Source organism: Actinoplanes sichuanensis, from assembly GCF_033097365.1.
Lineage (GTDB): Bacteria > Actinomycetota > Actinomycetes > Mycobacteriales > Micromonosporaceae > Actinoplanes > Actinoplanes sichuanensis.
The window spans coordinates 8259973-8315299 of the sequence record NZ_AP028461.1 but is presented as its reverse complement, the minus strand read 5'-3'; the positions used below and the strand labels follow the sequence as shown (position 1 = coordinate 8315299).

Genomic DNA, 55327 nt, shown 5'->3' with positions numbered 1-55327 from the left:
GGTCACGAGCCGTCCGATTTCGCTGGTCGGCCTGATTTCGCTGGTCCGTCCGATTTTGCTGGTCCGTCCGATTTCGCGGGACCGCCCACCTTCCGCGGTCAGCCGGGCGGGAGTGGTCAGCCGGCCTTCCGTGGTCGGCCAGGTGGGAGTGGTCAGCCCGACTTTGGAGGTCAGCCCGACTTCGGGGGTCAGCCGGATTACCCGGACCAGGACTATCCGGGCCAGCCGGGCGGCCACGGCCAGGTCGGCAGTCACGGGCAACCGGGTGAGCGCGGTCCGGGCGTGCCGTCCGGCCCCGGGCCGCACCCCGCCCAGGGGGCGCAGAGCGGCCCCGACGGTCACACCGTGGACCTTTCCGTCCGCAGCTGACCGATCCTGGTCGCCGGAAGCGGCCCAGCGTGCGAAAGGTCGATTCGCGACCTCCGAAATTGTCGTACCCCCCTCGTACCGTGAGGGCTACGACAAACCGAAGGAGGAGATCGTGGCCGATCGTGTGCCGCTGGATTTCGAGCCGCCGGTTCGTCAGATCAGAGCGCTGCTGCTGGGCGTGGACGACCGTGACCTCGCCGCGCCGACCCCCTGTCCAGGTTGGCCGGTCGCGGCCCTGCTCGATCATCTGATGGGCCTGTCCGTGGCCTTCACGATGGCCGCCCGCAAGCGCGCCGGAGCGCCCGGCACCGACGGCCCACCACCACAGCCCTCGGCCGATCATCTGTCTCCGCAATGGCGCAGCCGTCTTCCGGTGCTGCTGGCCGATCTCAGCATCGCCTGGCGAGATCCCGGCGCCTGGACCGGCACGGCCCAGGCCGGCGGCGTCACCCTGCCGGCCACCGCGATGGGCGCCGTCGCGATGAATGAGTTGATCATGCATGGGTGGGATCTGGCTCGAGCCACCGAGCAGGATTATGCGGCCGATCCCCGAGCGCTGGAGGTGTTGATCGAGTTCCTCGGCCAGAGCCCGGCCGACGGCACGCCCGGCCTGTTCGGCCCCCGCATCCCGGTCGACACGGAGGAGGAACTCCTGCCCAGGGCACTCGGCCTGGCCGGCCGAGACCCTTCTTGGCGACCACCCCGCCGCCGCCCCATCCCCTCCCGCGCGGCAACCGCCGACTGACCCGGCCCGCCCGGAGGCCTCGCCCGGCCCGGCCCGCCCGGAGGCCTCGCCCGGCCCGGTCCGCTCACCCGGTCCGGCCCGGTCCGCTCACCCGGTCCGGCCCGGTCCGCTCACCCGGTCCGGTTCGGCTCACCCGGTCCGGTCCGCTCACCCGGCCTGGTCCGGTCCGGTTCGGCTCACCCGGCCTGGCCCGGTCCGCTCACCCGGTCCGACCCAGGGCCCTGTGCGGTCCGCTCCGGTCTGCCCATCCGGCCCGGCCGCGCCCCCGGCCGGACCCGGGGGCGCGAGGAGGCGGCCGGAATGCGGCGTGCCCGGGTGGACAGCGCACGAGTGGCCGGTCGGGTGGCTACCAGACGTACTTGTCGGAGGGGGGTTTGAAATCTTCTCTCGGTTTGCCATCGAGGGCGTCTCGCAACGTCTGCGCGACCGTGTACTTCGACATGGTCGAGCGGCCCGAGCCGACCAGGTGTTCCGGGTTGTCCGGGTCGGCGACGAAGGCGGAGGCCGCCAACTGAGGGGTGTATCCGCTGAACCAGGCGGTCTTGTTGCCGTCGGTGGTGCCGCTCTTCCCGGCGACCGGGCGCCCGAGTGTGCCGTAGACCATGGACGATGTGCCCCAGCCGCCGCACCCGCCGCGGGACGAGCCGTAACCGGTGACGCAGCGGGCCGCGTCGGTGGCGGCTCGGGCCACGTTCACCTTGATCTCCTGGTGGCAGCGGGGTTCGGCGATGAGCCGGTCCTGGTAGAGGGCGTGCGAACCGTCGGGGTTGCGGATGCTGAGCACCGGCAGCGGTTCGCAGTATCGTCCTTCGGCGGCGAGGGTGGCGAAGACGTTTGCCATCTCGACCGGGGTGGCGTCGCTGACCCCGAGGGTGAAGGCGCCCCAGCCGGAGGCGTGTTCCTTGGTGGCGAGCTTCCGGTCGATGTCGGTGCGCCAGCGGAGCCCGAGCCGTTCGGCCATGCGGACCGCCTTCTCCGCGCCGACCCGCTGTTCGAGCTGTACGAAGTAGGTGTTCACCGATTTGCCGAAGCCGGTCCACATGTTCTGGGTGCCGGTCATCGATTCGCTGGAGTTCTTCGGGCACCAGTAGATGCCACAGGTGGCCGGCCCGGGCGCGGTGATGTACCGGGTGACGAACCGCTGCGGCGAGTAGAAGGAGGTGGACAGCGGCAGGCCCGCCTCCAGGGCGGCCAGCATGGTGAAGATCTTGAAGGTGGATCCGGCCTGGTAGCCGGCCATGTCACCACCGCCGAGCAGCGGGTTCACGGTGTTCGGATAGTTGCCTTTGACGTCGTCGTCCTGCCGCCAGTCGCTGTGTCGGCCGTTCTTCTCCTGGTCGAGGGAGTAGGTGCGGTTGACCGCCATGCTGAGCACCCGTCCGGTGCCGGGCTGCACGACCACCTGTCCGTGGGCGATGGCGCTGCCCCGCCCCTCCTTCTCCAGGACGTGACTCATCGCGTACCGCTGGATCTTGGGGTCGATGGTGGTGACCACCCGGTAGCCGCCGCGGCGCAGATTCTCCTCGCGTTCCAGCGGGGTCCTGCCGAAGGCCGGTTGTTCGCGCCACCAGCTGGTGAAGTAGTCGCAGAAGAAGCCCCAGTCGTTGTGTTTGGCGGCGACCGAGATGCAGCCGTTCGGGGGTGTGCTCAGCTTCAGTTTGATCTTCGATTTCTTGGCCGAACCGGCCTGTTCGGCGGTGATCGCGTTGCCCTTGAGCATCTGGTCGATCACGTAGTTGCGGCGATCCAGGGCGGCCTTCTGGTTCTTGGTGGCCGGGTCGTAGGCGGATGGCGCCTTGACCAGCCCGGCGATCAGCGCCGCTTCGGTGAGGCTGAGGTCGCGCGGCGCCTTGGAGAAGAAGATCTGCGAGGCGGCGAAGATCCCGTAGGCGCGGTGGCCGTAGTACGCGGCGTTGAGGTACCGCTCGAGGATCTCCTCCTTGCTGAGCCGCTGTTCGACCTCGATGGCGAGCCGCATCTCGCGGAGTTTGCGGGCGGCGGTCTGTTCGGTGGCCTCGAGCGCCTCCTGCGGGGTGCGGGCGCTGTCGCGCAGGGCCATCCGGACGTACTGCATGGTGAGCGTGGACGCGCCCTGGGAGACGCCGCCGGCCTTCTGGTTGGCGACGAACGCGCGGGCCACCCCTTTGGCGTCGACGCCGTGGTGCTCGTAGAAGCGGGAGTCCTCGGAGGCGACGATCGCCTTGATCACGTAAGGGGACATGTCCTTGAGGGCGATGTGTTTGCGGTGCTCCTCGTAGAACATCGTGAGCAGCGTCTTCCCGTCGTTCGCGTAGACGTATGTGGTCTGGGCCGGTGGCAGTTCGGTGAGCTGCTCGGGCATGTTCTCCAGGGCTTCGGCACCGGCTTTGACACCCATCCCGGCCAGTGCGGCGAACGGGTAGGAGAGGCCGGTGATGACCAGGCCTGCGATCAGTCCGGCCCGGATCAGGAGGGCGACTCTTCCGGCTACGGTGGGGCGTCGGTTCGTCACTCTTCGAAGGTATGACAAAGGTGCTCATGTTCGGACGGAACGGCCGAAGTCTGGCGCGCCGTCCGGTCCGGCATGCTGGGGCCATGAGTTTCGACCTCGATCATCACGGCGACGCCGAGGTGGGTGCGGGACTGATCGATCTCGCGGTCAATGTGCGGCACCAGGCCATGCCCGGCTGGCTGGCGGATCCGATCGCCGCGTCGTTGGGCTCGCTGTCGGCGTACCCGGACGGGCGCGCGGCCACCGCGGCGGTCGCCGCCCGGCACCGCCGGGATCCGGCGGAGGTGCTGCTCACCGCCGGTGCGGCGCAGGCGTTCGTGCTGCTAGCGCAGGCCCTGCGCGGCGCCCGCCGACCGATCGTGGTGCATCCGCAGTTCACCGAGCCGGAGGCCGCGCTGCGCAACGCCGGCCATCGGGTGGAGCGGGTGATCCTGCGCGAGGCCGACGGTTTCCGGCTCGACCCGGACCTGGTCCCGGAGGACGCCGATCTGGTCTTCGTCGGCAACCCGACCAACCCGACCTCGGTTCTTCATCCGGCCGGTGACGTGGCGAAACTGGCCCGTCCGGGCCGGGTGCTGGTGGTCGACGAGGCGTTCGCCGACACCACCTTCCGGCCCGGAGTGCCGGGCGAGCCGGAGTCGCTGGCCGAGCGCCGGGACCTGCCCGGCCTGGTGGTGCTGCGCAGCCTGACCAAGACGTGGGGGCTGGCCGGCCTACGGATCGGCTACGCGCTCGGCCCGGCCGATCTGCTGCGGCGGCTGGCCGCCGCGCAGCCGCTCTGGGCGGTCTCCACGCCGGCGCTCGCCGCGGCGACCGCGTGCGCGTCGCCGGTCGCGGTCGCCGCGGAACGCGAGATCGCCGCGGCCCTCGCGGCCGAGCGCGCCCATCTGGTGGAACGGTTGCGGCGAGTGCCGAGCGTCACGGTTCCCGGTGAGCCGGCCTCCGCATTCGTTTCGGTACGGCTGCCCGGCGCCGATTCCATCCGGGCTGACCTGCGCGAACGCGGCTACGCGGTGCGCCGTGGCGACACCTTTCCGGGCCTGGGCGCGGATTGGCTCCGGATTGCGGTGCGCGACACTGCCACCACAGACCGATTCGTGCAGACTCTGAGCGAAGTGATCGAGGAGCGACCGTGACGCTGGAGACCACCCTGGCGGCCATCCGGCCCGCCGACGCCGAGGCGATGACCGCCGCCCGTGACCTGCAGGCCCGCCTCACCAAGCCGGCCGGTTCGCTCGGCGCTCTGGAGGAGTTGTCGGTGCGGCTGGCCGGCCTGGCCGGAGTCTGCCCACCGCCGCGGCCCGAGCCGGCCACCGTCGCGGTCTTCGCCGGTGACCACGGTGTGCACGCCCAGCGGGTCAGCCCGTGGCCGCAGGAGGTCACCGCGCAGATGGTGGCCAACTTCGTGGCGGGCGGCGCCGTGGTCAACGCGTTCGCCAGGCAGACCGGTGCCGACGTCATGGTGGTCGACGTCGGGGTGGCGATCCCGCTGCACGGCGGCCCGAACCTGCTGGACGCGAATGTGCGCCGCGGCACCCGGGACATGACGATCGGCCCGGCGCTGACCCGCGAGGAGGCTCTGGCCGCGGTCGAGGTCGGCATCCAGGTCGCCCGGACACTCGTCGAGCAGGGTGCGAAAGCGCTGCTCACCGGCGACATGGGCATCGCCAACACGACACCCGCGGCGGCGCTGATCGCGGTCTTCACCGGTACGTCGGCCGGTGTGGTGACCGGTCGCGGCACCGGCATCGACGACGACACCCTCGCTCACAAGGTCGCCGTGGTGACCGCCGCGCTGGACCGGCACTCCCCGGACCCGGCCGACCCGCTCGGTGTGCTGGCCGCGGTCGGGGGCCTGGAGCACGCCGCGCTGACCGGGTTCATCCTCGGCGCCGCCGCGTGCCGGGTGCCGGTGATCGTCGACGGCGTGATCGCCGCCTCGGCCGCCGTCGCCGCCGCGGCGTTCGCCCCGGACTCGGTGGCCGCGATGGTCGCCGGGCACCGTTCGGCCGAGCCGGGCGCCTCGGTGGCGCTCGCCCACCTCGGTCTGGAGCCGCTTCTCGACCTGGGCATGCGCCTCGGCGAGGGCAGCGGCGCGGTGCTGGCCCTGCCGGTCGTGCAGGCCGCGGTGCGCGTGCTGCACGAGGTGGCGACGTTCGACTCGGCGGGAGTGTCGGAGAAGTGAGCGCGGGCGTGCCGGGGGAGAAGCGCGGGGTGTCAGAGAAATGAGCGCGGGAGTGTCGGAGAAATGAGCATCTATCCGCTGGGGCTGCGCCTCGAGGGTCGTCGCGTGCTGGTCGTCGGCGGTGGCACGGTCGCCACCCGCCGGGTGCCGGCCCTGATCGCGTCGGGCGCCCGGGTCGAGATCGTCTCCCCGGAGCTCACCCCCACCCTTCAGGGGCACGTCGACGCGGGCCGGGCGTCCTGGACGCCTCGGCGCTTCGCGCCCGGCGACGTCGAGGGTGCCTGGCTGGTCCATGTCGCGGTCGACGACCCGGAGGCGGCGGCCCAGGTCAGCGTCGCTGCCGAGCAGAACCACATCTTCTGTGTACGGGCCGACGACCGCGACGCCGCGACTGCCTGGACCCCGGCCGTCACCAGGCACGGCCAGGTCACCGTGGCGGTCACCGACGGTGGTGACCGCCGCCGTGCGATGGCGGTCCGCGACATGGTGGCGAACGTGCTGGAGGCCTCCCCGCCGGCGTCGCCCGAGTTCAAGGGCGTGGCCCTGGTCGGGGCCGGCCCCGGCGACCCGGAGCTGATCACGGTGAAGGGCCGCCGGCTGCTCGCCGCTGCCGACGTGGTGGTCGCCGACCGGCTGGTCCCCGGCATGCTCCTCGGTGAGCTGCGTCCCGAGGTCGAGCTGATCGACGCCGCCAAGATCCCGTATGGGCCGCAGGCCGCCCAGGAGGAGATCAACCGGATCCTGGTCGACCGGGCGAGCCAGGGGAGGTTCGTGGTCCGGCTGAAGGGCGGCGACAACTTCGTCTTCGGCCGTGGTGGCGAGGAGGCGCTGGCCTGTGCCCAGGCCGGGGTGCCGGTGCTGGTGGTGCCCGGGGTGACGAGCTCGATCGCGGCGCCCGCGCTGGCCGGCATCCCGGTCACCCATCGTGGGGTGGCGCACGAGTTCACCGTGATCTCCGGGCACATCCCGCCGGACCACCCGGACACCCTGGTCGACTGGGCGGCGCTGGCCCGGATGCGCGGGACCGTCGTGGTGATGATGGGCCTGAAGAACCTGCCGAAGATCGCCGAGCGCCTGATCGCCGAGGGCCGCTCGGCGGACACTCCGGTCGGCGTGGTCCAGGAGGGTTCGACGGCCCATCAGAGGTCGCTGATCAGCACACTCGGCGCGGTGGCCGAGCAGACCGCGACGGCCGGCATCCGACCACCCGCGGTCGTCGTGATCGGCGAGGTCGTGGCGGTGGGGGAGCAGTTCACCCCCGCGGCGGGCTGACGGGGCCGGCCGGGCCGATCGGGGCGGCACGCGGGCGTCGGCGTGCGATCGGCGCGCCTTCACCCGTACCGCTGCAAGGGTTGACGCCGGGCCGAGATCGGCCCGGCGCCCTCTCGCCTGCCTCAGCCCTCTTCGACGCCGAGTTCGTCGAGGAACGAACGCGCCCACCGGGCGACGTCGTGGGTCCGCAGATGCCGCTGCATCACGCGCATCCGCCGTTTCAGCTCGGACGGTTCGGCGCCGACCGCGCGCAGCAGCGCGTCCTTCACCCCGTCCGGGTCGTGCGGGTTGCAGAGGAACGCCTGCCGCAACTCGGTGGCCGCACCGGCGAACTCGCTGAGCACCAGCGCGCCGCCGCTGTCACCGCGGCAGGCGATGTACTCCTTGGCGACCAGGTTCATGCCGTCGCGCAGCGGGGTCACCATCATCACGTCGGCCGCCGCATACATCGCGGCGAGCTCCTGCTTGTCGACCGACTGGTGCAGGTAGTGCACGGCCGGCGTGCCGACCCGGCCGAACTCGCCATTGATCCGGCCGACCTCGCGCTCCACCTTCACCCGCAGGGTCTGGTAGTGCTCGACCCGCTCCCGGCTGGGCGTGGCGACCTGCACCATCACCGCTTCACCGACGTTGAGCTTGCCGTCGGCGAGCAGCTCGCGGAACGCCTTGAGGCGCAGCTCGATGCCCTTGGTGTAGTCGAGCCGGTCGACCCCGAGGATCACCGTTTTCGGATCACCGAGCTCGGCCCGGATCTGCTTGGCCCGGGCCTGCACCGACGGGTCGGCGGCGAGCCGTTCCATCTCCGCGGTGTCGATGCTGATCGGGAAGGCCCCGGCCTTCACCCGGCGCCCGTCGACCTGGATCGACTGGCCCTCGTAACGCAGGCCGAGCAGGTGCCGGGCCAGACGAACGAAGTTCTGTGCGGCCAGCCGCTGCTGGAAGCCGACCAGGTCGGCGCCGAGCAGACCGCGCAGGATCTCGGCCCGGAACGGCATCTGCATGAACAGCTCGATCGGCGGGAACGGGATGTGCAGGAAGAACCCGATCCGCAGGTCGGGCCGCATCTCCCGGAGCATCGAGGGCACGAGCTGCAGCTGGTAGTCCTGCACCCAGACGGTGGCGCCCTCCGCGGCCACCTCCGCCGTGGCCTGCGCGAACCTGTGGTTGACCACGCGATAGGTCTCGCGCCAGCGCCGTTTGTAGACCGGGGTCTCGACGGCGTCGTGGTAGAGGGGCCAGATGGTCGCGTTGGACTGGCCCTCGTAATAACGTTCCAGCTCCTCGTCGCTGAGCGGAACCGGGTGGATGTGGATGCCCTCGAGGTCGAACGGCTCGGGTGCCTCACCCGAGCCACCGGCCCATCCGATCCATGTGCCCTGATGCTCGACCAGGACCGGATGTAGGGCTGTGACCAGGCCGCCCGGACTGGGCCGCCACTGCTTCTCACCGTCCGGCGTAGTGACCTCGTCCACGGGCAGACGGTTGGCGACGACGACGAAGGAACTTCGTTGGGCCACGCTGAGTACACCTCCGAGTGGTTTCTGTTCCCAACGTGAGCCTACTGTGTGTAAGCTCTCGCTTTCTCACCGGCTCCGGTCCGCCACCGCGATAGACGGTGATGGACCCGGTTGGGGCGGGGTGCGATCCTGTGCCGGTGACCCCGCCTGATGATCATTCCCAGCGACGGCAGCCATTGTTCTTCCCTGTGGTGATCGCCACGGCGCTGCTCGCGATCATCGGCCTGATCGGCGGTTATCTGCTCTCCGAGCGGCGCGGCTCCGGGACATCGGTCCCCAAGCCGTCACCGACGCTGTCACTTCTCCCCGCGTATCAGGCATGTCTGGACCGTACCCAGGAGATGGGCGCTCAATTCGGGGCGAACGGTGAGTTGCGGCAGGTCCTGCGAGTGCGGACGGAGAGCCGGGCGGTCATCTGGGTCTGCCAGGACGCGGACGGCGCCCTGTATTACCACGCCAACAAGGGCGGCGCCGAGGCCCCGTGGGTGGAGAACCGGACCGCGTTGTTCCTGGCCGGGGTGCGGTATGACGGTGTCGGCGCATTCACCGCCACGGCGAACGACGGAGCGACCTTCACGGTCAGCCTCGACCGGCTCGTCATCACGCACAAGGACGGCACCGTGGAGGAGCAGGCGGTCGTCCAGGATTGAAGTGCCCGGGGTTGCCGAACGGCTCGGCCGCGGCGGGTGGAAAGATTGCCCTTTGATCCCGGCACCGACAATCCACGATCTCGGAGGTAGGGCACACCGTGGCCCAGTACATCTACGTCCTGGAAAAGGCGCGCAAGGCGCACGGCGACAAGGTCGTGCTCGACAACGTGACGCTGAGCTTCCTGCCAGGCGCCAAGATCGGTGTCGTCGGCCCCAACGGCGCCGGTAAGTCCAGTCTGCTCAAGATCATGGCGGGGCTCGACAAGACCAGCAACGGCGAGGCCCGGCTGATGCCCGGCTACACCGTCGGCATGCTGGCGCAGGAGCCGCCGCTCAACGAGGAGAAGACGGTCCTCGGCAACATCCAGGAGGCCGTCGCCGAGACGAAGGCCAAGCTCGACCGCTTCAACGCGATCGCCGAGCTGATGGCCACCGACTACAGCGACGAGCTGATGGACGAGATGGGCAAGCTCCAGGAGGAGCTCGACCACCTCGACGCGTGGGACGTCGACTCCAAGCTCGACCTCGCGATGGACGCGCTGCGCTGCCCGCCGCCGGACGCCGACGTCACCCAGCTCTCCGGTGGTGAGCGTCGCCGGGTCGCGCTGTGCAAGCTGCTGCTCGAGGCGCCCGACCTGCTGCTGCTCGACGAGCCCACCAACCACCTGGACGCGGAGAGTGTCCACTGGCTGGAGCAGCACCTGTCGAAGTACGCGGGCACCGTCCTGGCGATCACCCACGACCGGTACTTCCTGGACAACGTGGCCGGCTGGATCCTCGAGCTGGACCGCGGCCGGGCGATCGGCTACGAGGGCAACTACTCCACGTACCTGGAGAAGAAGGCCGCGCGTCTCTCGGTCGAGGGCCGCAAGGACGCGAAGATGAAGAAGCGTCTGGCCGAGGAACTCGAGTGGGTGCGGTCCAATGCCAAGGCCCGGCAGACCAAGAGCCGGTCCCGGCTGGATCGCTACGAGGAGATGGCGGCCGAGGCGGAGAAGACCCGGAAGCTTGACTTCGAGGAGATCCAGATCCCGCCGGGCCCGCGTCTGGGCAACACCGTCATCGAGGTCAACGACCTGGTCAAGGGCTTCGACGGGCGTACGCTCATCGACCACCTGTCGTTCTCGCTCCCGCGTAACGGCATCGTCGGCATCATCGGTCCCAACGGCGTCGGTAAGACCACGCTGTTCAAGACCATCGTCGGGCTGGAGAAGCCGGACGAGGGGTCGGTGCGGATCGGTGAGACGGTCAAACTGTCGTACGTCGACCAGAGCCGCGCCGGCCTGGACCCGGCCAAGACGGTGTGGGAGGTCGTCTCCGACGGTCTCGACCACATGATGGTCGGCAAGGTCGAGATGCCCTCCCGGGCGTATGTCGCGGCCTTCGGCTTCAAGGGCCCGGACCAGCAGAAACCGACCAAGGTGCTGTCCGGTGGCGAGCGCAACCGGCTCAACCTCGCGATGACGCTGAAGATCGGCGGCAACGTGATCCTGCTCGACGAGCCGACCAACGACCTGGACGTGGAGACCCTCTCCAGCCTGGAGAACGCGCTGCTCGAGTTCCCCGGCTGCGCCGTGGTCATCTCCCACGACCGGATGTTCCTCGACCGGGTGGCCACCCACATGCTCGCGTGGGAGGGCACCGACGAGGACCCGGACAAGTGGTTCTGGTTCGAGGGCAACTTCGAGGCGTACGAGAAGAACAAGGTCGACCGTCTCGGCGCGGAGGCGGCCCGGCCGCATCGGGTCACTTACCGCAAGCTGACCCGTGATTGATCTGTGTGACTGACGCCGATCGGTTCATCTACGACGTGCCCGTGCGCTGGTCCGACATGGACGCGTACGGGCACGTCAACAACGCGCGTTTCCTCACCCTCTACGAGGAGGCGCGCGTGGCGATGTTCTTCGTCGGGGCCAAGGCGCACGGCCTGGGCTCCTTCGAGGAGGGCATCGTGATCGCCCGGCACGAGATCGACTACCTGCGGCCGGTCGACTTCGGTGACCCGGTCCGGATCGAGATGTGGATCTCCGAGCTGCGGGCCGCGGCCTTCACCGTCTCCTACGAGCTGTTCGACGACGGCGTGCTGGCCAGCCGGGCGAAGTCCGTCTGTGTGCCCTACAACCTGGTCAAGGGGCATCCGCGCCGGCTGTCGGACGCCGAGCGCGACTTTCTCCGGCCGTACACCGAGGTGTCCTGATGATTGTCAACCGGTCATGAGTGAGCACGGCCTGCTCGGGGTTCCCGACGCAGGCGCGTTCCTGGCGCGGCTCACCCGGCTCGACCCGGCCGCGCCGGTGCGGCTCCGTTCGGCCGGCGGCCGGACCGCTCTCTGGGCCTGCCTGCCGTGGGATGTGCTGGTCACTCGCGAGGTGGCCGGTCCCGGCCCGGGTGACGCGACGGTCTCGGCCGCCGAGATGCTCGCGGTGTTGGCCGCGGGTGGCGAGTCGCTGCCCGAGCGCCGTGACACCCAGTGGCGCTGGCCGCTGCCGCCGCCCGCCAGTCAGGCCGTCGAGTCGGTCTCCGGGTCCGAGTTGGCCCAGCTCGCCGAGGCGGCGGCGGGCACTCTGCGGGAGATCGCCTCCGGCGGGATGTCCGGGCGCGCGGTGGGCCGGCGGGCGGTGCGCGACGCTCTCCTCGATCATGTGGCGCTGGTCGTCACGCCGGACGATGGACGGTCCGTGCAGATCTCCCAGCGACTCGTTCAGGCGGTCGCCCGGATGGGATTCCTCGGTCCGCGGGACGCGGATCCGGTCGAGGCGCGGGTTCGCGTAGCCGGTGGCTGGGTGGGAATTTCTGCACCATATGGAGTAGCGTGGCGACAGAGCGTTCACAAATTGACCGTTATGCCGATGGTGGGTCACCCGAAAGGGTGACGGTGGATCGTTCTTCTGGTCCCGCCCTCCCGTTAGGGGGATGACCTTCAGGAGGCGTGCGGGTACCGTCGGCCCTCGGATCCACTGCAACGTCCGGCGTGGGTCTGTTGGGGAGCGAGGTGCACACGATGCCGTGGTGGTCATGGCGTCCGGGATCGGCTGCGAGCAATGAGCAGTCGGATACCGGTGGCGGCGAGGTTGCGGTGCAGAGCACCGTTCGCGTCGGTGTTCCGGCCCAGCGGGAGCCGAGCCGCTCCGGGGTCCCGTCTGAACTGTCCACGCCCGGCACGTCCGATCCGGTCACGCCGGTGCAGCTGACCCGGGTCGGCAAGGCACTCGACCTGCTCGACATCCGGTTCCTCGCCGACGGCGGGGGCAGCCTGCTGGCCATGTGGGAGCGGCACGCCGTGCTGTTCACCCTGGAGGGCCCGGAAGACGAGATCCTGGTCATGCGGGCCCGGCCGCACGCGACGGTCCCGCCGGACTGGGCGGACCGTGCCTACCGCGTGGTCAACGAGTGGAACCACACACGACGGTTCTGCAAGGCCTACGTGGGCGACCCGACCGAGCGCGGCCAGCTTCCGATCTACGCGGAGTTGCAGGTGCCCCTCGCCGCCGGTGTCCACGACTCGCTGCTCGTCGAGCTGCTCGACTGCGGCGCGGCCGTGGCCACCTCGTTCGTCGACTGGCTCCACGACGAGGGCGCGCTGCTCTAAGCCCCGGGCAGCGGGAACATGCCGACCCGGCCGTGATATTCGCGGCCCAGTTCGTCGGTGTCCGAACCGACGAGCAGGTAGTCCGGCGTGACCAGGAAGGCGCGCACCCCGACCCCGCGGGACCGGGTGGGATTCCATTCCAGGGCCTTGCCGGTGTTCGGGTTCACCGCGCCGATTCCCGGCCGCGACACCGCACCCGGGCCCGGCCCGTTCCCGTCGGTGCCGTACGGGTTGTCGAACCACCGCTGGTGCCCGCCCAGATAGACGGCCGGCCCGGTGATCGCCACCGCGTACAGCGAGTCCCCGCCGGTCCGCTGCACCCACGTCGGAGTCTGCTTCCCGCTGGTCCGGGTCTCGAAGCGGGACGCCGAGTCGCACAGCTTCTGCGCCGACGACGCCCGCCCGGTCGCCGCCACCACGATGTAGGAGCCGTCCGGCGAGAACTTCACCTGCCGCAGATAGGTGTCGAAGCCCTGCATGCAGGTCGGGATGAACGCGTCGGTGTACCAGCCGTTCAGGACGGCGCCCGACCCGCCCACGTCGAAGAGCGCGATCTGATTGCGGTCCGCGGTCCCCGACTTGAGGAAGGCGCCGACGGCGATCAGCTTCCGCCCGTCCAGGGAGACGTCGAAGTGCTCGACCCGGGTCCGCTTCAGCCCCGGCCCGGCCAGCCGCGCGTCGAAGCCCTGATCCACCACACCGGTCAGCGCGTTCACCCGCACCAGGCCGGTCCGCCGGATCCCGCTGACCGCCGAGAACGTGCCACCGGCGTACAGGCTGCCGCCCCGGGTCACCAGCGACCGAACGTCACCCCAGTTGACCCGGGCGCCGAACGAGGAGATCCGGGAGCCGTCGTCCAGCGACACCCGGGCCAGTCCACGCTGCGCCGTACCGTTCACGCTCTTGAACGCGCCACCCAGATAGACCGACTGCTCCGGGCCGGCGGCCAGCGAATAGATCGCGCCGTCCACCTCCGGGGCGAACGTCCGGATCTGCCCGTCGTGCAGCCCGAACGCGAAGATGTTCTTCCGCGCCAACGTCACCCGCCGGCTCGCGTCGGACACCTTCGTGAAGGACCCGCCGACCACCACCGTGTCGCCCACCAGCGCCAGCGACCACACCGTGCCGTCCAGGACGTGCGGCGTGAAGTCCACCGGATCGGCCGAGACCACCGTCGGGTGATAGGTGTCCGCAGTCGCCGCGGGAACGCCGGTTATCGACGGTACGGCGAAGGCCGCGACGACGGCGGCCGCGAGCACACGACGGCGCATGGAGGGGCTCCCCGGACTGTGAGTGACAATCCGATCAACGAGCCATCGGCCGTCACGACACTGATCAGGCCGGATCCATCGCGTTCACCATGAAATAGGCCGCTCGCTCCAGATACTCCCAGAGTGGGGTCCGCTGCTCGTCGGGCAGGCCGAGCGAGTCGACAGCCACCCGCATGTGGCTCAACCAGGCATCCCGGGCCGCCGCGTCGACCCGGAACGGCGCATGACGCATCCGCAACCGCGGATGACCGCGATTGTCGGAGTACGTCGTAGGGCCGCCCCAATACTGCATCAGGAAGAGCGTGAACCGGTCGGCGGCCGGACCCAGATCCTCCTCCGGATACATCGGCCGGAGCAGGGGGTCCTCCGCGACACCCTCGTAGAACTTGTCGACGAGACGCCGGAAGGTGGGCTCGCCGCCCACGGCGTCGAAGAAGGTCGGTTCGCTCACCGCTCCATCCTAGGTCGCGCCACCGGGCTTCTCCGGAGCCGAGGCGCCGCCACCCATCCACGCCGGCGGCACAGCGCTGCGCGGCAGCAGCCGGGACGCGGCGATCCGCTCGGACAGCCCGGACGTCTCCAGCGACTCGGTCAGCGCCCGGCGCAGGTCACGCTGGATGGAGACCTGGCTGTCGGCGGTCGTCTTGGCGATCGTCCGGATCACCGCGCCGTCCACGGTCAGCTGCTCGACCCCGACCACGTCCGGCGGCTCCAGGAAACCGGTCTCGTGCTCCGGATCATGGGCGACCGTCTCGGCCGCGCCCTTGAGCACGGTGATCGCCTCCTCCGAGTTGACGAAACCGATCGGGATGTCCACCACGACCATCGCCCAACCCTGGCTCTTGTTGCCGACCCGGACGATCTCGCCGTTACGGATGTACCAGAGCACACCCCGCGCGTCGCGGACCGTGGTGATCCGCAGGCCGACGCTCTCCACCACACCGGTGGCCTCGCCCAGGTCGACCGTGTCGCCGACGCCGTACTGGTCCTCCAGGAGCATGAAAAGACCGGCGATCAGGTCCTTGACCAGGCTCTGCGCCCCGAAGCCGAGGGCCACACCGACGATGCCGGCGCTGGCCAGCAGCGGTGCCAGGTTGAAACCGAGCTCTCCCATCACCAGCAGCGCGGCCATGGTGAATATCACAGCGCTGACGAAGCTGCGCAGCACCGACGCGATCGCCTCGGCCCGCTGACGCCGCCGCTCGGGGATGAACGTCCCCTCCTCGGCGGTGACGGTCACCTTCTCCTTCAGCGGCTTCAGCAGCGCCGGCATCGAGGCCCGCGAGGTGCTGGTGGCCAGCCGCGAGATGGCGCGGTGCATCAGCCAACGGATCAGCAGGGCGATGAGGATGATCGCGGCTATCCGCAGCGGCTTGATCACGACCACGTAGCTACTGGTGGCGAGCCACTGGTTCTGCGTGTAGTCGAGGATCTGGGCGCAGAGCGCGTCATCTTTGCAGACCGGCGTCACGAAGACGTCGGCCGACGAACTCGGGCCCGGAGTTGCGGCGGCTAAGAAGAACACGGGTAGTCAAGGTACCGGGTCGGGCTGGGCGAAGACCTCAGACGTTTACCGAACGGCTACGGATTCTGCTCGCAATTTGGTCATTCATCAGGGACTATTGGCGCAACGGGCTAGTTCGACGAGGCCCATCTCACACACGCATGGGCTATGGGAGCGGTTTACAGCAACTGACACCGGAAGGGTGATCGCGATGCCTGACATACGACCCACGGTTGGCTCTTCCGCGTTAGTTCTCAACGCCACCTACGAGCCGCTGTGCGTCGTATCGGTGCGTCGAGCGACCATCCTGCTCCTGACCGCCAAGGCCGAGTGTGTCTCCGACGGCGACGGCATCCTGCACAGCGCGCACCAGACCGTTCCGGTTCCGTCGGTCGTCCGCCTCACCCGGTATGTGAAGGTTCCGTACCGGACGCACGTCGGTCTCTCCCGCCGGGCCATCTTCGCCCGTGACGGCGGCCGCTGCGCCTACTGCCGCGGCTCGGCCGAGACCATCGATCACGTCTTCCCGCGCAGCCGCGGCGGGCTGCACGCCTGGGACAACGTGGTCGCCGCCTGTGCCAAGTGCAATCACAGCAAGGGTGACAAGACCCCGGCCGAGCTGGGTTGGCGCCTGCACGCCGCCCCGGCCGCCCCGCGCGGCGTCGCGTGGCGGGTCCTCGGTCACCGCACCCCCGACCCCCGCTGGATGGACTGGCTCGACCTGCCCAGCGCCCACCTGGAGGCTGAGGCGGCCTGACCCCGGCCGGGTCGTCAGGCGTCCCGCGAGTCGACCAGAGAGGCGAAGACGACGACGTTGTCCTCGTAGCCCTCCTCGCCGCCCAGCCACTTGCCGCCGCACGTCATCAGGCGCAGCGACGGCCGGGTGTAGTCACCGTAGACACGCTCGGCCGGCAGCGCGCCCTTGTCGAACGTCTCCACCGAGTTGACCTTGAAGATGGCGACCGTCCCGTCCTGCCGGTTCACCCGGATCTCCTGGCCCGCCCGCATCTGATCGAGGCGATGAAACACCGACGGCCCGGTACGGGTGTCCGCGTGCCCGACGATCAGCGCCGGCCCGAACTGCCCCGGCGTCGGCCCGCCCTCGAACCAGCCCGCCTCGTTGTGCCGGCGCAGCGGCGGCACGTCCACCGACCCGTCACCGGCCAGGCCCACCTCCAGAATCGGCGCGGACACCCCGATCGACGGGATCTCCAGCCGCTGCGGACGGCTCGGCTCCAGCACCGGGAACGCCCGGGGCGGTGGTTGGTCCGGCCCGCGGAACAGGCCGCCGAGGTCGAACCCGGTGGAGAAGCCGAGCCCCAGGCCGACCACGAACAACCCGAGGAACAGCAGCACCAGCGCGACGACCCCGATCATGCCGCCTTTGCGACCCCGGACCGGCCGCGGTTTCGGGATCCGGCCCGGCAGCGCCAGCCGGAACGGCGACCGGCCCTTGATCTCCGGCGTCGGCGGCAACGGCCCGGTGATCGCCCCGGGCGGCGGCGCCGTGATGATCTGGGCCGGGCGCTTGTGCGCGACCGCCTCCGGGACCCGAGCGCCCGCCGGTCGGCCGTCCCCGCTCGCCACGCCGGCCCCTCAGCCGACTCGCCGGCGGCGCACCGACACGGCGCCGAGCGCCAGCCCGGCCAGTGCCAGGGCGAGCCCGCCGCCGATCAGAAGCGGACCAGTGAGGTCGTCGGCGGTGCCGCCGCCACCCGTGGCCGGGCCGCGGGACGGCTCCACCTTGGCCACCACGTGCAGGACGGCGGTGGCTCCGCCGCCCTCCGGACAGGTGAGTGTGACCGGATAGTCACCCGGTTCGGTGTCGGCCGGTACCCGTACCGTCGCGGTCAGGAATCCGAACTCCGGCTCGACGGTGACCGAGCCGACCGGCCCGCCCCGCACCGTCGCCGATTTGAGGTTGTCGTCACACGACGCGCGTAGCGCGAACTCGTCGCCGGCCCGCACCGTGCTGGGGTTGAGCTCGACGAACACGGCCGCGGCAGCGGCCGGGGAGGCGCCGGTCAGGGCGCAGGCGAGACCCGCGACGACAGCGGGGACGAACATGCGCATGGGATCCCCCTTCTGCCGTTCGCGAGGGAAAGCACGCGGACGGCGCGTGAGGGTGATTTTCGCACCTCCTTGCACATTCCGCGTAGATCCCGACGGCGTGAGACCCCGGTTCGAGACCCGACGGTCCGGGACGACATGCGCTCCGCTACGGTGATTGATGTTCGGAATCAATAGGGAACGTTGGCGCCTGGGGGCGTTGAGTTGTCAGTAATCAGCACCGTTCTGGTCTTCGTGATCATTCCGGCCGCCGTCATCGGGACGATCGCGACTCTTGTGCTCGCCGGTTCCGACCGGTCGAAGCCGGATCGCCGCTACCGCCCGGGCCGTCCCTATGACTTCCCGGCGATGTGGTTCACCGCCACGCCGCAGCAGGTCGTGCCTGCCGGCGACGGCCACTCCGTCGGGCTGATCATCGAGGACAGCTCCGGCGCACCCGTTCGGCCCGGTCCAACAGGAGGCGCAAGTGACAGTTGGTGATGTCACCCCGCTCGAGCAGCCGGTCGACGGCCCGTTCTCGACCCGGCAGCTGCTCCGCCTCGACGAGGCTCTTCGTGTCGCCGATCAGGTGACCGGCCTCAACTTCAGCATCTACCTCGGCCCGCTCGAGGAGCCGCACCGCGCGGCGGCGGAGAAACTGCACGCGCAGACCCGCAACCCGCAGCGTGCGGTCCTGATCGCGGTGTCGCCCAACCAGCGCAAGCTGGAGATCATCACCGGCGCCGACGCCCGCAAGCGCATCTCCGACCGTGACGCGAAACTGGCCGGTCTGTCGATGGCCGCGTCGTTCGGCGGCGGCGACCTGGCCGGTGGCCTGATGATCGGTATCGACCAGTTGGCGTCCCACGCCGGCCGAGGCTGACGCCTCAGCGCCAGGCGGCCGGATTCACCCGTACCGGGTAGGGGTCGTCGAGTTTCGCCTGCTCACCGGCCTCCACGTCCTGGGCGGGCCGATAGGCCGTCCCGTCCAGGGTGAAAGCCCGCAGGACTGGTCCCTCCTCCACCCGCCAGTAGGCCGAGATGCCCGCCGCGGCGTAGACGTCCGGCTTGAGCAGCCGGTCGTAGCGCCGGGTCTCCATCGCCTCGACCTCCACCACGAGCGCGACGTCGGCCGGGTCCACCCAGATGGCGCCGGACGAGCGAGGCCGCAACACGGTGACGTCCGGCACCAGGTTGCTGGTCTCCATCTCGATGCCGAGCCGGGCGCAGACCCACCAGCCGGGCGGTGCCGCGGATCGCAGCGTGGTGACAATCGACTCGACGATCGAACCATGTCGGGCGTCCGCCGGTGGGGTGACGTGCAGGCTGCCGTCGAGGATCTCGTACCGATGACCGTCCTGGGGAAACAGCTGCAGATCCGGTTGGGTCCACCGGCCCTCCGGGGCGCTCCACCGCACCGGAGCACCATGGCTCAGCATCGTCACAGGCCACCTCCATCACCGCGGAGTGCCAGCCTACTCACACAGAGTTGTTTCCGGCGGGTTATGCGCTGGTAAGTAATGGCATGTGAAAGGCCCGCCCCCGGATCCGGGGACGGGCCGATAATCACAATCGGTCAGGAAGCGGACCTGTCCTTGGCTCGCGCCTTGAGCGCGCGCAGCACACCGTCCCGCCCCTCGGCCACCAGTCGCCGCAGCGACGCCGGGTGCCCGTCCCGTGCCAGCCAGGCGTCGGTGAGCGCCACCGTCTCCTCGCTGATCTGCAGAGTCGGGTACGCCATGGTCGCGAACTCCTGCGCCGGCTCGCTGTCCGAACGGGCCCACACGTCGGCCACGACGGTGAAGAACTTCTCCGCGTACGGCGCCGTCAGCGCCACCTGCCGGGTGCTCAGGAAGCCCTGCAGCAGCGACCGGTTCAGCCAGTTCGGCGGCGCCTGCGGCCCGGTCAGCTCGGCCCAGACCCGCGCCTTGTTCTCCGGAGTCGGCAGCAGCGCCCGGGCGATCGCCGCCTCCCGCTCGCCGCTGGCCGTCTTGTCCCCGGCCAACTCGTCGTCGATCTCCGGCTCGGTGGCGGCGCCCAGCGCGGCCAGCGCCTGCAGCAGCGACCAGCGCAGCTCGGTGTCGACCACCAGGCCGTCCGGTTTCGCCTCGCCGGACAGCCAGCCGCGCAACACGGCCGCCTGCTCCGGTGTCCGGGCCGCGGTGATGAAGGCCCGCGCCCAGGTCAGCTGCCAGCCGCTGCCCGGCTCGGCCGCGGCCAGCTGCCGCTGCGCCAGCCCGGCCACCAGCGCCCAGCCCTCCGGTGCCCACTCCGGGTCGGCGAAGCTGGTCAGCGCCATCCCGGCCTGCCGCAGGGTGGCGGTGGTCAGGTTGATGTCGCTCTCGGCGGGCAGACCGGCCACCACCAGGGCGACGTAGTCACGGGCGGCCAGTTCGGCGTCGCGCAGCATGTCCCACGCGGCGGCCCAGGACAGCGCCCGGGGCAGCGCCGAGTCGAAGCCCGCGATGTGCCGCACCAGGGTGCCCATCGAACGCTCGTCCAGCCGCAGTTTCGCGTACGTCAGGTCCTCGTCGTTGACCAGCAGCAGATCCGGCGCCTTGACCCCGGACAGCGCCTCGATCGGGGTGCGCTCGCCGGCCACGTCCGCCTCGATCAGCTCACGCCGGACCAGGCGGTCGCCGTCCAGGTCGTACAGGCCGATGCCGACCCGGTGGGTGCGCAGCGTCGGGTAGTCGGCCGGAGCCTCCTGCTGCACCACGACACTCGTGTAGTTGCCGTCCGCGTCCAGCTCGACGATCGGGCGCAGCGTGTTGACCTGAGCCGTCTCCAGCCACTGTGCGGCGAACTTGCGCAGCTCCCGGCCGGACGCCGTCTCCAGCTCGGTGAGCAGGTCGTCGAAGGTGGCGTTGCCCCACGCGTGCTTGGTGAAGTAGGCCCGCAGACCGGTCAGGAACGGGTCCAGCCCGACGTACGCGACCAGCTGCTTGATCACGCTGGCGCCCTTGGCGTACGTGATGCCGTCGAAGTTGACCTCGACCGCCTCCAGATCCGGCATCTCGCAGTACACCGGGTGGGTGGAGGAGAGCTGGTCCTGCCGGTAGCCCCAGGACTTCCGGATGGACAGGAACGTCGACCAGGCGTCGCCGAACCGGGTGGCCTCGGTGTTGCACCAGTGGCTGGCCCACTCGGCGAACGACTCGTTCAGCCACAGGTCGTTCCACCAGCGCATGGTGACGAGGTCGCCGAACCACATGTGGGCGAGCTCGTGCAGGATCGTGTTGGCGCGCTGCTCGTACTCGTAGTCGGTGACCTGCGAGCGGAAGATGTAGTGCGACTCGGCGTGGGTGACGCAGCCGAAGTTCTCCATCGCGCCGGCGTTGAAGTCGGGCACCCACAGCTGGTCGTACTTGGGCAGCGGGTACCGCACGCCGAACTTGTCGTGGAAGAAGTCGAAGCCCTGCTTGGTGATCAGGAACAGGTCGTCGGCGTCCAGGTAGCGGGCCATCGAGGCACGGCAGAAGACGCCCAGCTCGATGCCGTCGTGCGAGTCGCGGACCTCGTGGTACGGCCCGGCGCAGATCGCCGTGATGTAGGTGCTCATCCGCGGCGAGGTGGTGAAGTGCACCGTCTTGGCGCCGAACGCGGCCGCCTCCTCGGACGCCACCGGCATGTTCGAGACGACCTTCCAGTGCCCCGGCGCCGTCACGTGCCACGTGTAGACGCTCTTGAGGTCGGGCTGGTCGAAGCAGGCGTACGCCCGCTGCGCGTCCGCCGTCTCGAACTGGCTGTAGAGGTAGACCTCCTTGTCGACCGGGTCGAGGCTGCGCTGGAGCCCCTGCCCGCTCGCCGAATATCCGAAGTCCCCGTCGACGACGAGGGTGTTCTCCGCGGCGAGACCGGGCAGCACCAGGCCCTTCTCCGCGGTCCAGGCACTGAGATCCAGCGGCGCGCCGTTGAGCGTGGCGGCGTTGATCCGCGCCGCGGCCGCCTCGATGAACGTCGACGCACCCGGCTCGGCACACCTGAAGTTGATCACTGTGGTGGACCGGAACGTGTCGGAGCCGGGGTTGCCGTGCCCGTCGGTCAGGTCAAGGGTGATGTCGTACCCCGTCACCTCGAGCAATCGACCACGCTCCGCAGCCTCGACCTGGGTCAGGTTGTGAACACCGGCCACGTGCACTCTCCTTCGAGCTGACAGCTGATTGCTTTACCCGCAGCCTATGCGGACACGGCGACGTAACTCACCCCGACCGTGCCCGGATGAGGGTGGAAGATCGAGCCATGACTCAACGTGCCACCGTCGACATGTGGTTCGACCCGCTCTGCCCGTGGGCCTGGATCACCTCCCGCTGGCTGCTGGAGGTGGAGAAGGTCCGTCCACTGGACGTCCGGTTCAACGTGATGAGCCTGTCCGTCCTCAACGAGGGCCGCGACGAGCTCCCCGACAACTACAAGCAGCTGCTGGCCAAGGGCTGGGGCCCGGTCCGGGTCTGCATCGCCGCCGCCGAGGCGGCCGGTCCGGCCGTGCTGCGTGACCTCTACACCGCCCTCGGCACCCGGATCCACCTGCAGAAGTACGACACGCAGGACCCGAAGCTGTTCCAGGAGGCGCTGGCCGAGGTCGGCCTCGACCCGAGCCTGGCCGACGCCGCTCTCACCGACACCCGTGACGAGGCGCTGCGGGCCAGCCACAACGCCGGTATGAAGCCGGTCGGCACCGACGTGGGCACCCCGGTGATCCACGCGCCGGGTCCCAACCCGGGCGAGACGGTCGCCTTCTTCGGTCCGGTCATCACCCCGGCGCCGAAGGGTGAGGCGGCCGGCAAGCTGTGGGACGGTGTGGTCCTGGTGGCCGGTACGCCCGGCTTCTACGAGCTCAAGCGCAGCCGCGACCTCGGGCCGATCTTCGACTGAAGGTTGCTGTTCGGTGGTAGTCGCAAGGAAAAGCGACGCTTTGCCGAAGATCCGTCGTTGGATGGGGTGACCTACACCTCATCCAACACGGAGGCGGGTAATGCCGGAAAGCAACTCGGTCGGTTCGAGCATCAGTGTCCAGCGCGGCGTCTGGGCCGATTTGCCCCCTGAGGTGGCGATTATGCTCGCTCCGCCGGTGACCGTGACGGCACGACCCGCGGAACGGCCGGTGAATCTGCACCGCGCGTCACAGTTGAGCAGGTCACGGGGGACTATGCCGGTGGTTAGGTACCCAAGCTTCGCCGGGTAAGTTGCGTGCCATGACGGTCGTGCACCCGATCAAACTGGCCTGGATCACCAACGGAGGTACCGGGGCCCAGAATTACGACGAGTTCGCCGACGACGCCGAAATCACCGACATCATCAAGGGCAACCCGCACAGCGCGCTTGCCGTGGAGATGCCGCACCTCGCGCCCGAGTCCCTCGGGAAGTCCTTCCTCGAGTCCCTGCCGGACGCCGTCGTCCGTCTGCAGCGTGATCAGGCCGAGGAGAAGTACCGGCAGGCGGAGCACGTGGTGGTGCTCTACCGCATATCCGCGCCGGGCGAGGCGCCCGCGTACGGCCTGTGGAGCATGGTCGAGACCGGTCAGATCTCCACCAGCGCCGACGAGCCCGGCCTGGTCATCCGCAATGAGGACGTCTTCATCAGCAAGGTGCGCGAGCGCGTCGCTCTCGCCGAGTCGGTGGGCGCCCTGCTCTCCCCGGTGCTGCTGCTGCAGACCGGCCGCGGCGAGGAGCTGCACGCCGCGCTGGCCGAGGCCATCGACGCCGCGGGCGAGCCGGCCACGACCGACGTGGACGGCGCCGGGCGGACCCATGCCATCTGGCCGGTCGGCCCCGGCGAGCTGCAGGATCGCCTGCTCGCCCTGGCCGGCGGCGGCGAGCTGGTGGTCGCCGACGGCAACCACCGCAGCCTCGCCGCACAGACCGGCGGCCTGGAGCGCTTCCTGGCCGTCGTCACCACCCCCGCGTCGGTCTTCATCCAGCCCTACAACCGCCTGGTCAGCGAGCTGCCGGCGTCGCTCGACGAGCTTCTCGAGCGGCTGCGCGCGGCCGGTGCGACGGTCACCGAGCTGCCGCGCGTCGCGCAGCTTCCGATCAAGGGCACCATCGAGCTGTACGGCGGAGGCCGCACGTTCGCGGTCGAGCTACCGGCCGACCCGGCCGGCACCTCGGTGGAGAACCTGGATCACGCCCTGGTCGAGCGCATCCTGCTGCGGGACGCGCTCGGGCTGGACGCCGGTGACAAGCGGATCGCCTACATCGGCGGCGACTACCCGGTCGAGTGGCTGCGCGGCGAGGTCGAGTCCGGCCGGGCCGAGCTGGCCATCCTGATCGCCCCGGTGACCGTCGACGACTTCGTCGAGGTCAACCTGGAGCGGCTCAAGCTGCCACGCAAGAGCACCTGGTTCACCCCGAAGGCTCGGGGCGGCCTGGTCGTGGCCGACATCCGCTGATGCTGCACCCGCAGGTCGAGGCCGCCGCCCAGCTCCGGCGGCGGCCCAGCCCGGAGGAGCTCGCCGCCGACCCGTACCAGCGGCTGCTCGGCGTCCGGGCCGCGATGGAGGATTCGAACGAGGCGGAGACCGGGCCGGCGTTGCCGCTGCCGGTGGTCGCCGACTTCGACGCCGACGGGGTGCCCTGCCGCCTCTACGCCACCAGGATCGGCACTCCGGTGCTGGTCTACCTGCACGGCGGCGGCTGGTGCTACGGCAGCATCGAGACGGTCGACAGGTTCTGCCGCCGGGTCGCCGACCGGTCCGGCTGTGCCGTGGTGTCGGCCGGTTACCGGTTGGCGCCCGAGCACGTGTATCCGGCCGCGCTGGACGACGCCGAGACCGTTCTGCGCTACCTGCGCAAGTCCGGCGGCGACCTGGGCCTGGACGTGTCCCGGCTCGCGATCGGCGGCGACAGTGCGGGCGGCCAGCTCGCCACGGTCACCGCCCGTCGCCAGCGGGACGCCGCCACCCCGCTCGACTTCCAGGTGCTCATCTACCCGGCCCTCGACCCGCTCACCTCCGCCGAGTCGTATGACGAGGTGGGGGAGTACGGGCTGGACCGGGCCTCGATGAAACTGGCCTGGGAGACGTTCGTCCCCGATCCGGTGCGCCGGCTCACCCCGGACGTGTCGCCGCTCGCGGTGGCCGACCTGTCCGGCATGCCGCCCACCCTGGTGATCACCGCGGAGTACGACGCCCTGCGTGACGAGGGCGCCGACTACGCCGACGCGTTGATCGCCGCGGGCGTCCCGGTGGTGCACACCCGCTACATGGGTGTGAACCATGGCTTCGCCCGCAAACTGGCCACCATCGACGCCGCGCGGGCCGCGGCTGATCAGGTGGCGTCCGCCCTGCGTTCGGCCCTCACCTTCTGAAAGACTTCCGATATGCGTCTCTACCTGGGTTCCGACCACGCCGGCTTCGAGCTGAAGAACCACCTCGTGAACCACCTGGCCAAGCAGGGGCACGACGTGGTGGACGTCGGACCGCACGTCTACGACGCCGAGGACGACTACCCGGCGTTCTGCTTCCACACCGGTGTCAAGGTCGTCGCCGACCCGGGCTCGCTCGGCATCGTGATCGGCGGCTCCGGCAACGGCGAGCAGATCGCGGCCAACAAGGTCCCCGGCGTCCGCTCGGCCCTGGTCTGGAGGACCGAGATCGCCGAGCTGGCCCGCCAGCACAACGACAGCAACGTGATCGCCATCGGCGCCCGCCAGCACACCCTGGACGAGGCGGCCGCCTTCGTCGAGGCGTTCATCGCGACGCCGTTCTCCGGTGACGCCCGGCACGCCCGCCGGATCGACCAGCTCGCCGACTACGAGGTGGCCCGTGAGCTGCCCGAGCTGCCGTCCCCGGCCGCCGGCGCCTGATCCCCGCCCCTCGACGGCCGGCCACCCCTGCGGGGCGGCCGGCCGTTCCCGTCTCGCCGTCATCGTTCGCGAGGCGGCCCGTTCAGCGTCATTGTTCGCGAGGCGGCCTGTCTCACCGTCATCGTTCGCGAGGTGGGCGAGGAAGGCGGTCCCTCCCCGGACCGTCTGGTCGGCAGTGCTGTTTTCGACGCCGAACAGCACTGGCGACCAGATGGGTTCGACCTTGAGCTCAGCGGCGCGGGAGTTCCTCGCGGGGTAGCCAGTTGCGTCTGATGATCGGCAGGTCGCGTTCGGCGTCGGCCAGGTCGTCGTCGCCGGGTCGGGAGGCGTCTCGGGCCCGCAGCGCAGCGCCGACGCTGACCTGCGACGAACCCGAGCCGACCAGGCCGCGCAACCCACGCTCGGACTCCCGCTCGTCACCACCCGCCCCGCCGGGCCGCTTCGGCATGCCGCCCCGCGTGGGCCGCCCGGTCGATCGTTCCCCGGACGGCTGCGGCCCGTCCGTGGTCACCGCGGTCGGAGGCGGAGCATGGGGTGGCGCAGGAACGGGCGGCGATCCTGGTCCACCTGAGGGCGGGCCGGGCACCGGCGGCGATCCCGGACCACCTGAGGGCCGACCGGGTACCGGTGGTGAACCCGGACCGCCGGGAGGTGAACCGGGCACCGGAGGTGGCGCCGGGACGGGAGGTGGCGCCGGGACGGGAGGTGGCGCCGGGACGGGAGGTGGCGCCGGGACGGGAGGTGGCGCCGGGACCGGAGACGGAGCCGGGACCGGAGGTGGGGCCGGGATCGGGGGAGGGGTGACGACCTCCGGTGCAGTGCCGGCCGCGGGACCAGCCGCGGCCGCGGCGGCGGATGCGTCGGCGGTCGTCTCGTCGGTGGTCGTCTCGGTCGACGCCGAGGAGGGACGCACGCGGCGGCGTCGGCGTTCGGGCTGGCCCATGAACCCGACGGTACCGCCGTGCCGATCAACTCAGAACACCTCGGTCGGACTGGGCAGCCGGTGCCAGCCGAACGCGACGGCCGGATCGTTGCCGGTCAGCTGCCGGATCCGGCCGGCCGCGGCGAGCGCGCCGAACGAGGTGCCACCGAGGTAGACCGCCCCCAGATCGGTCACCGACAGGGCCACGTCGGCCGGGTCGGAGGTGGCGGCACAGGTGGCCCCACCAGGCCCGCCGGTGAGCCGCCAGCGCCCGCTGTTCGAGGTCAGGATCGGGTCGGTGACCTCGAGGACCACGTCGACGTCGGTGGCGTACCGCCGGGCGGCCAGCGCCGCGGGCACGTCGATCACCCGTAGCCACAGGGCGTCGGAGAAGCCGGGACCGAGTCGGCGGGGCTCGTCGACCATGTAGAGCAACGGTTCGTCGACGGCGGCCAGCCGCCAGCTGACACTGCGGGTGAGGTCGACTTCCAGCAGGAAACGCCAGAGCGCCCGGTACGTCTCCGTGTCGGCCGCGGCCACCTCACGGACCTGCACGTCGGCGGTCGAGCCGTGAATGTTCCAGTCGTTCTTGACCCGCCACAGCGCATAGCCGGTGGGCCCGCCGGAGCCCTCGAACACCACGGCGTACCGCTTGGTGGCACCGTCACGATGGTCTTTCGGATCGCTGAGGACCCACTTCCACCAGTTGTCGTCCCGGCTGGACCATCCGACCCGGCCGGGCCGCAGCTGCTCGTAGACCTTGCCGATCTCCGGGAGCAGCTCCTGCGGGTCACCCATCCGCAGTCGGCCGGACGGCTCCGGCGGCGGGGCGGGGAGACGTACCTCACGATTGGTGATGTTGAAAACCAGCCGGGAGGCGGCCGGACCGTAACCGAATCGGGGGTAAATGGCGGCCTCGCTGGCCCACAGAACCGCCACCGGCTCCCGGCCGGCGTCGGCGATCTCGTGCAGTTGCCGGTTCATCATCCGGGTGAGCAGACCGCGCCGCCGGTGTGTCGGAAGCACCCCGACCCCGGAGACGTGCGCGGCCGGGATCACCGCTCCGGGCACGGTCAGATCCCGCGTGAAGGCCTGGACATGGCCCGCCACCAGCCCGGCGTCGTCGGCGACGAGCGACCGGTCCAGCTCGTAGACGATCCCTTCGAGATCGCGGAGCTCCCCGTCGATCTCCTCGTGGAAGACCGTGCTGAGAAGCTGGAAGATCGGCGCGAAGTCGTCGGGGGTGCTGGGGCGGAGTTCTATCTCATCCTTCATAAGCTGTGTGTAACGGACTGCTGTGTGCTGCGGCGACCGATTTGTTGGCTCGCTACGCTCGAAGTCGTCGCCGGCCGGCGACCGCAGCCGGAGGGGGAATGATGCCGGAGCAACCGCAGTGGTCCGAGCGGACGCTCGACATGCCACCGCAGGACCCGTGGGCCGATCAGCCGACCAGGCAGACGACCCCGGAGAAGGGTGCCACCTCGCAGGTGCCGCCGACCCAGGCGCCCACCTCGCCGGGGCCCGCGCCGGAGCCGTCGCCGTTCAGTCAGGGCCGGGCCCGGGTCGGTCAGCCGACCCAGCGCACTGAGCAGTTCCGGGCCGGGCACGAGCCGACCGGCACGGGCTGGCCCGAGGAGCACTACCGGGAGCGGCCGCAGCGCAGCCTGAGCTGGCACATGCGGCAGTGGCGCCGGGGCGGCGAGTGGAGCAGCGCGGCGGTCCTGTTCGCGTTCGTCGGCTGGGGCATCTGGGCGATCTCCGAGGGCGGCGACCTCGGCGGCCCGCTGATCATCTTCCTGGTGTCGCTGGTCGTCGCGGTGGGTGTGTTCGCCCTGGCCCGGCTGGTCGGCCGACTCGTGCTGGAGCAGCGGATGGGCCGTCAGCGGCACACCGCCCGCGGCGCGCACATGGTCACCGGCCTGTTCCTGGCCGTCGTCGGCATCGCGTTCCTGCGCCAGACCGGCTGGGTGGTCGACTCGTTCAACTGGGTGGCGGATCTGTTCCGGTGACGGCCGCACCGGTGCGAGCGGTCAGCTGACCGGCTTGCCGCCGGTGACACCGAGCACCTCACCCGTGGTGTAGCTGGACTCCTGACTCGCGAAGTAGACGTAGGCCGCGGCCAGTTCGGCGGGCTGCCCCGCTCGCCCGAGCGGGGTGTCCCCGCCGAACGACTTCACCTTCTTCTCCGGCATGGTGGACGGGATCAGCGGTGTCCAGATCGGGCCCGGCGCGACCGCGTTCACCCGGATGCCCTTCTCGGCCAGGTCCTCGGCGAGCGCCTTGGTGAACGCCACGATGCCGCCCTTGGTGGTGGCGTAGTCGAGTAGCGCGCTCGACGACAGGTACGCCTGGATCGACGCCGTGTTGAGGATCGCCGACCCGGGCGGCATGTGCGGCACCGCGGCCCGGCACAGCCAGAACATCGCGTACAGGTTGGTCTTCATCACCCGGTCGAACTGCTCGTCGGTGATGTCGGTGATCCCGCCCGGCTGGGCCATCTGATAGGCGGCGTTGTTCACCAGGATGTCGACCCCGCCCAGTTCGGAGCGGGCGGTGTCGATGATCGACCGACAGTGTGCCTCGTCCTGGATGTCACCCGGCACCCGCACCGCCTTACGGCCGGCCTTCTCGATCCACTGTGCGGTGTCGGCCGCGTCCGACTCCTCCTCCGGCAGGTAGGAGATCAGCACGTCGGCGCCCTCCCGGGCGAACGCGATCGCCACGGCCCGGCCGATTCCGGAGTCGCCGCCGGTGATCACCGCCTTCCGTCCGGTCAGGCGTCCGCTGCCGCGGTAGCTCTCCTCGCCGTGGTCCGGTCGGTCCGGCATGTCCGTGGTGAGACCGGGCGGACGCAGGTCGCCACCGTTGAGTTCGGGCTTCGGGTACAGATCACGCGGGTTCATGTCCTCCGCATTCCCGGAAGACGTGCGGATATGCCGCCGAACGCGCGGAAAGCCCGGCCGGCCCCACAGCGGGGGTGGCCGGGCTCTCCGGATCGGGTCAGGCCGGTTCGGAGACGTGGGCGTGGACTATCCGCCAGCCCTGGGGCAGACGGACCCACGTCTGGGACTGGCGGCCCAGCACGTCACTTCCCGGGTAGCCGAACAACGTCGTCACCACGGCGGTGCTCCGGCCGTACCCCCGGATGGTCGTGTCCTTGAGGCGGCGGCCCGGCGGCAGGCCGCCCTGCGTCTCCCGCCACCTGCGCTGTTCCTCGATGCCGTCCTGCTGATCGGCGAGGCCGAACCGGATCGCCTCGGCCGCGAAGAAGCCGATGATCGTGTCGACGTCGTCGGCGACGAGGGCTCGCTCATAGGCTTCGAACGCCTCGGTGACCTCGGCGATCACCTCGGGAAGGTCGCGTTCCATCTCAGGCCACCGGGGCCGGTTCGTCGAGGGACGCCTCCTCCGGTTCGGGCACCCGCGGCAGCGGTTTGGTCAGCGCGAACAGCACGCAGACCGCGGTGAGGAAGAGGTAGCCGAGTGAGACCGGGCCGTCCGCGTTGAACTGCACCTTCTCGGCGTGGATCAGGCCGATGAAGGTGAGCACCGCGCCCGCGCCGGAGAAGACCGCGGCGTGCCAGAAACGCTTGTCGATGATGAATGCCACGATCGCGCCCAGCACCAGACCGGCCAGGATCGCACCCTGACCGAGCGTCTTCAGGCCGTCGTAGACCACGCCCGCCCCGGCCAGCGCCTCGGTCCCGACCTGGGCGGCGGTCGTCCCGGCCGCGGCCAGCGCGTTGTCCATCTGACCGGTCGCCCAGGACGCGATGTTCGGGATCAACGCGGCCACCACCGCGGCGGCGTGCGCCCGCGGTGTCGCCTGGAACGCCTGCGCACCGATCAGCAGACCGATGTAGAGCAGGATCGGCACGATCGCCGCGGTCGGGAAGATCGCGCCGAGCAGCCCGAACAACCCGAAGAAACAGAGCAGGGCGATCACCACCCCGGTGGCCATCGAATATCCGGTACGGCCACCCGCCGCCTTCCACCCCGGGTGCCCGACGTAGACCGCCGGCGGGAACGGCGACCCGAGACACGAGCCGATCACCGCGCCCGCGCCGTCGGCCAGCAGCACACTGCGCAGGTTGTACCGGTCCCCGGCGGTGGCGGCGCTCTCCACGTTGGTCATCGCCTCGGTGAAGTTGTAGACACCCAGCGGAATCGCCGTGGCCAGCAGCGGCGCCATGTCCCGGAGCCCGTCGATCAGCAGGCCGAACTCGAGGTGCGGGAAGGCGAACGCGATGTCCTTGGCGGCGCTCTGCACATCGGGCACCGACATGGCCCCGCCGATCCAGCCGATCGCCGTGCCGACCAGCAGCGCGGCCAGCCCGATCGGGAAGTTGAACGGCAGCTTCACGTCGGTGAGCAGGCCGATCAGCAGCAGGCCGAAGACCGGCAGGGCGATCCAGGCGTAGTTCCACATGTTGCCGGCCGGGTTCATCGAGATGAACGTGATCGAGATGCCGGCCAGGGTGCCGAGCAGCGCCGCCCGCGGCGTGTACTTCCTGATGTACGGGCCGACGAACGCGCCGATCAACACGATCACACCGATGATGAACGCCCACGCGATGCCGGCCGTCCACGCCGCCACCGGGTCCTTCGTGGTCAGGTAGATCGGCAGCATGATCACGAAGATCACGATGAACATGTGCGGGACGCTCGGGCCGTACGGCAGGGCCGTCACGTCGGTCCGGTTCTCCCGCACCGCCAGCCGCCGGGCCAGGAAGGTGTAGTAGACGTTGCCGGCGACCAGGGCGACGCCGAGCGCCGGGAGGATCACGCCGAAGACGTCACCGGCCGGCATCTGGATCACGCCGAGGCACAGGCCGGTCAGGGTGAGCACGTTGACCAGGACGTTGACACCGAAGCCGAAGAAGGCGTTGGTGTCACCCCGGACCCAGTAGGCGAGTTTCATCGGGCGATCTCCTTCAACAGCGCGGGGGACTCGGCGACCCAGCCGAAGATGCCGCCCTGCGCGGCGATCATCTCGAGGCCGATCTGCTGGAACTCGGGGAAGTAGGAACCGACGCAGTCGGCCAGGACGAGGCACTCGTAACCGCGGTCGTTCGCCTCACGGACCGTCGTGTGCACGCACACCTCGGTCGTGACCCCCGTGACGACCAGCTGTTTTGCGCCCAGTTTCGCCAACGTCTCCGACAGTTCGGTCGCGTAGAAGGCGCCTTTGCCCGGTTTGTCGATGACGATCTCGCCGTTCAGGGGCTGGAGTTCGTCGATGATGTCGTGGCCGTACTCACCTTGGATGAGGATGCGGCCGAATGCCCCGGCATCGCCGATCCGTTTCGAGGGTGCCCCGCGCTTGAGCTTCGCCGGCGGGCAGTCGGACAGATCGGGCTTATGGCCTTCGCGAGTGTGGATGATCGGCATGCTCGTCGTGCGCCAGGCTTTGAGAAGCGCCTGCAGCGGCGCGATCGTCCGCCGTAGTCGCGCGACGTCGTTGCCGAGCGACTCGCCGAACCCGCCGGGCAGAAGGAAGTCCCGCTGCATGTCGATGACCAGCAGCGCGGTGGTGTCGAGGTCGAATTCGAAGGGAGAAGGTCGAGCGTCGACAGTGGGCATCTCACGCCTCCGTTGCCGCTATCACGTCGTCCGAGGTGGCGACGCAGCCGAAGACGCCGCCCTGCATGGTGACCATGTGCAGCGCGGCGGTGTGGTTGGACGGATCGGTGGCCCCCGTGCAGTCACTGAGGATCAGGCACTCGTAACCACGGTCGTTGGCCTCCCGCATGGTCGTGTGCACGCAGACATCGGTGGTGATGCCGGTCAGGATCAGGTGCGTGATCCCATGGGTACGCAGCACGAGATCCAGATTGGTCGCGTAGAAGGCGCCCTTCCCGGGTTTGTCCACGACGACCTCACCCGGCGCCGGGGCGACCTCGGGCACGATCTCCCAGCCCGGCTCGCCCTTGATCAGGATCCGCCCGCACGGCCCCTGACCACCGATCTCGGCACCGATCCGGGCCGACCGCCACCGCTTGTTGGCGGGCAGGTCGGACAGGTCCGGGTCGTGTCCCTCCCGGGTGTGGATGACGAGCATGCCCAGTTCACGGACGTGTGACAGCAGTTTCGCGGTGGCCGGCAGCCCGGCCCGGGTGAGCCCGATGTCGTACCCCATCGAGTCGACGTATCCGCCGGGCCCGCAGAAGTCGGTCTGCCAGTCGATGCAGAGCAGCGCGGTCCGGTCCACCGGAACCGAGCCGTCGTAGGGCCAGGGATAAGGGTTCGCCGGTACCGGGCCGATGCGTGCGGTCATGAGTCTGATCCCTTCAGGCGGTGATTCCGCCAGCCGCCGCTGGCGGTGATGTCCCGGGCGCCGCTCGCCGCGTACGCCTCGCAGAGGAACCCGGTCACCTCGGCGCCGTCCTCCAGCACGAGCCGGCCCAGCGACAACGGCGCCGGGATGCCCGCGAGGAAGCCGCCCACCGTCGCGGCCGGCAGTTGCCACAGTTCGATCTCGACGGCGGCCCCGCCGGTGTCGACCCGGACCAGGCCGGGAGCGCCGGACGGCAGCTCGTACATCCGGTACAGCGCCGCGGTCCGGGCCGTGCCGAGCCGCGTGCCGCCGCGTTCCAGCAGCTCACCGTTGCGCGGCTCACCACTGAGGTGCAGCCCGACGACGGCGAGGGTCATCAGGTCCGCCGCCGTCCGCAGGGACCCGGCCAGCGCCATCAGCATGTCGTCGCTGAACGCCGGCCCGAACAGGGTCAGCGACGCCGGCCGGCCGTCCTCGGTGAACCCGTTCGGCACCGTCACGGCGGCCATGTCCAGCAGGTTCGCGAACTGGGTGTACCGCCCGAGGATCAGATTCCGGCCGATCGGGTCCGCGGCGATCTCCGTGTGCGTGAACGTGGTGCCGATCGTCGGTAGCACCAGCACGTCGATCAGGTCCCACATCCGCTCGGCGGCCGCCCGCAGCTCCCGCAGCCGGTGCTGGGCCCGGAACGCGTCGGCCGCGGTGAATCCGAGGCCGGTCTCCAGCACCCGGCGGGTCACCGGCAGCACCGAGCCGGGCCGGGTGGCCAGGAACTCACCGAGATCGGCCAGGCGCTCGGCCACCCACGGGCCGCGATAGAGCAGGTCACCGGCTTCCAGCAGCGGTCCGACGTCGACCGTGGTGGCACCGGCGAACCGGCCGTACGCCTTCTCCTGCCCGCTGTCTCCGAAGAAATCGAGACCTTCCGCGACGCCCACCCGGGGTTGCGCGATCGGCCGCGCCGCGGTCGGCGCCTTTCGGGACCACGGATCATCTGGTACGAAGCCCCGCGCGACCCGCATGACGCGATCCGCCAGTGGCAGTTCCCGGGTGAAGACCGAGACGCAGTCCAGAGACCGGCAGGCCGGCACCACTCCGAGTGTGCTGAGCAGCCCCCGGGTCGGCTTGATCCCGACGATCCCGTTGAGCGCCGCCGGAACCCGCCCGGACCCGGCGGTGTCGGTGCCGAGCGAGAAGTGCACCGATCCGTTGGCGACCGCGACCGCCGATCCGGAACTGGACCCGCCGGAGATCAGTCCGCCCCCGAAGACGCTCTCCGGCGCTCCGTAGGGCGACCGGGCGCCGGTCAGCCCGGTCGCGAACTGGTCCAGATTGGTCTTGCCGACCACGATCGCCCCGGCGTCGACGAGCCGCTGCACCACGGGCGCGTTCCGCTCGGGCCGGTAGGCGAAATCCGGACAGCCGGCGGTGGTGGGCAGTCCGGCCACGTCGATGTTGTCCTTGACCGCGAACGTCAGCCCGGCCAGCGGCTGTCCCGGATCTACCGCACGCGCACGTTCGTACAGCTCGGCCGGGCTGAACCGGCTGATCCAGACCCCGTCCGGCGCCGGCGCGGCGAGCACCTCATCGACGTTCTCGCGTGCATCCACATCGTCGATTGTCGACAATTCTGTTTCACCGAGAACCGCGTTGTGTAACGGCCCGATTTCCCGCGGCTAACCCTCGCGTCGGCTCATTTGAGATAGGTGCGGGCGCCGTGACCGCTCAGCGCCTCCAGCAGCGTGGCCGCGTCACCCCGCTCCGCGGCGACGAACAGTCGCTCGTGCCGCAGCACCCCGTCGAGAGCCTGCGCGGTCTCCGCCTCCCGGCGCATGTTGACCGCCATGTACAGCTGGATCCGCACCAGAATCGACTCGTACAGCCCGGTGAGCTGCCGGTTTCCGCTCAGCGCCACCACCTCGACGTGGAACCGTCGGTGTGCGTTGGCCAGCTCGAGCCGGTCGTCGGTCTCGGTCGCCTTACGGATCGACTCGAGGGCGGACCGCAGCCGGGTCAGATCGGCGCCCGGGGGAGTGGTGGTCACCGCATGGCGTTCCAGGACGTCGCGAACCTCATACAGCTCGCGCACGTCGTCGTCGGAGAGTGTCGCGACCCGGGCGCCGCGCCGCGGGATGTGCTCGACCAGACCCTGCTCGGCGAGCAGCCGCATGGCCTCGCGCAGGGGTGCCCGGCTGATCCCGAGCCGCCTGGTCAGCTGCTCCTCGACCAGTCGCTCACCCGGATCGGTCCGGCCGCTCAGGATGTCCCGCCGCAGCCGATCGACGGCGAGCTCGACGAGACTGTACGTCTCCAACTCCCCGTCGCTCACCCGGCAAGTCTGCCAGCCCGTGCCGGTGTGGCACGGGCCGGCCTCGACGCTCAGGCGTCGGTCATGACCTTGCCGGTCTCCAGCAGCGACTTGAGGTCGCTGAGGACCCAGGCCCATCCGCCGCCGCCCTCGGCGCCGGCCTCCGGGTTGCCCTTGATCATCGCGGCGGTGGCGGGCGCACCGGGCGTGTCGTGGGTGATGGTGACCCGGTGCACCCCGGCACCGGCCTCCTCGATCTCGTAGGTGAGCGTGGTGAACGGCTCAGCCCCGGTGGTCGGGTCCATCAGCATCCGCCACGTCTGCACCAGGCGCCGCGGCGGCTCGGCCTCCAGCACCTCGCCGTCCAGGATGACCTCCGGCATCTCGAATCCGTTGGCCGCCGCGTAGTCCAACATTCCCTGATTGGCCGTCGAGTGGAACCGGCCGCCCTTCTTCAGCTCGAAGAACTGGGGCGCCGCATATCCGTACCTCTGGTTCCACTCGGGGTCGGTGATCGCCTGCCAGATCTTTTCGGCCGGCGCCTTGATCCAGATGCGGAAGACCTGGGTGTCGCTCATGACTCTTCCTCCAGCGTTCGCTTGAGATCGATCAGTGCGGTGACGTGCTGCTCGGTGAACTTGTCGATCCACCTGTCGTGGATCTGCCGGATCGGCACCGGATTGAGGTAGTGCAACTTCTCCCGGCCGGACCGGCGCACGACGACGAGACCCGCCTCCTCGAGCACCCGCAGATGCTTGGCGACGCCGAACCGGGTCATCTCCAGCTCGCCCTCCAACTCCGACTGCGTGCGGCCGTCACGAGCGAAGAGCAGGTCGAGCAGGAACCGGCGGCTCGGGTCGGCCAACGCCTTGAAAACCCGATCGTCGTCCGTCATGACGCTAAGTTAGGTGACTATTTGGTCACCTGTCAAGGCGGGGCCGTTTTTGATCATCCGTCGGGCTACGCTCCGCTCGTGTGGCCTTTCGGGAAGACGCGGTCCGCCGCCGATGAGGAAGTTCCGGAGTTCTGTCACTTCCTGGGCGACCCGGATGCCGAACGGCTGAGGTTCGTGCTGCGTAAACGCGACTGGGACACGGCCCGGGAGATCCTCTCGGCGGCCGATCCGGAGCATCGTTCCTATCTCGTACGGGTCGCGGCCGGCACCGTCGGCATCGAGAAGTGGATCAGCGGCCCGATCCGGGAGGAGCCCGACTCCGTGCTCCCGCTGCTGGTCAAGGCCGTGCACATGGTCAGCTGGTCATGGGAGCTGCCCGGAGCCGCCACCGACGGTTCCGCGACCGACGAGGATCGCGCGGCCCTGGCCCGGCACCTGGAGAAGGCCGAGCAACTTCTGGACGAGGTGCTGGAGCGGACCCCGCGGGACGCCGACGCCTGGGTGTACAAGCTGGAGGCCGGTCGGGCCCGGCACCTGCCGCTGGTGGAGCGGTGGCGGCGCTTCGAGCGGCTGATCGAGATCGACCCCACCCACTGGTTCGGGCACGAGGAGATGCTCTGGTGCCTGCGCCCGGACTGGGGCGGCAACACTCCGGCGATGTTCGACTTCGCCCGGACCAGGGCGCTCGCGTGCCCCGGCACCCACGTACCCACCCTGGTGGTGCTGGCGCACCGCGCGCACACCTGGCACCTGGCCAAGGCGAGGAAGCCGGTCGACCGGGACCGCACCCTCGACCTGACCTACTACGAGTCGGTCAAGGTGATGGACGAGATCTGGGAGGCGTCCCAGCTGTCGGTCTGGCACGACGACTACCGGGAGACCCTGCTGACCCCGATCGCCTGGAACAACTTCGCCTTCGCCCTCACCTACGGCGACTTCCACCAGTCGGCGTGGAGTCTCTACGAGGCGATCGGCGAGGACTGGATCACCGAGCACCCCTGGGACGACATCGAGTTCTTCCAGAAGTCCCGGGCCTACACCCAGGACAACCTGGACTGAGTCAGCGTTCGCGGACCCGTTCGGCGACCGCCCGGCCGAGTTCGACGGTGGTGCCCGTCCCGTGCAGGTCGGGAGTGAGCGGAGCGCCACCCGGCCCGTACGCCAGCACGTCCTCGATCGCGCCGAGCAGGTGCGCGGCCGCCTCCGGGTGACCCAGGTGGTCGAGCATCATCGAGCCGCACCAGATCTGGCCGATCGGGTTGGCGATGCCCTGCCCGGCGATGTCCGGCGCCGAGCCGTGCACCGGCTCGAACAGGCTGGGGTGCAGACGGTCCGGGTTGATGTTGGCGCTCGGGGCGATGCCGAGTGTGCCGGTGCAGGCCGGGCCGAGGTCGGACAGGATGTCGCCGAACAGGTTGCTGGCCACCACCACGTCGAACCAGTCCGGATGCAGGACGAACTGCGCGGCCAGCGCGTCGATGTGGAACCTGTCCACCCGAACGTCGGGGAACCGCTCGCTCATCGCGGCGAACCGCTCGTCCCAGTACGGCATCGAGATGGCGATCCCGTTGCTCTTGGTGGCCGAGGTCAGGTGCCTCCCGGGACGGCGTTCGGCCTGCTCGAAGGCGTACTTCAGGACCCGGTCGACACCGATCCGGGTCATCACCGTCTCCTGCAGCACGGTCTCCCGCTCGGTGCCCTCGAAGATCCGCCCACCGACGCTCGAGTACTCACCCTCGGTGTTCTCCCGTACCACCAGGAAATCGATGTCGCCCGGCTCGCGGCCGGCGAGTGGACCACGGACGCCGGGCATCAGCCGGCAGGGGCGCAGGTTGACGTACTGATCGAAGGTGCGCCGGAACTGCAGCAGGCTGCCCCAGAGCGAGATGTGGTCGGGCACCACCTCCGGCCACCCGACCGCACCGAAGAAGATCGCGTCGAACCCGCGCAGCGTCGCCTCCCAGTCGGCCGGCAGCATCGTGCCGTGCCGCTGCCAGTAGCCGGCGCTGGCGAACCCGAAGTCGGTGAACTCCAGGCGCAGCCCGAACCGCCCGGCGGTCGCCTCGAGCGCCTCGATCCCGGCCGGGACCACCTCCCCACCGATGCCGTCGCCGGGGATGACCGCGATCCGGTACCCGTTCATCGGGCCTCCCGCAGCGCTGCGAGCCCGCCCTGCGAGTCGGCCAGGGCGAGCCGCTCGGCCGTGGCCGAGTCACCCGCGCGCAGTGCCCGGACCAGGGCCCGGTGGCTGGTGTAGCGCTCCAGGCCGAACGTCTCGTCCGCGTGCACCCGCTGCAGCAGCAGCTCGCGTCGGCGGGGCCGGGAGAACACCCGGCTCTGCTCCAACATCCGGGTCAGCACCGGATTGTGGGCGCAGGCGTCCACCGTGTCGTTGAACTCCTGCATGGTGTCGAGCAGGGCGGTGAGATGACGGTCGACCGGTCGGTCGTGGCGCCGATGCTCCTTGAGCAGGATCAGCAGGTCGTCGGCCCGGTCCAGGATCTCGTCGAGGGCGTCCAGCTGGGCCGGGGTGGCGTGCCGGGCGGCGAACCGGGCGACCAGACCGCGCAGGCCGACCTCGACCTCGGCCAGGTCGTCGATGGCGGCGTCGCGGATGGTGGCCACCAGCACGGTGCGCGGGCCGATCCGCTCGATGAGCCCGTCCAGCTCCAGCCGGCGCAGCGCCTCGCGGACCGGGGTCGGACTGATCGCCAGGCGCTCGGCCATGCCGCGCTCGGTCACCTTCTCCCCCGGGGCCAGCTCGCCCGAGGCGATGGCCGTGCGGACGTGTCGGTAGGCCTGATCAGCGAGCGTCTCGGCGACTGTCATGACGGCACTCTAGCGCATGCCATGGCGAACTGCGTTTGAAACTGTTGACGCTTTTGCTGTAGCAAATTAGCGTGACGCCGGACACGCGGAGGCGACATGGCCGAAACTCGAAAGATCACCTTCTTCATCGCCCTGACCCTGTTCGCCCAGGAGGCGACCTGGAACTTCTACGACAATCAGGTGCCCGCCCTGCTGCGCGACCACGTCGCCAGCGCGGCGCTCGTCGGCGTCCTGATGGGTATGGACAACCTGCTGGGGATCTTCGTCCAGCCGTGGATCGGTAACCGGTCCGACAACACCCGCACCCGGTGGGGGCGGCGCATCCCGTATCTCGCGGTGGGCATGCCGATCGCCGCGCTGCTCTTCCTGCTGCTGCCCTGGACCACGTCACTGGTGACCCTGGTGGTGGTGATGGTCGGCTACGCCCTGGTGATGAACACCATGCGGCCGCTCGCCGAGGCGCTCACCCCCGACTTCATCACGCCCGACCGGCGCGGCCGGACCAACGCCATCGTCAAGATCGCCACCTCGTTGACCATCATCGTGGCCTCGCTGATCAGCCTGTTCGTGGTCGACGACCATCCCCGGGCGGCGTTCGCGATCCCGGCCGCCATCCTGCTCACGGTCACCCTGGTGCTGATCGCCCGGGTGCGTGACAACGAGTCGCCGGCCTATCTGGCGGCGGTGGCCGAGGACACCCCGGGCGACGCCGGGTCACCGCTCCGGCGGGTCGTCGTCGAACTGGTCACCAGCCGGGACCGGCGCCGCGTCCTGCTGCTGATCACCGTCTTCCTCTTCGGCGGGGCCTGGTTCGCGTCGAGGTCACTGATGACCCCGTACGGCATGGAGGCCCTTGATCTGACCCGCGGCGAAGCCGGCGGCCTGACCCTGCCCAGTGGTGTCGCCTTCCTGCTCGCCGCCTATCCGGCCGCGCTGGCGGCCGAGCGTTTCGGGCGGTTCCGGGTGATCGCCGCCGGGATGGCCGTCTTCGCCGCCGCACTGGTCGCCGGCGCCGTCACGCAGTCCGCGACCGGCACCGTCGTGGCGCTCTGCGTCGGCGCCGCGGGCGCCTCCTGCTTCTCGATCAACGCGGCCGTCGCGCTCTGGAACCTGGCCCCCTCCAGCCGGATGCTCGGCGCCTACACCGGCCTCTACGCGGTCACCTGGTATCTCGGCGGGTTCGCCGGCCCGGCCCTGATCGGCGGCGCGGTCGACCTGTTCGGCTGGCGCTGGATGCTGCTCGACACCGCCGTGCTGGCCACCCTCGCCGTGCTGGTCGTGCTTCGTCTGTCCCGTCTGCAGAAGGTCCTCGCATGAAGATCCTCATCACCACCGACTACCTCACCCCGGGCGACGAGGTCGACCTCTACCTCACCGGCCGGGGCTTCACCACCAGGCATGACCCGATGCGCGGCACCCGGCGACCGGAAGACCTGATCAGGGCACTGGCCGGCGTCGAGGGTGCGCTGATCGCCAACGAGCCGATGACCGAGCAGGTGCTGGCCGCGTCACCCGGGCTGCGGGCCGTCGTGCGCACCGGAGTCGGCTACGACTCGATCGACGTGGCGGCCGCGACGCGGCTCGGCATCAGCGTCAGCAACCTGCCCGGCATCAACGCCAACGCGGTCGCCGAATACACCATCGGGTTACTGCTGGCCCAGGCCAGGCGTCTGGTCCAGGTGGCGGCCGGGGTCGAGGCCGGAGCATGGCCGAGAGAGCAGGGGTACGAGCTGAGCGGAAAAACCGTGGGTCTGATCGGCCGGGGCCCGGTGGCGCGACGGGTCACGAGGCTCGCCGCCGCGTTCGGGATGACCGTGCTCTGCACCGGCGACCTCCCCGGCGCGGTACACACCGGACTGGACGACCTGCTGGAACGCTCCGACTTCGTGTCGATCCATACCTCGCTCACCGACCGCACCCGGCGCCTGATCGACGCCGCCGCCCTGGCCCGAATGAAGCCGTCCGCCCACCTGATCAACACCGCCCGCGGCGGAATCGTCGACGAACCGGCCCTGGCCGAGGCGGTCCGCACCGGCCGGATCGCGGGCGCCGCCCTGGACGTGGTCGACGTGGAGCCACTGCCCGCCGACAGTGTGCTGCGCGGGGTCGACGGGATCACCGTCTACTCGCACATGGGCGGCCAGACCGCCGAGGCCCGCCGTGACTCGGGCATCGACGGCGCCCGCGAGCTGGTCGCGGCCCTGGCCGGAAAGCCCGCTCACCCGGTCGACGGGCCCCGTCCTTCCATCGCCTCCAGTTAGGAAAGACAATGACCACAACCGATGCGGTACGCATCCTGGTGCCGACCGGAATGCTCGGCGGGGGATTCCCGCCGGAAACCGTCACCCGCGGCTTGGAACTCGGCGCCGACGTGATCGCCGTCGACGGTGGCTCCACCGATTCGGGCCCCTATTACCTCGGCGCGGGAATCGCCAAGACCGCCCGCGCCGCCGTCGCCCGCGACCTGCGGCTGCTGCTGCGAGCCGCCGCCTCGGCCGGGATCCCGCTGATCATCGGATCGTGCGGGACCAGCGGCACCGACTCCGGGGTCGAGTGGGTCGCCGGGATCACCCGGGAGATCCTCGCCGAGGAGGACCTGTCGCTGCGGGTGGCCACCATCTACAGCTCACAGAAGGCCGCCGACCTGGCCGGTCTGCCGATCCGGCCACTGCCGCCGGCCGGGCCGCTCGACGCGGCCACCCTGGAGAGCTGCGAGAACATCGTCGGCATGATGGGCCACGAGCCGATCGTCGCCGCCCTGGCGGCAGGCGCCGACGTGGTGCTCGCCGGCCGCGCCACCGACACCGCGGTGGCCGCCGCCTACCCGCTGATGAAGGGCATGCCGGCCGGGCCGGCGTGGCACGCCGCGAAGATCGTCGAGTGCGGCGGCCAGTGCACCACCAACCCCAGAGCCGGGGGAGTGCTGGCCACGATCGACGCCGACGGGTTCACCATCGAGCCGCTCGACCCGGCGGCCGCCTGCACGCCCACGTCGGTGGCCGCCCACATGCTCTACGAGACGGTCAACCCGTTCACCATGCGCGAGCCGGCCGGGACCATCGAGGTGGGCGACGCCGTCTACACGGCCCTCGACCCCCGCCGGGTCCGGGTCACCGGCTCCCGTTTCGAAGTCGCCGACCAGCACACCATCAAGCTGGAGGGCGCCCGGATCACCGGCTATCAGACCATGTCGTTCACGGCCGTCCGCGACCCGCACATCCTGGGCCAGATCGAGACGTGGGCCGCCCTGCTCCGCAAGATGATCACCGAGTGGGTGTCGAACACGCTGGCCCTCGGCCCCGCCGACTACGACTTCGACATCCGCCTCTACGGATACGACGCGATCCTGGAGAAACTCGACCCGTCACCCGTACCGCCCCGGGAGGTGGGCGTGATGCTGCTGGTGCAGGCGCCGACGCAGGAGACCGCCACGGCCGTCGCCAAGGTCGCCAATCCGCTGATGCTGCACCTGCCCACCCCCGACATGGACTACCTGCCGAGCCTGGCGTTCGCCACCTCACCGGCCGAGACCGAACGCGGCGCCGCCTACGAGTTCGTGCTCAACCACGTGGTCGAGGTCGACTCCCCAACCAGCCTGTTCCGTATCGACCTGGAAGGCCTGCAGTGACCGCACGAGTGATCGCGGACCTGGCACACGAGGTCCGCTCGAAGAACGCCGGACCGTTCTGGGTGACCCTGGAGATCTTCGCCCGCGACGCCGACGGCTACGCGACGGTCGCCGACCCCGGCTTTCTCGACGAGTCGGTGATCGCGTCCCTCTACGGGGTGCCCGACCCGCGCACCATCCAGGTGTTCCGCATCCCGGAACTGAACGTCGTCAAGATCTCGTTCCCGCGCCCGGTGACCCAGGGCAGCCTGCTCGACCGGGATGTCCACGCCGGCCAGCACCACGTACCGCTGGCTCTCATGCCTCTGTCTTCTTCTCGGTCTTCGCCTCGCTGATCAGGGGCAGCGGGTCGAAGGAGTGCTCCCGCCACAGCTCGCGGGAGCGCTCCTCGGGGTATGGCACGACCGCCGACTCGCGATCGAAGACCTGCGTCAGGCGACGCGCCATGTCATAGGCCGGCCAACCCGGATCCCCCTCGGCCGCGAATCGCGTCCAGGCATCTCGCATCACCGCCGACAGCGCGACGGCGTCGGCGGGCGGTGGGTCACCGAGAAGCATGGCCGTCTGGCCGAGGGTCAAATTCCCGAAGACGAGGGGTACGTCCAAGCCGTGGCACGCCCCGAGCAGACCACCCAGTCCCGGGGCGGGCCAGGCGAGCTCGTAGAGGAAGGCCCGTCCACCGCCGTCGACCTGGGCCTCGGCGAGATGGAGAGACGGCATCCGGAACAGCCAGTCCGAGCGGACCAGCTCGTACCACTGCTCCGGTCCGACGTCTCCGTGAGGCCCCGCTCCGAAGATCGCCGATGTCTCCTCGGCCTGGGCGGCCGTCACCCGACCGAGCATCCCGGTCATGAAAGTGAAGAGGCGCTGCTCGTCACGGGTGTGCCCGACCAGCAGATCGACACCGGCACCAGCGCCCTCGGCGAGGGCCCGCCACGGCGTGCTCGGCAGCACGTCACCGTCGACCACCGGCGCGAACAGGATCGAGGCGTGCGCGGCCCGCCCCCACCGATCGCCCCGAGCGGTGATCCCCTCGGCCACCGCGTCACCGGCCGCCGTCAGCAATCCCGGATCCACCACGCCGAGATCCGTGACCGTGGCCCGAAGCCCCAGCTCACCGGCGATGGTGTCGCCGATGTCCCGGGCCAGGGCGGGCGAGAGGAACGGACCCGGCACACTCTGCGCGACGGCCCGCCGGAACAGCCCTTTCGCCCGCGGCATGGCCAGCAGGGCGGCCACCGAGCCACCACCGGCCGATTCACCGAAGACGGTGACCCGCCCCGGATCACCACCGAAGGCGGCGATGTTGTCCCGAACCCACTCCAGCGCCGCGACCTGGTCGAGAAGGCCCCGGTTGGCCGGCGCGCCGCCGATCGCGGCGAACCCCTCCACACCGAGCCGGAAGTCGAACGTCACGATGACGACCCGGCCGTCCCGGGCCAGCCGCCCACCGTCGTACTCGGGTCGGTCCGCCGACCCGAAGACGTACCCGCCGCCGTAGATCCACACCATCACCGGCAGCGCCGCGTCGAGGTCGGGCGACCAGACGTTGATCGTCAGCCAGTCCGCTCCGGCTCGGGTCGTCCGGTCGGACAACCCGCCCTGCGGCGCGGCCGGCCCGAAGGTCAGGGCGTCCCGGACGCCCGTCCACCCCGGCACCGGCCGCGGCGCCGCGAACCGCAGAGGCCCGACCGGCGGCTCGGCGTAGGGGATCCCGCGGAACACCGCGAGACCGCCCTCCCGGCCACCACGCAGGCGACCACCGGCGATCCGAACCTCAGGAGCGGTGTTCCCCGTCATGACCAGGCATCATCACGCCCGGTCGGGCACCGCGCCAACCATTTACCGTCCTACTCGGCGGATGCGCTGGGTGCCGGGCTGACCGCGTCGGCGTCCGGACCGACACATTCCTCGTACGCCTGCTTGTAGCCCTTGTCCGCGGCGACCTCCCCGGTGACCACCTTGTAGGCGGTGTCCTCCCGCGCGTATCCGGCCGGAGCGCCGGTGGCGGCGTCGACCGGCCACAGCTTCGTTCCGTCGGCGCAGTCGATCACACCGATGAACTGAAGCGTGCCGTCCTTGTTGGTGCACCCGGTCTCCGCGTTGAACCCGACAACCGGCTTGTCCGGCACGAACACGTCGCTGCAGGCGCGCGGGGCCCCCGGCGACACGGCGATCGCCTCCGGAGCCGCGGGCGCGGCGGTCTCGGCCGGCGCCGGGCTGGAGCACCCGGAGAGCGCGGCCAGAGCGACAGCACCCAAGACGTGACGAACCTTCATCCATCCACTCCCTTTACACGTGGGGCAAATGGGGCGAACGCTATTGCTCGTCAATCCGGGCGCGTCGGACATTCAGTCCGCAGCCGGTCCTTCCGGGTTAAACCGTTCCCCTGCGGGCCACCGGCCATCCGTCCACAAGGTCCACCCGAACGTCAGTCGTCGTCGGCCATCGCCCGCCCGACAGCCGGCCGACCGCTCTCGGGAAGCACGACGACGTACTCCCAGAAGTCATGCCGCACCCGCGCGATCTCCGCCCGCGCACTGCCGTCCAACGCGGCGGCGACCGCGTCGCGTCCGTCGACGAGCCGCGCGTACCACCCGGCCGCCTCGGCTCCCGGTCCGTTGATCCAGATTTTGACGTCGGCCCCGAGTAGCAGTGCCGCGAGCAGCTCGTCGCGCAGGTAGCCGGGAGCCGCCCCCGACACGAGCCCATGAAGTCGCTCCTGAGCAGACGGCCTGGTGGGCGCTTCGGCGGCGAGTCGCCGGCAGACCGCGCAGGCCCGGTCCCCGCTGGCTTGATCTCCGCCGGCCTGGTTCCTGCCGGCTTGATTTGCGCCGGCCGCGAAGTGGGTCCGGAAGATGTCGACCCGCTGCTCGTCGATGCCACAGAGCGTCCCGCCGCCGTGAAACGCATGCTCGGTGGCGGAACCCCGGATCTCCATCGCCAGCGCAAACCGGGCCGCCTGCCGGGCCGTCGCGAACGACCAGCCCCGCCCGTCCTCTCCCATCACACCGCTCACCCCGGTCAGCGTAGGCCGGGCCCGCACGCCCGCGCCTCTGAGCTGGTCCTTTCGGCTGTCGATCGGCTTGCCGGCGCGGGCTATGGTGCGCTCCGGAATGTTCGAGAGGGATGCCATGCCGTCACACCGATTCCTACCGCTGTGCATCGCGGCGGCCGCGTTGCTCGTCGCCTGCGACTCCGGCGCGTCCGAGACCGTGGACGACCGTTCCGGAGTGACATACACGTGCTGTTCGGCCGAGGACGTGGACCGGCCCTACCGCCCGGGCCAGACCCTGCTCGTGCATTGGACAGCCGAGTCGCCGGCCGCTCCGGTCACCGATTCGCCTCAGGTCGAACTGACCGCACGCCTCACCGGACCGTATGCGACGGTGGACGAGCTGAAGACCGCCATCGGCGAACGCGGAGACGACGCGGGCAAGGTGACCTTCGAGGCCCAGCCGCTCCGCCCGACCGGCACCCCGGGCGAGCAGCCGGTGAGCTCGATCCCGATCAGCTCCGACGCCCGACCCGGCTTCTACAACCTGACCACCGCCGAGAACCAGGCCGGCCGAACCGCCAGTGGCGGCTCCATCATCCGCGTCATCGCGGACGCTTCCCCTCAGTCGTGAGGATGGTTCTCAGGTCTACCCCGCCGCGGCCGCACGACGGCGTGCCGTCTCGATCAATCTGGTGGCGTCGACGCCTTCGGGGACGGTGAGTCGGATCGCGAGGGTCTGATCGATCACCAGGAACCGGCGCTTGCCTCGCTGCGCCGGAAATTCGTGGAGTACCGCGTCTGTCGACAGGGATTTCTCGGTGGCCTTGCAGGCTTTCGCCTGGTCGGCAAGCAGGCGACGGCCGTTGCTGCCGGGTGTGCGGAACAGCAGGACCCGTTCCTCGATGGTGCTTCCGGAGGGGTTCAGGAGGCTGAGGCCGGCGATGTAGTGGACGCCCTCGGTGCGGTAGCCGGGCCATCCTTCGAGGAGCAGGTCGGCGAACAGGTCGCAGTCGTTCGGCCACTCCGGCCCGCTGTCGCAGGTCTCGTCGAGTCGGTACGCGTTCTGTGACCACGCGTCGAGCTCTGGCGCAGCCCAGCCGTCGTCCGTCTCGAGTAGTCGGTGCGGCCGGCTCTCCCGAGCACACGACACTGACGCTGCCGTCCTGGATGCGGCGGTCTGTGGAGCGGAGGCCGTCGTCGGCTGCGGGCCGGCGGTCGGTGTCGTGCCACCGGCATCACAGGCAGCGAGAACGCCCGCCGCCATCACGGCCGCCAGCGTGCGGGTGAAACTTCTCAATCAGACTTCCTTTGACATCGAGAAGGGCAACCGCCGGCCGCAGTATCTTGGGCGATGAATTTCCACGGCCCGGCCTTCGCGCTCTCACCACACAGTACGGTGCCCTTGTCGCCCGAGACTCCATACGGCCGCTGGCCGGTGGTATGCAGGCGGTCAAGGCGCACTCGCTGCTGCGGGCGATTCTGAACACCGCGGTTCGTGAAGACGAGATCTTGAAGCAGAACCCGTGTCGGATCCCCGGCGACGACCAGTACCACACCCCGGAGCGTCCGGTCGCCACCGTCGCCCAGGTGCTCGCGCTCGCCGAGCAGATGCCGCCCCGATACGTGGCGTTGATCACGGTCGCTGCGTTCTCCGGCCTCCGGTGGGCGAGTCGGTAGCGCTTCGGCCGCCGGGATGGTGCGCGTGTCCGGGAAGTCGGCGGCTTTGAAGTCGGGCCCGCAGTTCGGTCCGCCGAAGTCAGCGGCCGAAATCCAGGTCGTCGCTCTCCGGCGGTCGCCAAGAAGGCCCTGACCGGCCATTCGACGGAGTTCACCGACACGCAAGCGTTGAGCTTCACCGGCGACAAGGACATGCCCTTGCGAACCGACAACTCCCGGCGAGCGGTGAAGTAGCCGAAGTTGATGCACCGGACGGGCGAGCATGCGGGCGGCGTTGATCTACCAGCACGCACCAGCGGATCACGAAGGGCACGAGACCGGGGAAGCCGGCGAAGGCCGGGGCAAGCGGGCGAAGCGCAGCAAGCCGACAGACGGCGGGGCCGGCGGTGCCGAGCCGGGCACGCGCCGGCGGGACGGAAGCCCGGACGCCTAACGGCACGCAAGATCATCCGAGCGGGTGAATGACAAAGGCCCAGACCAGCGAAACCATCGCTGACCTGGGCCTTCTCCTTGGAGCGGGCGACGAGAATCGAACTCGCGTAATCAGTTTGGAAGACTGAGGCTCTACCATTGAGCTACGCCCGCGTGACCCCCGAGAACCTCGGGGCTCCTGCACAGCTTACTGAATCATCTACCGTCCGCGCGAACCGGATTCCCCAGCAGGTGACTCCAGCGCACACGCAGGCGAGCGGACCGCATACACTGGCCGACGCCACGGGGTGTGGCGCAGCTTGGTAGCGCACTCGCTTTGGGAGCGAGGGGCCGTGGGTTCAAATCCCGCCACCCCGACTGACTATCAACTATCCGCAGCAACTAGGAGTACGCCTGTGAAGAGCACCGTCGAGACTCTGAGCCCGACTCGGGTGAAGCTCGCTATCGAGGTGCCGTTCGAGGAGCTCAAGCCGAGCCTGCAGAAGGCGTACCGGGAGATCGGCGCGCAGGTTCAGGTGCCGGGCTTCCGCAAGGGCAAGGTTCCGGCGGCCGTGATCGACCAGCGTGTCGGGCGTGGCGCCGTGCTGAACGAGGCCGTCCAGGAGGCGATCCCGCAGCAGATCCTCGCCGCGGTCCAGGAGCACGACGTGAAGACCCTCGGCCGTCCCGAGGTCGAGATCACCGAGTTCGCCGACAACGCGCCGCTGAAGTTCACGGCCGAGGTCGACGTCCGTCCGGAGATCGTCGTCCCGGATCTGGCCGCGATCACCGTCGAGGTTCCGGCCGTCGAGATCGGTGACAGCGAGATCGACGAGCAGATCAACGGCCTGCGTGAGCGCTTCGCGACGCTGAAGACCGTCGAGCGTGCCGCTGCGGAGGGTGACTACGTTCAGCTCGACCTGAACGCCACCGTCGACGGTGAGGACGTTCCGGGCGGCTCGGCCACCAACATCTCCCACGAGGTCGGCAGCAAGCAGCTGCTTCCGGGCCTCGACGAGGTGCTGGTCGGTCTGTCCGCCGACGAGGAGGCCACCTTCACCACCCAGCTCGTGGGCGGCGACTTCGCCGGCCGTGACGCCGAGGTGAAGGTCGTGGTGAAGAGCGTCAAGGACAAGCAGCTCCCCGAGATCGACGACGACTTCGCCCAGCTGGCGAGCGAGTTCGACACCCTCGCCGAGCTCCGTGAGGACCTGCAGACCCGGATCACCAAGGTGAAGAAGGTCGAGCAGATCTACGCGGCCCGTGACGAGGCGCTCAAGCAGCTTGTCGAGGCGGCGCAGATCCCCGCGCCGGAGGGCGTCGTCAAGGACGAGGTCGAGGGCCGCAAGCAGGCCATGACCGACCAGCTGGAGCGGATCGGCGCGACCCTGGCCGACTACCTCGCCTCCGAGGAGAAGACCGAGGAGCAGATCGACCAGGAGCTGACCGAGGCCGCTCAGGAGGGCGTCCGCATCCAGCTCCTGCTCGACACCATCGCCGACGCCGAGGACGTTCAGGTCACCGACGACGAGTTCGGCCACGAGATCGTGCACCGGGCGCAGCGCGCCCAGATGCAGCCCCAGCAGTACTACGACCAGCTGGTGCGCTCGGGTGCCGCGGCCGCCGTCTTCGGCGACGTGCGCCGGGGCAAGGCGCTGGCCTCGGTCATGGAGCAGGTCACGATGAAGGACTCCGAGGGCAACACGCTGTCGCTGGACGACCTCCGCGACGGCGACGACCACGCGGGTCACAACCACTGATCTGAGTCGCTTCAACCCGGCCACCGCGCACCGGTCACGGTGCGCGGTGGCCGGTGTCTTTTCCGGGGGTACGGCCACCCGATGCGCTGTCAGCGAACACCTGCCCGAGCGGGAAGCTGATGCGCATCCGACCAGTTAGGTTGGTCGTACGACGGACAACCTGCCGGCCGGACCCTCGGCCGACACAGCAAGCTGTGAAGGGCTGCCATGACCGATCTCCACATCCCCACCGGGCCCGTGTCGCGGCGCGGCGGCGGTGACACCCTGAGTGGCAACCTCGACGACTCGGTCTTCAACCGCCTGCTGCGCGAGCGGATCATCTTCCTCGGCAGTGAGGTGACCGATGCGAGCGCCAACCGCATCTGCGCGCAGCTGCTGCTGCTCTCCGCCGAGGACCCGGAGGCGGACATCCACCTCTGGATCAACTCGCCGGGCGGCTCTGTCTACTCGGGTATGGCCATCTACGACACGATGCAGTTCATCGACAACGACGTGCAGACCGTCGCGATGGGCATGGCCGCCTCGATGGGGCAGTTCCTGCTCTGCGCCGGGACCCCGGGGAAGCGTTTCGCCCTGCCGCACGCGCGCATCATGATGCACCAGCCGTCCGGTGGCATGGGTGGCACCGCCGCCGACATCGCCATCCAGGCGGAGCAGATGCTCTACACCAAGCGGATGTTCCAGGAGCGGATCGCGTTTCACACGGGTCAGACTCAGGAGCAGATCGCGGCCGACTTCGACCGGGACCGCTGGTTCACGGCCGACGAGGCGAAGGACTATGGCTTCATCGACAAGGTGATCACCGGGGCCACGCAGGTCCCGGACGGTGCCGGAACGCTGAACTGAGGAGCTGAACCATGACCGACCTTTCCATGCCTCCCGGGTTCGCTCCGGTGCACAACCGCTACGTGCTGCCCTCGTTCTCCGAGCGCACCTCGTGGGGCATCAAGGAGTCCAACCCGTACAACAAGATGTTCGAGGACCGGATCATCTTCCTCGGCGTGCAGGTGGACGACGCGTCGGCCAACGACGTGATGGCCCAGCTGCTGACGCTGGAGAGCACCGACCCGGACCGCGACATCCTGATGTACATCAACTCGCCCGGTGGCTCGTTCACCGCGATGACCGCGATCTACGACACCATGCAGTACGTGCGGCCCGACATCAGCACGGTCTGCCTCGGCCAGGCGGCCAGCGCGGCCGCGGTGCTGCTCGCCGGCGGCACTCCCGGTAAGCGGATGGCGCTGCCGCACTCGCGGATCATCATCCACCAGCCGGCCACCGAGGGTGGGTACGGCCAGGGGTCGGACATCGAGATCCAGGCGCGCGAGATCATGCGGATGCGGACCCAGCTCGAGGAGCTGATTTCGCACCACTCCACGAAGCCTGTCGAGCAGGTCCGCAAGGACATCGACCGCGACAAGATCATGACGGCTGACGAAGCCAAGGAGTACGGGCTGGTCGACGTCGTTCTGGCGACTCGTAAGAAGAGCCTCCAGACCGCGAACGTCTGACCCTGGGTGTGCGGTGTCAGGGGCCGGCCGGCTGGCGCTAGACTGGCCGACCCCTGACACGCCCGTTTTGGGGGGTCGGAGAACAGCCCCTTTGCGGGTAACGTCGAGACTGCAGCCTCAGGTAGGCGGGTCGGCGGACGATAGATGGCAACGAGGCAATCAGTCCTCGTACAAGGTCCGGTCGACGGCCGGCCAATGAACGCAGGGAGAACGTAGGTGGCACGGATCGGCGACGGTGGCGACCTACTGAAGTGCTCCTTCTGTGGGAAGTCGCAGAAGCAGGTCAAGAAGCTCATCGCGGGCCCCGGGGTCTACATCTGCGACGAGTGCATCGACCTCTGCAACGAGATCATCGAAGAGGAGCTGGCCGAGACCGGCGAGGTGAAGTGGGAAGAGCTTCCCAAGCCGATGGAGATCTGCCAGTTCCTGGACAACTACGTCGTTGGCCAGGAGCAGGCGAAGAGAGCACTCTCCGTCGCGGTCTACAACCACTACAAGCGGATCCAGGCCGAGTCGAACGGCGCACCCGGTGGGGGCAGCGACGTCGAGGTGGCCAAGTCCAACATCATGCTGATCGGCCCGACCGGCTGCGGTAAGACGCACCTGGCTCAGACGCTGGCCCGCATGCTGAATGTGCCGTTCGCCATCGCGGACGCCACCGCGCTCACCGAGGCCGGCTACGTCGGCGAGGATGTCGAGAACATCCTGCTCAAGCTCATCCAGGCCGCTGACTACGACGTCAAGCGCGCCGAGCAGGGCATCATCTACATCGACGAGGTCGACAAGATCGCCCGCAAGAGCGAAAACCCGTCGATCACCCGGGACGTCTCCGGTGAGGGTGTCCAGCAGGCCCTTCTCAAGATCCTTGAGGGTACGGTGGCGAACGTTCCGCCGCAGGGCGGACGTAAGCACCCGCACCAGGAGTTCATCCAGATCGACACGACGAACGTCCTGTTCATCGTGGGCGGAGCGTTCGCCGGGCTGGATCGGATCATCGAGCAGCGTGTCGGGCAGAGTGGTGTGGGCTTCGGTGCCCGACTCCGGTCGATCTCCGAGCGCAACACCGACGACATCTTCGGCAAGGTCATGCCGGAGGACATGCTCAAGTTCGGTCTGATCCCCGAGTTCATCGGCCGTCTCCCGGTGATCACCACGGTCCGTAATCTCGATCGTGACGCGCTCATCAAGATCCTGACCGAGCCGCGGAACGCCTACGTGAAGCAGTACCAGCGTCTCTTCGAGCTCGACGGCGTGGAGCTGGAGTTCGATGAGGGCGCGCTGGAGGCGATCGCCGACCAGGCCATGCTCCGTGGCACCGGCGCCCGTGGCCTCCGGGCGATCATGGAGGAGGTGCTTCAGAACGTGATGTTCGAGGTGCCCAGCAACCCTGACGCCGCACGTGTCGTGATCACCCGCGAGGTCGTCGTGGAAAACGTGATCCCGACGATCGTCCCGCGCGAGTTCGTCGGCCGCCGCCGTCGTCCAGACCGCGAGGAGAAGTCCGCCTGACCGGCTTCCAGGTCTACGAGGGAAAGCCGGCCTGACCGGCTCTCTGGTTCGTCACGCTGCCGCTGCCCACACTCGGGCGGCGGCAGCGCTGTTTGCACAGTCAGAACCTCGGCCGCCCCTCAGCGCTGTCTCCGCCCCTCGGGACGGCGCTGAGATCCGGCTGTCGGGGTCTTCGGTTGGGTGGTGGCTGGGTTCTCAGGGCTGTTTCCGCTCGTCTGCGACAGCACTGAGAGCAGCTGTCGGGGTCTTCGGTTGGGTGGCGGCTGGGTTCTCAGAGCTGCTTCTGCCCCCTCCGGGACAGCACTGAGAGCCAGCCGGGTCTTTGGTCGGCACGGATTGTGGCGGGTGGCCGTACGCTCGATTCATGCGTGTCGCCGTCTGCCAGCTGAACTCACGGGAAGACCGTGCCCACAATCTCACCGTGGCTCGTGAGTTGCTCGAACGCGCCGCCGCCGGCGGCGCGGAGTTCGCGGTCCTGCCGGAGTATGTCGATTTCCTCGGTCGCTCCACCGACGCCCCGAAACCGGAGCCGGTCGACGGCGAGTTCGCCCGGTTCTTCGCGGCCGCGGCCCGGGAGCTCGGTCTCTGGGTCCACGCCGGTTCGTTCCACGAGACCGGGCCGGATGCCGACCGCACCTACAACACCACCCTGGTCTTCTCGCCCGACGGCGAGAGGGCGGCGACCTACCGCAAGATCCATCTGTACGACGTGGAGATCGCGGGACGGGTCTCGTATCAGGAGTCGCGCACCGTGGCGCCCGGCGAGACCACAGTCGTCGCCGAGGTCGGTGGCGTGCCAACCGGGCTGAGCATCTGTTACGACCTGCGGTTCCCGGAGCTGTACCGGCAGCTCGCGATCGCCGGCGCCCGGATCCTCGTGGTCCCCGCGGCGTTCATGCTGCACACCGGCCGCGACCACTGGGAGGTCCTGCTGCGCGCCCGGGCGATCGAGAACCAGTGCTACGTCCTTGCAGCGGGCCAGATCGGCGACCACGAGCCGGGCCGCACCTGCTTCGGCCGCAGCATGATCGTCGACCCGTGGGGAACAGTGATCGCCCAGGCCGCCGACACCACCGGGGTCACCTTCGCCGATCTGGACCTGGACCGCCTGGAGACGATCCGAACCGAGGTCCCGAGTCTCGCCAACCGCAGGCTGTAGACAGAGTCGAGGGCGCCGAGATCTCAGGTGTATCCGGCGTCACAAACTCCCGACGAGATAGCTGATCGCGGTCAGGGCGACCACCGCCACGCCCGCCAGGAGCAGGGCACCGCCCATCCGCGTGGGGCCGCGCATCAGCAGTCTCCGAGCCGACACCACGACTGTGACCAGCACAAGCAGCCCGATCGCCCACTGCCAGAGCGGGACGAGCAGGCCTAGGACCGCATCGGCCGCCAGAGTGGGAGAAGTGGCCATACCACCACTCTGTCATGGGTTGCCGCCGTCGTGTGTGGCGTCGCGGTGCTCTACAAGCACGTTCGTCGATTTGCGGTAGGCGGCATGGGTGCCGTAACTTTCTCTCTGCCCGCGGGAAACCGGCACGGAGCGCCACGAAAGTGACAATCCGGAAGGCGCCACGGGGGCGGTCGAGAGCGAGTTATGCTCAACCTCGACACCGGGTGGTGCAACAGAAGATCCAAGAAATTGGATTTGCGGTTGCGAAGCCGGCCGGGTAGAGTGGCTAAGCCAGCAGGGAGCCGGGCGGATAGATCGCGAAGCGATCGTAGGCCGGTTCTGCTAAGGCCACTTCCCGCATCGCGGGGAAACACTTGGGCGTTGTCAGCGAGGGTCAACTTCGTGCGGCGAAAACGACCGGGTACATTTGAGCGGTTGCCTCAAGAGCGAGTCCGATTAGGGCTCGGATCTTGATGTGCGGTTGTTCTTTGAGAACTCAACAGGGTGCTTGATAAGCCAGTGCCAATTATGGCAATACCCCGGCTTGTCGTTTAGGCGATAAGTGGGAGATTCCTTTGGCAACATTTTTGTTGCCGGGATGAGTTTTTCAACAGATTTTGTTGGAGAGTTTGATCCTGGCTCAGGACGAACGCTGGCGGCGTGCTTAACACATGCAAGTCGAGCGGAAAGGCCCTTCGGGGTACTCGAGCGGCGAACGGGTGAGTAACACGTGAGTAACCTGCCCTGGACTTTGGGATAACCCTCGGAAACGGGGGCTAATACCGAATACGACACTCTACCGCATGGTGTGGGTGTGGAAAGTTTTTTCGGTCTGGGATGGACTCGCGGCCTATCAGCTTGTTGGTGGGGTAATGGCCTACCAAGGCGACGACGGGTAGCCGGCCTGAGAGGGCGACCGGCCACACTGGGACTGAGACACGGCCCAGACTCCTACGGGAGGCAGCAGTGGGGAATATTGCACAATGGGCGGAAGCCTGATGCAGCGACGCCGCGTGAGGGATGACGGCCTTCGGGTTGTAAACCTCTTTCAGCAGGGACGAAGCGCAAGTGACGGTACCTGCAGAAGAAGCGCCGGCCAACTACGTGCCAGCAGCCGCGGTAAGACGTAGGGCGCGAGCGTTGTCCGGATTTATTGGGCGTAAAGAGCTCGTAGGCGGCTTGTCGCGTCGAATGTGAAATCTCAGGGCTCAACTCTGACATTGCATTCGATACGGGCAGGCTAGAGTTCGGTAGGGGAGACTGGAATTCCTGGTGTAGCGGTGAAATGCGCAGATATCAGGAGGAACACCGGTGGCGAAGGCGGGTCTCTGGGCCGATACTGACGCTGAGGAGCGAAAGCGTGGGGAGCGAACAGGATTAGATACCCTGGTAGTCCACGCTGTAAACGTTGGGCGCTAGGTGTGGGGACCCTCTCCGGGTTTCTGCGCCGCAGCTAACGCATTAAGCGCCCCGCCTGGGGAGTACGGCCGCAAGGCTAAAACTCAAAGGAATTGACGGGGGCCCGCACAAGCGGCGGAGCATGCGGATTAATTCGATGCAACGCGAAGAACCTTACCTGGGTTTGACATGCACGGAAATCTCACAGAGATGTGGGGTCCTTCGGGGTCGTGCACAGGTGGTGCATGGCTGTCGTCAGCTCGTGTCGTGAGATGTTGGGTTAAGTCCCGCAACGAGCGCAACCCTCGTTCGATGTTGCCAGCGCGTCATGGCGGGGACTCATCGAAGACTGCCGGGGT

57 protein-coding genes, 2 tRNA genes, 1 rRNA gene and 1 pseudogene (2 of these 61 running past the window's edge) are annotated in these 55327 nt (G+C 69.3%); 33 read left to right on the top strand and 28 right to left on the bottom strand.

Translation table 11 applies throughout. From position 1 onward, the window contains the following. Both Q0Z83_RS38140 and Q0Z83_RS38135 read left to right on the top strand, forming a co-directional pair. Positions 1-369 carry the 3' end of a cobyrinate a,c-diamide synthase gene (locus Q0Z83_RS38140; RefSeq protein ID WP_317788189.1) on the top strand. The gene continues 2562 nt to the left of window position 1, outside the view, so 369 of the gene's 2931 nt are visible here — the last part of the coding sequence; the start codon falls outside the window, past its left edge; its stop codon occupies positions 367-369. Between the two features lie 112 nt (positions 370-481). After that, complete coding sequence (locus tag Q0Z83_RS38135) at positions 482-1114, top strand: TIGR03086 family metal-binding protein (protein ID WP_317788188.1); 633 nt, start codon at positions 482-484, stop codon at positions 1112-1114. Between the two features lie 346 nt (positions 1115-1460). Here the strand turns inward: Q0Z83_RS38135 and Q0Z83_RS38130 are convergent, their stop codons facing one another. After that, positions 1461-3605, bottom strand: a complete 2145-nt coding sequence (locus tag Q0Z83_RS38130) for a transglycosylase domain-containing protein (RefSeq protein WP_317788186.1) — start codon at positions 3603-3605, stop codon at positions 1461-1463. 83 nt (positions 3606-3688) lie between these two features. On the opposite strand from Q0Z83_RS38130, the gene cobC reads away from it, so the two are divergent. The 3 genes from cobC to cobA all read left to right on the top strand — a co-directional run bounded on the left by cobC (position 3689) and on the right by cobA (position 7062). After that, positions 3689-4741, top strand: a complete 1053-nt coding sequence (gene cobC, locus Q0Z83_RS38125) for an Rv2231c family pyridoxal phosphate-dependent protein CobC (protein WP_317788185.1) — start codon at positions 3689-3691, stop codon at positions 4739-4741. Then, positions 4738-5790, top strand: a complete 1053-nt coding sequence (gene cobT, locus Q0Z83_RS38120; RefSeq protein ID WP_317788183.1) for a nicotinate-nucleotide--dimethylbenzimidazole phosphoribosyltransferase — start codon at positions 4738-4740, stop codon at positions 5788-5790. The genes cobC and cobT overlap by 4 nt, the downstream gene beginning before the upstream one ends. Before the next feature lie 63 nt (positions 5791-5853). Then, positions 5854-7062, top strand: a complete 1209-nt coding sequence (gene cobA, locus Q0Z83_RS38115; RefSeq protein WP_317788182.1) for a uroporphyrinogen-III C-methyltransferase — start codon at positions 5854-5856, stop codon at positions 7060-7062. Between the two features lie 122 nt (positions 7063-7184). Here cobA and Q0Z83_RS38110 read toward each other — a convergent pair whose 3' ends face one another. Next, on the bottom strand, positions 7185-8579 hold the full coding sequence (locus Q0Z83_RS38110) for an alpha,alpha-trehalose-phosphate synthase (UDP-forming) (RefSeq protein WP_317788181.1): 1395 nt from the start codon (positions 8577-8579) through the stop codon (positions 7185-7187). Positions 8580-8767: 188 nt separating this feature from the next. On the opposite strand from Q0Z83_RS38110, the gene Q0Z83_RS38105 reads away from it, so the two are divergent. From Q0Z83_RS38105 to Q0Z83_RS38085, 5 genes are all read left to right on the top strand, one after another. Further along, positions 8768-9229: a hypothetical protein gene (locus Q0Z83_RS38105; RefSeq protein ID WP_317788180.1), complete on the top strand. Its 462-nt coding sequence runs from the start codon at positions 8768-8770 to the stop codon at positions 9227-9229. Positions 9230-9327: 98 nt separating this feature from the next. Continuing rightward, on the top strand, positions 9328-11004 hold the full coding sequence (ettA, locus tag Q0Z83_RS38100; RefSeq protein ID WP_317788178.1) for an energy-dependent translational throttle protein EttA: 1677 nt from the start codon (positions 9328-9330) through the stop codon (positions 11002-11004). Between the two features lie 5 nt (positions 11005-11009). Beyond that, positions 11010-11426 carry an acyl-CoA thioesterase gene (locus Q0Z83_RS38095; protein ID WP_317788177.1) on the top strand — a complete coding sequence of 139 codons (417 nt, stop codon included), beginning with the start codon at positions 11010-11012 and terminating at the stop codon, positions 11424-11426. 16 nt (positions 11427-11442) lie between these two features. Further along, the gene (locus Q0Z83_RS38090) at positions 11443-12102 is read left to right on the top strand and encodes a hypothetical protein (protein WP_317788176.1); all 660 of its coding nucleotides are present in this window, start codon (positions 11443-11445) and stop codon (positions 12100-12102) included. 128 nt (positions 12103-12230) lie between these two features. After that, positions 12231-12818 carry a type III secretion system chaperone family protein gene (locus Q0Z83_RS38085; protein WP_317788174.1) on the top strand — a complete coding sequence of 196 codons (588 nt, stop codon included), beginning with the start codon at positions 12231-12233 and terminating at the stop codon, positions 12816-12818. On the opposite strand, the gene Q0Z83_RS38080 is transcribed toward Q0Z83_RS38085, so the two are convergent. The 3 genes from Q0Z83_RS38080 to Q0Z83_RS38070 form a co-directional block, all read right to left on the bottom strand. Beyond that, the gene (locus Q0Z83_RS38080; protein ID WP_317788173.1) at positions 12815-14089 is read right to left on the bottom strand and encodes a PKD domain containing protein; all 1275 of its coding nucleotides are present in this window, start codon (positions 14087-14089) and stop codon (positions 12815-12817) included. The two genes, Q0Z83_RS38085 and Q0Z83_RS38080, sit on opposite strands and share 4 nt — an antisense overlap. A 64-nt stretch (positions 14090-14153) precedes the next feature. Beyond that, on the bottom strand, positions 14154-14540 hold the full coding sequence (locus tag Q0Z83_RS38075) for a globin (protein WP_317788172.1): 387 nt from the start codon (positions 14538-14540) through the stop codon (positions 14154-14156). A 9-nt stretch (positions 14541-14549) separates the two neighbouring features. After that, positions 14550-15560: a mechanosensitive ion channel family protein gene (locus Q0Z83_RS38070; protein ID WP_378078910.1), complete on the bottom strand. Its 1011-nt coding sequence runs from the start codon at positions 15558-15560 to the stop codon at positions 14550-14552. Between the two features lie 244 nt (positions 15561-15804). Here Q0Z83_RS38070 and Q0Z83_RS38065 point away from each other — a divergent pair, with 244 nt between their 5' ends. Then, positions 15805-16350, top strand: coding sequence for an HNH endonuclease (locus tag Q0Z83_RS38065; protein ID WP_317788171.1), 546 nt, complete (start codon positions 15805-15807; stop codon positions 16348-16350). Between the two features lie 14 nt (positions 16351-16364). Here the strand turns inward: Q0Z83_RS38065 and Q0Z83_RS38060 are convergent, their stop codons facing one another. Continuing rightward, entirely contained in the window at positions 16365-17180 is an 816-nt protein-coding gene (locus Q0Z83_RS38060; protein ID WP_317788170.1) for a class F sortase, read from the bottom strand. A gap of 9 nt (positions 17181-17189) precedes the next feature. Beyond that, complete coding sequence (locus Q0Z83_RS38055) at positions 17190-17666, bottom strand: hypothetical protein (protein WP_317788168.1); 477 nt, start codon at positions 17664-17666, stop codon at positions 17190-17192. 231 nt (positions 17667-17897) lie between these two features. Here Q0Z83_RS38055 and ctaJ point away from each other — a divergent pair, with 231 nt between their 5' ends. Together ctaJ and Q0Z83_RS38045 are read left to right on the top strand one after the other, a co-directional pair. After that, entirely contained in the window at positions 17898-18143 is a 246-nt protein-coding gene (gene ctaJ, locus Q0Z83_RS38050; RefSeq protein ID WP_317788167.1) for an aa3-type cytochrome oxidase subunit CtaJ, read from the top strand. Further along, on the top strand, positions 18130-18525 hold the full coding sequence (locus tag Q0Z83_RS38045; RefSeq protein WP_317788165.1) for a DUF5130 family protein: 396 nt from the start codon (positions 18130-18132) through the stop codon (positions 18523-18525). Before ctaJ ends, Q0Z83_RS38045 begins: the two co-directional genes overlap by 14 nt. Before the next feature lie 4 nt (positions 18526-18529). Here Q0Z83_RS38045 and Q0Z83_RS38040 read toward each other — a convergent pair whose 3' ends face one another. After that, complete coding sequence (locus tag Q0Z83_RS38040; RefSeq protein WP_317797227.1) at positions 18530-19081, bottom strand: Uma2 family endonuclease; 552 nt, start codon at positions 19079-19081, stop codon at positions 18530-18532. 137 nt (positions 19082-19218) lie between these two features. Further along, positions 19219-21777 (bottom strand): aminopeptidase N, encoded by a 2559-nt coding sequence (gene pepN, locus Q0Z83_RS38035; RefSeq protein WP_317788163.1) that lies wholly within the window; start codon positions 21775-21777, stop codon positions 19219-19221. A 107-nt stretch (positions 21778-21884) separates the two neighbouring features. Between pepN and Q0Z83_RS38030 the strand changes: the two genes are divergently transcribed. The 4 genes from Q0Z83_RS38030 (at position 21885) to Q0Z83_RS38015 (ending at position 25449) form a co-directional block, all read left to right on the top strand. Then, on the top strand, positions 21885-22517 hold the full coding sequence (locus Q0Z83_RS38030; protein WP_317788162.1) for a mycothiol-dependent nitroreductase Rv2466c family protein: 633 nt from the start codon (positions 21885-21887) through the stop codon (positions 22515-22517). Between the two features lie 320 nt (positions 22518-22837). Continuing rightward, a complete protein-coding gene (locus Q0Z83_RS38025; RefSeq protein ID WP_317788161.1) occupies positions 22838-24034 on the top strand; it encodes a DUF1015 family protein in 1197 nt (398 codons plus the stop codon). Next, positions 24034-24951 carry an alpha/beta hydrolase gene (locus Q0Z83_RS38020; RefSeq protein ID WP_317788160.1) on the top strand — a complete coding sequence of 306 codons (918 nt, stop codon included), beginning with the start codon at positions 24034-24036 and terminating at the stop codon, positions 24949-24951. Before Q0Z83_RS38025 ends, Q0Z83_RS38020 begins: the two co-directional genes overlap by 1 nt. Before the next feature lie 12 nt (positions 24952-24963). Then, positions 24964-25449 carry a ribose-5-phosphate isomerase gene (locus Q0Z83_RS38015; RefSeq protein ID WP_317788159.1) on the top strand — a complete coding sequence of 162 codons (486 nt, stop codon included), beginning with the start codon at positions 24964-24966 and terminating at the stop codon, positions 25447-25449. Positions 25450-25678: 229 nt separating this feature from the next. Here Q0Z83_RS38015 and Q0Z83_RS38010 read toward each other — a convergent pair whose 3' ends face one another. After that, positions 25679-25960: a hypothetical protein gene (locus Q0Z83_RS38010; protein WP_378078902.1), complete on the bottom strand. Its 282-nt coding sequence runs from the start codon at positions 25958-25960 to the stop codon at positions 25679-25681. A gap of 23 nt (positions 25961-25983) precedes the next feature. On the opposite strand from Q0Z83_RS38010, the gene Q0Z83_RS38005 reads away from it, so the two are divergent. Next, complete coding sequence (locus Q0Z83_RS38005) at positions 25984-26253, top strand: hypothetical protein (protein ID WP_317788157.1); 270 nt, start codon at positions 25984-25986, stop codon at positions 26251-26253. 169 nt (positions 26254-26422) lie between these two features. Here the strand turns inward: Q0Z83_RS38005 and Q0Z83_RS38000 are convergent, their stop codons facing one another. Beyond that, positions 26423-27646 (bottom strand): GNAT family N-acetyltransferase, encoded by a 1224-nt coding sequence (locus tag Q0Z83_RS38000; RefSeq protein ID WP_317788156.1) that lies wholly within the window; start codon positions 27644-27646, stop codon positions 26423-26425. A gap of 101 nt (positions 27647-27747) precedes the next feature. Here Q0Z83_RS38000 and Q0Z83_RS37995 point away from each other — a divergent pair, with 101 nt between their 5' ends. Continuing rightward, a complete protein-coding gene (locus Q0Z83_RS37995; RefSeq protein WP_317788155.1) occupies positions 27748-28380 on the top strand; it encodes a DNA-directed RNA polymerase II in 633 nt (210 codons plus the stop codon). Between the two features lie 21 nt (positions 28381-28401). Here the strand turns inward: Q0Z83_RS37995 and Q0Z83_RS37990 are convergent, their stop codons facing one another. The 9 genes from Q0Z83_RS37990 to Q0Z83_RS37950 form a co-directional block, all read right to left on the bottom strand. Next, positions 28402-29274, bottom strand: coding sequence for an SDR family oxidoreductase (locus Q0Z83_RS37990; RefSeq protein ID WP_317788154.1), 873 nt, complete (start codon positions 29272-29274; stop codon positions 28402-28404). A gap of 97 nt (positions 29275-29371) precedes the next feature. After that, on the bottom strand, positions 29372-29740 hold the full coding sequence (locus tag Q0Z83_RS37985) for an AtzH-like domain-containing protein (RefSeq protein WP_317788153.1): 369 nt from the start codon (positions 29738-29740) through the stop codon (positions 29372-29374). A 1-nt stretch (position 29741) separates the two neighbouring features. Beyond that, complete coding sequence (locus tag Q0Z83_RS37980; RefSeq protein WP_317788152.1) at positions 29742-31292, bottom strand: SulP family inorganic anion transporter; 1551 nt, start codon at positions 31290-31292, stop codon at positions 29742-29744. Further along, positions 31289-31954 carry a cysteine hydrolase family protein gene (locus Q0Z83_RS37975; protein ID WP_317788151.1) on the bottom strand — a complete coding sequence of 222 codons (666 nt, stop codon included), beginning with the start codon at positions 31952-31954 and terminating at the stop codon, positions 31289-31291. The genes Q0Z83_RS37980 and Q0Z83_RS37975 overlap by 4 nt, the downstream gene beginning before the upstream one ends. A gap of 1 nt (position 31955) precedes the next feature. Continuing rightward, complete coding sequence (gene biuH, locus Q0Z83_RS37970) at positions 31956-32648, bottom strand: biuret amidohydrolase (protein ID WP_317788150.1); 693 nt, start codon at positions 32646-32648, stop codon at positions 31956-31958. Then, positions 32645-34258, bottom strand: a complete 1614-nt coding sequence (gene atzF, locus Q0Z83_RS37965) for an allophanate hydrolase (RefSeq protein WP_317788149.1) — start codon at positions 34256-34258, stop codon at positions 32645-32647. Before atzF ends, biuH begins: the two co-directional genes overlap by 4 nt. A gap of 83 nt (positions 34259-34341) precedes the next feature. After that, on the bottom strand, positions 34342-34977 hold the full coding sequence (locus Q0Z83_RS37960; RefSeq protein WP_317788148.1) for a GntR family transcriptional regulator: 636 nt from the start codon (positions 34975-34977) through the stop codon (positions 34342-34344). 50 nt (positions 34978-35027) lie between these two features. Beyond that, entirely contained in the window at positions 35028-35534 is a 507-nt protein-coding gene (locus tag Q0Z83_RS37955) for an SRPBCC domain-containing protein (RefSeq protein WP_317788147.1), read from the bottom strand. Then, positions 35531-35851: an ArsR/SmtB family transcription factor gene (locus tag Q0Z83_RS37950; RefSeq protein WP_317788146.1), complete on the bottom strand. Its 321-nt coding sequence runs from the start codon at positions 35849-35851 to the stop codon at positions 35531-35533. Before Q0Z83_RS37950 ends, Q0Z83_RS37955 begins: the two co-directional genes overlap by 4 nt. 78 nt (positions 35852-35929) lie before the next feature. Here Q0Z83_RS37950 and Q0Z83_RS37945 point away from each other — a divergent pair, with 78 nt between their 5' ends. Next, entirely contained in the window at positions 35930-36910 is a 981-nt protein-coding gene (locus tag Q0Z83_RS37945; RefSeq protein WP_317788145.1) for a hypothetical protein, read from the top strand. A gap of 1 nt (position 36911) precedes the next feature. Here Q0Z83_RS37945 and Q0Z83_RS37940 read toward each other — a convergent pair whose 3' ends face one another. Then, a complete protein-coding gene (locus Q0Z83_RS37940; protein ID WP_317788144.1) occupies positions 36912-37994 on the bottom strand; it encodes a tartrate dehydrogenase in 1083 nt (360 codons plus the stop codon). Beyond that, positions 37991-38680 (bottom strand): GntR family transcriptional regulator, encoded by a 690-nt coding sequence (locus Q0Z83_RS37935; protein ID WP_317788143.1) that lies wholly within the window; start codon positions 38678-38680, stop codon positions 37991-37993. The genes Q0Z83_RS37940 and Q0Z83_RS37935 overlap by 4 nt, the downstream gene beginning before the upstream one ends. 96 nt (positions 38681-38776) lie before the next feature. On the opposite strand from Q0Z83_RS37935, the gene Q0Z83_RS37930 reads away from it, so the two are divergent. From Q0Z83_RS37930 to Q0Z83_RS37915, 4 genes are read left to right on the top strand one after another with little or no spacing between them, the layout of a single operon-like run. Beyond that, the gene (locus Q0Z83_RS37930) at positions 38777-39997 is read left to right on the top strand and encodes an MFS transporter (RefSeq protein WP_317788141.1); all 1221 of its coding nucleotides are present in this window, start codon (positions 38777-38779) and stop codon (positions 39995-39997) included. Beyond that, on the top strand, positions 39994-40941 hold the full coding sequence (locus Q0Z83_RS37925; RefSeq protein WP_317788140.1) for a phosphoglycerate dehydrogenase: 948 nt from the start codon (positions 39994-39996) through the stop codon (positions 40939-40941). The genes Q0Z83_RS37930 and Q0Z83_RS37925 overlap by 4 nt, the downstream gene beginning before the upstream one ends. A gap of 8 nt (positions 40942-40949) precedes the next feature. Further along, entirely contained in the window at positions 40950-42308 is a 1359-nt protein-coding gene (locus tag Q0Z83_RS37920; RefSeq protein WP_317788139.1) for an acyclic terpene utilization AtuA family protein, read from the top strand. Then, a complete protein-coding gene (locus Q0Z83_RS37915) occupies positions 42305-42643 on the top strand; it encodes a DUF4387 domain-containing protein (RefSeq protein ID WP_317788138.1) in 339 nt (112 codons plus the stop codon). Before Q0Z83_RS37920 ends, Q0Z83_RS37915 begins: the two co-directional genes overlap by 4 nt. On the opposite strand, the gene Q0Z83_RS37910 is transcribed toward Q0Z83_RS37915, so the two are convergent. The 3 genes from Q0Z83_RS37910 to Q0Z83_RS37900 all read right to left on the bottom strand — a co-directional run bounded on the left by Q0Z83_RS37910 (position 42606) and on the right by Q0Z83_RS37900 (position 45327). Then, the gene (locus Q0Z83_RS37910; protein WP_317788137.1) at positions 42606-44108 is read right to left on the bottom strand and encodes a carboxylesterase/lipase family protein; all 1503 of its coding nucleotides are present in this window, start codon (positions 44106-44108) and stop codon (positions 42606-42608) included. The two genes, Q0Z83_RS37915 and Q0Z83_RS37910, sit on opposite strands and share 38 nt — an antisense overlap. Positions 44109-44158: 50 nt before the next feature. Beyond that, positions 44159-44587, bottom strand: a complete 429-nt coding sequence (locus tag Q0Z83_RS37905) for a hypothetical protein (protein WP_317788136.1) — start codon at positions 44585-44587, stop codon at positions 44159-44161. 152 nt (positions 44588-44739) lie between these two features. Further along, the gene (locus tag Q0Z83_RS37900; RefSeq protein ID WP_317788135.1) at positions 44740-45327 is read right to left on the bottom strand and encodes a hypothetical protein; all 588 of its coding nucleotides are present in this window, start codon (positions 45325-45327) and stop codon (positions 44740-44742) included. Positions 45328-45424: 97 nt separating this feature from the next. Here Q0Z83_RS37900 and Q0Z83_RS37895 point away from each other — a divergent pair, with 97 nt between their 5' ends. Beyond that, positions 45425-45937 (top strand): hypothetical protein, encoded by a 513-nt coding sequence (locus Q0Z83_RS37895; RefSeq protein ID WP_317788134.1) that lies wholly within the window; start codon positions 45425-45427, stop codon positions 45935-45937. 15 nt (positions 45938-45952) lie between these two features. Here the strand turns inward: Q0Z83_RS37895 and Q0Z83_RS37890 are convergent, their stop codons facing one another. After that, the gene (locus Q0Z83_RS37890; RefSeq protein WP_317788133.1) at positions 45953-46603 is read right to left on the bottom strand and encodes a hypothetical protein; all 651 of its coding nucleotides are present in this window, start codon (positions 46601-46603) and stop codon (positions 45953-45955) included. 143 nt (positions 46604-46746) lie between these two features. Between Q0Z83_RS37890 and Q0Z83_RS37885 the strand changes: the two are divergent. After that, a pseudogene (locus tag Q0Z83_RS37885) lies at positions 46747-46971 on the top strand (hypothetical protein); the annotation flags it as partial. 523 nt (positions 46972-47494) lie between these two features. Here Q0Z83_RS37885 and Q0Z83_RS37880 read toward each other — a convergent pair. Next, positions 47495-47568, bottom strand: a tRNA-Gly gene (locus Q0Z83_RS37880). Between the two features lie 130 nt (positions 47569-47698). Between Q0Z83_RS37880 and Q0Z83_RS37875 the strand changes: the two genes are divergently transcribed. From Q0Z83_RS37875 to Q0Z83_RS37850, 6 genes are all read left to right on the top strand, one after another. Next, positions 47699-47772: transfer RNA gene (locus tag Q0Z83_RS37875), tRNA-Pro, on the top strand. A gap of 38 nt (positions 47773-47810) precedes the next feature. Further along, on the top strand, positions 47811-49154 hold the full coding sequence (tig, locus tag Q0Z83_RS37870) for a trigger factor (protein WP_317788132.1): 1344 nt from the start codon (positions 47811-47813) through the stop codon (positions 49152-49154). A gap of 207 nt (positions 49155-49361) precedes the next feature. Next, complete coding sequence (locus Q0Z83_RS37865) at positions 49362-50000, top strand: ClpP family protease (RefSeq protein ID WP_317788131.1); 639 nt, start codon at positions 49362-49364, stop codon at positions 49998-50000. Positions 50001-50011: 11 nt separating this feature from the next. Continuing rightward, a complete protein-coding gene (locus tag Q0Z83_RS37860) occupies positions 50012-50668 on the top strand; it encodes an ATP-dependent Clp protease proteolytic subunit (RefSeq protein WP_317788129.1) in 657 nt (218 codons plus the stop codon). A gap of 216 nt (positions 50669-50884) precedes the next feature. Further along, complete coding sequence (clpX, locus tag Q0Z83_RS37855) at positions 50885-52177, top strand: ATP-dependent Clp protease ATP-binding subunit ClpX (RefSeq protein ID WP_109595800.1); 1293 nt, start codon at positions 50885-50887, stop codon at positions 52175-52177. 364 nt (positions 52178-52541) lie between these two features. Next, positions 52542-53336 (top strand): carbon-nitrogen hydrolase family protein, encoded by a 795-nt coding sequence (locus tag Q0Z83_RS37850; RefSeq protein ID WP_317788128.1) that lies wholly within the window; start codon positions 52542-52544, stop codon positions 53334-53336. A 39-nt stretch (positions 53337-53375) separates the two neighbouring features. Here Q0Z83_RS37850 and Q0Z83_RS37845 read toward each other — a convergent pair whose 3' ends face one another. Further along, the gene (locus Q0Z83_RS37845) at positions 53376-53591 is read right to left on the bottom strand and encodes a hypothetical protein (RefSeq protein WP_317788126.1); all 216 of its coding nucleotides are present in this window, start codon (positions 53589-53591) and stop codon (positions 53376-53378) included. 596 nt (positions 53592-54187) lie between these two features. On the opposite strand from Q0Z83_RS37845, the gene Q0Z83_RS37840 reads away from it, so the two are divergent. After that, positions 54188-55327 (top strand): 16S ribosomal RNA (locus Q0Z83_RS37840); it runs 378 nt beyond the window's last position.

What these genes read in the sequence shown, in the direction of transcription:
- cobC (WP_317788185.1), top strand. Translation starts at nt 3,689, where the DNA reads ATGAGTTTCGACCTCGATCATCACGGCGACGCCGAGGTGGGTGCGGGA.
- cobA (WP_317788182.1), top strand. Translation starts at nt 5,854, where the DNA reads ATGAGCATCTATCCGCTGGGGCTGCGCCTCGAGGGTCGTCGCGTGCTG.
- Q0Z83_RS38090 (WP_317788176.1), top strand. Translation starts at nt 11,443, where the DNA reads ATGAGTGAGCACGGCCTGCTCGGGGTTCCCGACGCAGGCGCGTTCCTG.
- Q0Z83_RS38085 (WP_317788174.1), top strand. Translation starts at nt 12,231, where the DNA reads ATGCCGTGGTGGTCATGGCGTCCGGGATCGGCTGCGAGCAATGAGCAG.
- Q0Z83_RS38080 (WP_317788173.1), bottom strand. Translation starts at nt 14,089, where the DNA reads ATGCGCCGTCGTGTGCTCGCGGCCGCCGTCGTCGCGGCCTTCGCCGTA.
- Q0Z83_RS38065 (WP_317788171.1), top strand. Translation starts at nt 15,805, where the DNA reads ATGCCTGACATACGACCCACGGTTGGCTCTTCCGCGTTAGTTCTCAAC.
- Q0Z83_RS38055 (WP_317788168.1), bottom strand. Translation starts at nt 17,666, where the DNA reads ATGCGCATGTTCGTCCCCGCTGTCGTCGCGGGTCTCGCCTGCGCCCTG.
- Q0Z83_RS38040 (WP_317797227.1), bottom strand. Translation starts at nt 19,081, where the DNA reads ATGCTGAGCCATGGTGCTCCGGTGCGGTGGAGCGCCCCGGAGGGCCGG.
- Q0Z83_RS38030 (WP_317788162.1), top strand. Translation starts at nt 21,885, where the DNA reads ATGACTCAACGTGCCACCGTCGACATGTGGTTCGACCCGCTCTGCCCG.
- Q0Z83_RS38025 (WP_317788161.1), top strand. Translation starts at nt 22,838, where the DNA reads ATGACGGTCGTGCACCCGATCAAACTGGCCTGGATCACCAACGGAGGT.
- Q0Z83_RS38020 (WP_317788160.1), top strand. Translation starts at nt 24,034, where the DNA reads ATGCTGCACCCGCAGGTCGAGGCCGCCGCCCAGCTCCGGCGGCGGCCC.
- Q0Z83_RS38015 (WP_317788159.1), top strand. Translation starts at nt 24,964, where the DNA reads ATGCGTCTCTACCTGGGTTCCGACCACGCCGGCTTCGAGCTGAAGAAC.
- Q0Z83_RS38000 (WP_317788156.1), bottom strand. Translation starts at nt 27,646, where the DNA reads ATGAAGGATGAGATAGAACTCCGCCCCAGCACCCCCGACGACTTCGCG.
- Q0Z83_RS37995 (WP_317788155.1), top strand. Translation starts at nt 27,748, where the DNA reads ATGCCGGAGCAACCGCAGTGGTCCGAGCGGACGCTCGACATGCCACCG.
- Q0Z83_RS37990 (WP_317788154.1), bottom strand. Translation starts at nt 29,274, where the DNA reads ATGAACCCGCGTGATCTGTACCCGAAGCCCGAACTCAACGGTGGCGAC.
- Q0Z83_RS37985 (WP_317788153.1), bottom strand. Translation starts at nt 29,740, where the DNA reads ATGGAACGCGACCTTCCCGAGGTGATCGCCGAGGTCACCGAGGCGTTC.
- Q0Z83_RS37980 (WP_317788152.1), bottom strand. Translation starts at nt 31,292, where the DNA reads ATGAAACTCGCCTACTGGGTCCGGGGTGACACCAACGCCTTCTTCGGC.
- Q0Z83_RS37975 (WP_317788151.1), bottom strand. Translation starts at nt 31,954, where the DNA reads ATGCCCACTGTCGACGCTCGACCTTCTCCCTTCGAATTCGACCTCGAC.
- biuH (WP_317788150.1), bottom strand. Translation starts at nt 32,648, where the DNA reads ATGACCGCACGCATCGGCCCGGTACCGGCGAACCCTTATCCCTGGCCC.
- Q0Z83_RS37955 (WP_317788147.1), bottom strand. Translation starts at nt 35,534, where the DNA reads ATGAGCGACACCCAGGTCTTCCGCATCTGGATCAAGGCGCCGGCCGAA.
- Q0Z83_RS37950 (WP_317788146.1), bottom strand. Translation starts at nt 35,851, where the DNA reads ATGACGGACGACGATCGGGTTTTCAAGGCGTTGGCCGACCCGAGCCGC.
- Q0Z83_RS37940 (WP_317788144.1), bottom strand. Translation starts at nt 37,994, where the DNA reads ATGAACGGGTACCGGATCGCGGTCATCCCCGGCGACGGCATCGGTGGG.
- Q0Z83_RS37935 (WP_317788143.1), bottom strand. Translation starts at nt 38,680, where the DNA reads ATGACAGTCGCCGAGACGCTCGCTGATCAGGCCTACCGACACGTCCGC.
- Q0Z83_RS37930 (WP_317788141.1), top strand. Translation starts at nt 38,777, where the DNA reads ATGGCCGAAACTCGAAAGATCACCTTCTTCATCGCCCTGACCCTGTTC.
- Q0Z83_RS37925 (WP_317788140.1), top strand. Translation starts at nt 39,994, where the DNA reads ATGAAGATCCTCATCACCACCGACTACCTCACCCCGGGCGACGAGGTC.
- Q0Z83_RS37920 (WP_317788139.1), top strand. Translation starts at nt 40,950, where the DNA reads ATGACCACAACCGATGCGGTACGCATCCTGGTGCCGACCGGAATGCTC.
- Q0Z83_RS37910 (WP_317788137.1), bottom strand. Translation starts at nt 44,108, where the DNA reads ATGACGGGGAACACCGCTCCTGAGGTTCGGATCGCCGGTGGTCGCCTG.
- Q0Z83_RS37905 (WP_317788136.1), bottom strand. Translation starts at nt 44,587, where the DNA reads ATGAAGGTTCGTCACGTCTTGGGTGCTGTCGCTCTGGCCGCGCTCTCC.
- Q0Z83_RS37895 (WP_317788134.1), top strand. Translation starts at nt 45,425, where the DNA reads ATGTTCGAGAGGGATGCCATGCCGTCACACCGATTCCTACCGCTGTGC.
- Q0Z83_RS37865 (WP_317788131.1), top strand. Translation starts at nt 49,362, where the DNA reads ATGACCGATCTCCACATCCCCACCGGGCCCGTGTCGCGGCGCGGCGGC.
- Q0Z83_RS37860 (WP_317788129.1), top strand. Translation starts at nt 50,012, where the DNA reads ATGACCGACCTTTCCATGCCTCCCGGGTTCGCTCCGGTGCACAACCGC.
- Q0Z83_RS37850 (WP_317788128.1), top strand. Translation starts at nt 52,542, where the DNA reads ATGCGTGTCGCCGTCTGCCAGCTGAACTCACGGGAAGACCGTGCCCAC.
- Q0Z83_RS37845 (WP_317788126.1), bottom strand. Translation starts at nt 53,591, where the DNA reads ATGGCCACTTCTCCCACTCTGGCGGCCGATGCGGTCCTAGGCCTGCTC.